Raw genomic sequence first — 57,671 nt, forward strand, 5'->3', positions numbered from 1 at the left:
CTTCTAAACGCTTTTGTAGTACGTACCTCCCCGTAGATAAAAAAATCGCTGAAGTCCGAAAACTCACTCGCGAATACGGAAGGGTACTACGATTTAGATACCCTGCTATTCAATTGTCAAAGATCTATAAACTTGCCACAGTAGGGCACGTTTCAGTTTAATCTCTCAAAACCGAACAGTAATATCCAAGCAGGGTTGATCCCATACAGAGTAACCTCTGTATCTTTCCTTATAAAGGAGGTGATCCAGCCCCAGGTTCCCCTAGGGCTACCTTGTTACGACTTCACCCCAGTTACCAGCCATACCTTGGCAGCCTGCCTCTGAAAGTTAGCTCAACTGCTTCTGGTACAACCGACTCCCGTGGTGTGACGGGCGGTGTGTACAAGGCCCGGGAACGTATTCACCGTGGCATGCTGATCCACGATTACTAGCGATTCCGACTTCATGGAGTCGAGTTGCAGACTCCAATCCGGACTGAGACCGGCTTTTCGGGATTTGCGCCTTCTCGCGAAGTGGCTGCCCTTTGTACCGGCCATTGTAGTACGTGTGTAGCCCTGGTCATAAAGGCCATGAGGACTTGACGTCATCCCCACCTTCCTCCGGTTTGACACCGGCAGTCCCTTTAGAGTGCGCAGCCGAACTGCTAGCAACTAAAGGTAAGGGTTGCGCTCGTTGCGGGACTTAACCCAACATCTCACGACACGAGCTGACGACAGCCATGCAGCACCTGTCACCAAGTTCCTTCTAATGAAGGCACTTTTCTGTTTCCAGAAAATTCTCGGGATGTCAAGACCAGGTAAGGTTCTTCGCGTTGCATCGAATTAAACCACATACTCCACCGCTTGTGCGGGCCCCCGTCAATTTCTTTGAGTTTTAATCTTGCGACCGTACTCCCCAGGCGGTGAACTTAATGCGTTGGCTGCGGCACAGAAGGGATCAACACCTCCTACACCTAGTTCACATCGTTTACGGCGTGGACTACCAGGGTATCTAATCCTGTTTGCTCCCCACGCTTTCGCGCCTCAGCGTCAGTATTCAGCCAGAAAGTCGCCTTCGCCACCGGTATTCCTCCTGATATCTACGAATTTCACCTCTACACCAGGAATTCCACTTTCCCCTCTGATACTCAAGCTTGGCAGTTTCAAATGCACTTCCACGGTTAAGCCGTGGGCTTTCACATCTGACTTACCATGCCGCCTGCGCGCCCTTTACGCCCAGTAATTCCGAACAACGCTTGCACCCTCCGTATTACCGCGGCTGCTGGCACGGAGTTAGCCGGTGCTTCCTTTAAAGGTACCGTCAAACATAACAGGTATTAACTGCTACGCATTTCTTCCCTTTTGACAGAGCTTTACGACCCGAAAGCCTTCCTCACTCACGCGGCGTCGCTGCGTCAGGGTTTCCCCCATTGCGCAATATTCCTCACTGCTGCCTCCCGTAGGAGTCTGGCCCGTGTTTCAGTGCCAGTGTGACGGATCATCCTCTCAGACCCGCTAACCATCGATGCCTTGGTAGGCCATTACCCCACCAACTAGCTAATGGTACGCAGACCCCTCCTCATGCAGTAGCTTATATCAGAGGCCACCTTTGCTTATTACACTTATGAAAAACAAGCACATCCGGTATTAGTCCACCTTTCGGTGGGTTATCCCAGACATAAGGACAGGTTATCTACGCGTTACTCACCCGTGCGCCACTCTACTAGTCTTCCGAAGAAGACGTTCGCGTTCGACTTGCATGTGTTAAGCACGCCGCCAGCGTTCGTTCTGAGCCAGAATCAAACTCTCCAGTTTAATATCTTCTGCTCAATCACTAACGATTGGACTTACAAACTTCAAAAAAACCAAAATCAATTGGCCCGCTTGTTATTACTGTTCAGTTGTCAAAGATCAAAACCATGGCATCCATGGCCGACGCATATCCAGTTGATATACGGTATGTTCTGCGTGAACCCCTGGTGAAAGCCGGGGCTCGTTTTGCTTGTCGATGTTTCGTCAAGCAACGGAGCGGGAAACTACCTTACTTCCGCCTTGCAGTCAACCTTTTTTATTTCTTTTCTCTCCTTCTTTGCAGTTCGTACCGCATATCCGGTTGACGGCTATAATATAATCCAAACACAAAAACAATGATATCGAAAAAAAGCGCTACAGCATTTTTTCCCATTTGCAGAGGTGATTTTTTTCATTGGTTCTCTTTCCAGGTGGCGGATATAGGCCGTGCCTCAACAGAGGAAGCGTTGATATTCCCCTTCATCGTGCGTATTTTTTATATGTACAACTGTGCAGCGAACAGGTGAATACACCTTCACCTGGTACTTTTCCGATGCACCTACTTTCCCGGCGACAGAGAAATATTTTTTCGGTTACGTCACAGCACAGGAGCCGGATATATGCCACGTAAACGCCTGCCGATTGCTGATCATATTGAATATATCTCTATATTAGATCATCAGGGAAAGGTGGATCCTGACCTGGAACCGGAAATAAGCGACGACCTCCTGCTCCGACTTTATCGCGTCATGATACTGAGCCGCAGGTTTGATGAAAAAATGCTCGATCTGCAGCGACAAGGGAGGGTCGGCACTTTTCCACCAATTACTGGACAGGAGGCGGCCCAGTTGGGCGCTGTTGTTCACCTTGGTGCCCGTGACTGGCTGGTCCCCTCTTTTCGTGAGACGGTTGCCGAACTTTGGCGTGGCAGGTCATTGGTCCAGGTGCTGCTCTACTATAATGGGTATAACGAAGGGTTGCACATCCCTGCAACACTGAACAATCTACCGACAGCTATTCCAGTCGGATCACAGGTTCTCCATGCGGTCGGCCTGGGATGGGCAGCCCATTACAAACAGACCAATGAAATTGTTATGTCTTTTTTTGGAGATGGCGCCACCTCGGAAGGCGACTTTCACGAAGGACTCAATTTTGCCGCTGTTTTTCAGACACCGACCATCTTCATCTGTCAAAACAATCAATGGGCCATCTCCATCCCTCTTTCCAAACAGACCCGTTCCCCCACCATTGCCCAGAAAGCGATTGCCTATGGTATGCCGGGCGTACAGGTTGACGGCAACGATCTGCTGGCCGTATATGTGGCCGTCCGCGACGCCGTTGAGAGGGCGAGAAAAGGCAACGGTCCTACCCTTATTGAGTGTGTTACCTACCGGCTCATGATGCACACCACCGCCGACGACCCCTCCAAATACCGTTCTGAAGGGGAAGTGAGCGAGTGGCAAAGTAAGGATCCCCTCCCCCGGTTTACCACCTACCTGCTTGACAAAGGCGTACTAAGCGAGCAGTTGGTCCAGGATATCGCTAATGATACGCAGGCGGAAATCCAAGCAGCTGTTGAACTGTCTGAGCAGCAGATGCAGCAGATAGGCGATCCACTGGATATGTTCGAACACCTGTATGCGGAGCTGCCGCCCTACACCGTTAGACAGAAACAGGAACTGGCACAGCAACTATCCTCTGCGGATAAGGAGCAATCCGGTGACTAAAATGACAATGGTCCAGGCGCTGAATCTTGCCCTTCGCCAGGAAATGGAACGGGATGAAGATGTTATTATTCTCGGTGAAGATGTCGGGCTCAATGGCGGTGTCTTTCGGGTAACAGACGGACTGGTAGAGATTTTTGGCGACCAACGGGTGATAGACACGCCCCTGGCTGAATCAGCCATCGTGGGCATGTCCATTGGGCTGGCTATCTATGGCCTGAAACCGGTCTGCGAAATACAATTTTCCGGATTCACCTATCAGAATTTTCACCAGATAGAAAACCATGCAGCTAGATTTCGGTGGCGCACTCAGGGGAGATTCACCGTCCCCATGGTTCTACGCGCACCCTATGGTGGTGGTGTCCGCGCTTTGGAGCACCATTCGGAAAGCAGAGAAGCCTACTGGGCCCATACTCCCGGGATCAAAATGATCATCCCTTCCGGGCCAAGAAACGCAAGAGCCTTGCTGGTCGGCGCTATTCGCGATCCGGACCCGGTAATCTTTTACGAACCAAAGGTCCTCTATCGTACTTTTCGTGAAGAAGTACCTGAAGCAGAGGAAGTGATTGCACCGGGCAAACCACAGGTTGTTCGCCAAGGCACTGATGTGACCATCATCGCATACGGCGCCATGATACGTCCGAGCCTGGAGGCAGCCGAGATGCTGGCGAGAGAAGGCATCACGCCAGAAATTATCGATTTACTGACGTTATCACCGCTTGATGCAACCCTGCTCGCCGCTTCGGTAAAAAAAACTGGACGGGCAGTAGTGGTTCATGAAGCCCCGCGCAGTTTTGGCCCTGGGGCCGAAATAGTTGCCAGGTTATTGGAGGATGCTTTCTATTATTTAGAAGCCCCAATTGAACGTGTAACAGGCTATGACATCATCATTCCCTATTTCAGTAGAGAAAAACACTACCTGCCGGGTGTAAGAAGAATTGTTGATGCTGTTAGAAAAGTCATGAGCATGTAGAGCATGCGGTGCGCTGCTTTAGGCAGGAGCGCCAGGGCGCGAGAGGTGCAGGCCTATTAGCCGTATCAGCTACTGTTGAAGGAATATCCCATGCAAAGATACTCATTCACCATGCCGGATCTGGGCGAAGGCATCCATGAAGCAGAGGTGTTGTCCATACCGGTATCCGCTGGTCAGCCCGTAAAGGAAGGTGAGACCATACTGGAAGTGGAAACCGACAAAGCTGTGGTGGAAATTCCTTCGCCGGTTAGCGAAACTGTGGCGCAAGTGGTTGTAAACGAGGGAGATATGGTCACAGTCGGCGATGTCATGATCGTCTTTGGTGGTGAACCGTCGGCAGCTTCCCCCGTCGACAGCAGGGACAGCGACACCTCTGCCAGCCACAGCGATACCAGTCACCGTCCTCTGCCACCAAGGGTCCCCGCCTCCCCTGCTACCCGAAGACTGGCCAGAGAGTCGGGTATTGACCTACGCCTCGTGCCCCCCACAGGACCTGGAGGTGTCGTAACAGCTCAAGATGTCAAGTCTTTTGTCCAATCTACTTCTCAGTCGACCGGACACATGGACAAAGCCCCTGCCCCTCCTGCAGAATCCAAAGTCACCGTCACAAAGGAAAGCCTTCCCGATTTCTCTCAATGGGGCCCAATCGAACGGCATCCTTTTCGTTCCATCCGCAAAGCCACGGCCGCCCGGATGATGCAGTCCTGGTCCCGGATACCGCATGTAACCTGTCAGGATACCGTAGACATCAGCGAACTGGAGGCCTTTCGCCAGCGACATAAAACGGAGGTCGAGCAGGCAGGCGGCAGGTTGACCATCACGGTCTTTGCGCTCAAAGCCGTAGTAACAGCCCTCAAGCAATTCCCCTTTTTCAACGCAAGCCTTGATCCGGAGGCAGGCGAGATCATCATAAAACACTACTTTCACGTCGGAGTGGCAGTGGATACTGAACACGGTTTGATGGTGCCGGTCATCAGGGACATTGATCGCAAAAGTATTAAAGAGCTGGCCATAGAGTTTCATGAACGCGTTGGCAGGTGTAGAGCTCGTACCGCTGCTCGTGATGAATTGCAGGGCGGAACATTTACAATAACCAACGCAGGTGCTATAGGCGGCGGTTTTTTTTCACCGATTATACATTATCCCGAGGTGGCTATTCTCGGCATGGGACAGGGGCGGATGCAGCCCACGATCGTTACCAGCGCAAGCGGAGATTATTCCATCAAAGCCCGGCTGATCATGCCGATAATGCTCTGTTTTGATCATCGTGTTGTGGACGGCGCAGATGCAATCAGGTTTTTACAGGTGGTTATGGATGGGTTGCAGGATCCTGATGAGCTCCTCATCACCATGATTTAAAAAGGTGGAACACGATGGTCATGGGTGAGTTGGTGGTAGAGACGGAGGTTGTGGTAATCGGTAGCGGACCAGGTGGGTACGCGGCAGCGTTCCGTGCTGCGGCTCTGGGGTGTGACGTCACTGTGGTTGACCCGGTTTCACGTCCTGGGGGTGTATGTCTTTATCAAGGGTGCCTTCCCTCAAAAGCGCTTCTCGTCCTCGCCCAGCTGCTCTATGATGCACAAAGCGCGGCATCGATGGGCATTCGCTTTTCACGACCGGAGATCGACGTACAGGCTCTCAACGTCTGGAAGACGAAGGTTATTGATGTCATGGCGTCCGGTTTAGAGGACCTGTGCAGACGTCACGGCGTCCAAACCATAGCTGGGACGGCCCGTTTTGAAGATGCGCACACGCTGCGCCTCGAAGATGCCTCCGTACGTCGTATCAGATTTCAGTACGCCATCCTTGCCACCGGTTCAATCCCCACATATCCTCCCAATATTCATTGCACGCCGGGCGGTCGAATTATTGACTCCACCGGCGCGCTGGCCCTACAGGACATTCCCCGGAGGCTGTTGATCATAGGCGGCGGATATATCGGCCTGGAACTCGGGACGCTCTACGCGCGTCTGGGCAGTCAGGTGCACCTGGTCGAAGGTGGCGACCGACTTTTGTCCGGAGTCGACCGGGACCTGGTCGAACCGCTTTCCGCCCAGCTGCACAAAGAGTTTTCATCTATTCACATGTTGACAGAAGTAAAGAAACTCAGAGTAATAGAGGCGAATGTTCAAGTAACACTTGAACAAGAGGGTGTGGTTGCCAAGCAACAAGTGGACAGGGTGCTGATTGCCGCTGGACGACAACCAAACAGCGGCCAGCTTGGACTTAAACACATTCCTCTTGAGCCCGCAGCTGACGGCAGCATACCAGTGGATGCTCAACAACGGACTGCGGTATCACACATTTTTGCGGTGGGCGATGTAACCGGGGGGGAGTTGCTGGCCCACAAAGCCAATCTTCAGGGAAAAGTAGCCGCGGAAGTCATTGCCGGTAAGCCATCAGCATACGATGTCGCCGCCCTGCCGGCTGTAGTCTATACAGACCCGCAAATCGCCTGGTGCGGATTGACCGAAGAAAAGGCTACCAAAGAACAGATTCCCTTTACTGTCCGGCGTTTTCCCTGGAAATATTCAGGTCGTGCGCTCACCCTGCGGTCAACAGGCGGACTGACCAAGCTGCTGGTCGCGCCCCATAGCGGACGAATCCTCGGCTGTGGAATCAGCGGTCGCGAAGCTGAAAACCTGATCACCGAAGCTGTTCTGGCCATAGAGATGGGTGCCCTTGCAGAGGATCTTGCCTGGAGCCTTCACCCCCACCCTACCCTGTCCGAGACACTGGCCGAGGCGGCGTCACTGTACCATGGGAGCAGTATCCACATGCTTGGTCCGGCGCGAAAAAAAAGTTGATAATTTGGTTCACCTATAGATTTTAATTAACTTTTTTTACACGTTTTTTGAATGTTATTTTCAATGAAAACGGCTCAAGGCTGCCCTTTTCCTCTCCAGTGCCTATCACCTGGTGAACTCTGCATTTTTTTCTGCTTCTTTTACATCATACGCTGCTCAACGTGCCATGCCATAGGCTGGAATATTCAAACAGAACGTCCTGCCATGTAACGGGGTCTTGTCACTCTTTTTTACATGGCTTAAAAAAAGCTTTAAAACGCCACGTTGTGACCTTGACCATCCTTAAAATTATCGCGTATACTTAAGTATATACCAAAGAATTTTCCAGTAAAGCCAAACAGAGTTAACATCCTTGCGGGCAGTTCTCACCCTAAAGAGTGATATACACTGTGGAGGTGGCTCAATGAACAGATCGAATTTCCAACCTGTAGCGTGTCTACTCCTTTTTTGCCTGCTCATATTGTCCATGGCCGCTCTTGCCTCTGGTGCAGGTCCATCTCAAACCATCAAAGCCGCTGAGAGTCATGCTGACCGGGTAACCGGTGCATCCGGCCAGGCCCAGGGAATCGCCCCCAATACCAGTTCAGGGACTGCGATGATGAACCTGGCCGATCAAGCATCGGAAAGAAATCGGCGGGCCTGCGTTGAATGGTGCGAAGCTAATCCGGAATGCGCCATGTGCAGGGTTTCTGGGCTGTGCGGTGATGGATACAAGGTTATGCGAACCTGGGAAGGGCCGGGATCGGACTGGGATGCATGTAAATTCGTCTCGCGTGCGCCTCGAGTGCATCCGCGACCGCCCGAGGGGCCGATGGAAATTCCTGGCCAACTGAAAGCACCTGTGCCCCCCTTACCCCAATAAACAAGTTCTGCACGCATGGCGACAAGGTCGCACAGTGTTACTGTTATATAAGTCTTGGTTGACATGGAATGTGGAGAAATTCACCTTTTCTCCTTTTGCGACGCAACCGACGGTCGAGATCTGCCCGGGGCAGTCAGCTATCCCCGTGCAACACGCTGGTTGTTTTTGAACAATTGCCCCACTTCTGCCCTTTGCGGGGGGGTGAATCATGCCGAAGCTACGAACCGGTCGTCAACGATATTACAATGTTTTTGCCTCCTTTTATGACCTGTTTATACAGATTCATTCCGGTCGTCAAGGCCATGAGACGCGCAGCTATCTTGTCGATTCCGTCCAGGTCGAGAACTCAAAGCAAACCAGGATACTGGATGTCTGCTGTGGAACAGGATCAGTCATCCTGGCGTTTGCTGAAAAATACTCCAATGCGCTGACCCTGGGGTATGATTTTTCCATGGGCATGTTGCGTCAGGTCAGGAAAAAGGATGCAGCCCGACAGGTCGCACTTGTTCAAGGCGATGCTGCACATCTCCCCTACAGCGATAATTGTTTTGATCTGGTAAGCTGTTCCCACGCCCTCTACGAATTGAAAGGTCAGGGGAGAACAGATGCCCTCATGGAAATGCAGCGCGTGGTAAAGCCGGGTGGAAAAGTATTGATTATGGAGCATGAAGTTCCGCGAAATCCTCTCGTACGGATGCTGTTTAACCTGCGATTACGGACCATGGGCTCAGCTGATGCTAACGAATTTATCCAGCAGGATCTCTCCCCTTACCAGAAGATATTCACCACCGTCACCCTGTCGCATACGCCTTCCGGCAAAAGCAAACTTATCACCTGTCAGAAGCAATGAATGGTGCTCTTTTTTCCAGGGGCGAAGTATGATTCCTCCAACACGAGATTCATCCCATCTCCTCTACCAATCGGCCCCCGACCACCATTCGCCGTATCTCGGTGGTACCAGCAGCTATTTCGTAGACTTTCGCATCCCGCAGCAGTCTTCCGGCCGGGGAACTGGTAAGATACCCCCTGCCTCCCAGGCACTGGATGGCTTCCAGGGCCATCCAGGTAGCACGCTCGGCAGCAAACAGGATAGCACCGGTGCCATCCTTCCGAATATCTTCCCCTGCATCAGCCGTGGCAGCTACCGTGTACACATAGGAGCGGGCGGCGTTCCAGGTGGTATACATATCGGCCAGCTTTCCCTGCATGAGCTGAAACTCGCCAATGGGTTGACCGAACTGTTTACGCTTGTGCACGTAGGGCAGCACCAGGTCCATACAGGCGCCCATGATCCCCAGCGGTCCGCCGGCAAGAATGAGCCGTTCCAGATCAAGTCCGCTCATCAGCAGCTCTATGCCCCGGTCCACAGCTCCCAGGATATTTTTCTCGGGCACCAGGCACTGCTCAAAATGCAGGGCGCTGGTCGGAGAAGCTGCCATGCCCAGTTTATCCAGTGGAGGTCCAGCCTGGAGTCCGGGAGTACTCTCCGGCACGAGAAAGCAGGTAATCCCCATGGCGCCTTTTTCCGGGCTTGTCTTGGCATACACAATTACCACATCCGCCGTCGGACCGTTGGTGATCCACATTTTTGACCCGTTGAGGAAAAACCCGCCTTCGGTCCTGGTTGCGCGAAGTTTCATCGCAGCAACATTGGAACCGGCATCCTTCTCGCTCATGGCCAGGGCGCCTACCCATTCCCCATCAATCATGGGTGGCAGAAACCGTCTTCGTTGTTCTTCTGTCCCATGCAGAAAGATATGATGCACACACAGACCCGAATGGACACCATAGACAAGCCCCATTGACGCCGACCCTCTGCTGAGTTCCTCCACTGCCATCACCTGCGCCCGATACCCCATGCCCAGGCCGCCATATCGTTTGGGAACCGCCACGCCAAAGAGTCCCATTTTGCCGATTTGTTTCCATAATGCAGGCGGGCAGCATCCCTGGGCGTCTATCTCTGCTGCTCGTGGAGCTATCTCCCTGCGGACTAATTCCCGCAGTGCTGCCCGCAGGTTTTCTGCCTGCTCACCTAAGGGGAAACCTAATCCCGAAATTGAGTGCATGTCGGCTCCTGTTTTTCAGAAAGGTGATACGGTTCTCTCAGGATGAATACTCATAAAACCCCTTGCCGCTCTTGCAGCCGATTAACCCGGCAGCAACCATCTTGACCAGCAACGGACAGGGACGGTATTTTGGATCATGAAAACCGGTGTACAGTATCTCCATGATCGACAGGCAGGTATCCAAACCCGATCAGGTCAGCCAGGGCGAGCGGCCCCATGGGATGGTTCATGCCAAGCTGCATGACCGCATCAATCGTTTTCGCGTCAGCCACCCCCTCATAGAGGGCAAAGATAGCTTCATTGATCATCGGCATCAGCAGGCGGTTCGATACAAACCCGGGTGAATCATTGACCATTACCGGTTTTTTCCCCAGCCGACGTGCCAGCTCAACCGTGACGGTGCAGGTTGCTTCCGCGGTAGCAAGGCCCCTGACGACCTCCACCAGCTGCATCTTGGGCACCGGGTTCATGAAATGCATGCCGATCACCCGGTGCGCACAGTTGGCTGCGGCGCCGATTTGGGTGATGGAAAGGGACGAGGTGTTGGTTGCCAGGATGGTACTGTTGTCGGTTGCTCCTCCAAGAAAGCGAAAAATATCCTGTTTGATCTGGAGCTTTTCACCGGCTGCCTCAACGACAAAATCCGCTCGGCGGCAGTAACCGAGATCATCAGTGATATGGAAGCGCTGCAGCACCGTGCCAACCTGCTGACCGCTCATCTGTCCCTTTTCTGCCGACCGCTCAAGATTATGCCGAATACCCTCCAGCCCTTGCTTGGCAAGTTCTAACTGCAGGTCCATCAACACCACATGCAACCCGGCAACGCCTGCCACCTGGGCAATCCCCCTGCCCATCTGACCTGCCCCGATAACCATCATCTTTCCAACAGTAGCCATAGGACTGATCCTTTTCTTTTCCCAGTGCATAGTTACCTGTTTATACTATAAGACAGACACTGCACAGCCGATGGATAATTACCGAGATAAAATGGAAGCGGCGCAACACCGGAGGTATACAGTTATGGCCACCCCGCACAAAGAAATTTTCATCATCGATGCCCTGCGCACTCCCTTTGGCAGCTTTCTCGGCGCCCTCTCGGATACACCGGCTCCAGAGCTTGCGGCAGCGGTGATCAAGGACTTGCTGGAACGCACCCGACTTCCTCCTCCCGCAGTGAACGAAATCCTTATCGGCCAGGTCCTGCAGGGAGGCGTTGGGCAGGCTCCGGCACGGCAAGCCATGCGTCTGGGCGGACTCCCTGATCACATCCATGCCATGACCATCAATAAGGTGTGCGGGAGCGGCTTGGTATCCATGCTGCTTGCTGCCAACAGCATCAGGGCAGAAGAGGCAGAGTTGGTCATAGCAGGCGGGATGGAAAGCATGTCGTTGGCCCCCTACGCTCTGCCCAGAGCAAGGAATGGGTATCGTTTCGGACACGCCACCACTCTGGATCTTACCCTGCATGACGGTCTCCAGGATGCGTATAGCGGAAAATCCATGGGCGAGATCACCGAGGACTGGCTCTCCACCCACGACATTACCCGTGACATGCAGGATGCTTTTGCCCTGCGATCTTACCGGTTAGCCCAGCAAGCCCTTGAACGTCATCTCTTTGCTGATGAAATCGTTCCGGTTGTCAGGGAGACTCCAAAAGGCAAGACACTTGTTGGTGATGATGAAGAACCATGGCGGTGCGATTTCGAAAAATTTTCCTTGCTGCCGCCGGTGTTTCGCCCTGACGGCACCATTACCGCAGGCAACTCCTCCACCATCAGTGACGGTGCTGCCCTGGCTCTTCTCGCCGGCCAGAGAGCTGTTGATACCTATGGGTTGCAGCCCAGGGCCAGGCTGGTAGCTTCAGCCACCTCCAGTCATCATCCCTCGCTGTTTCCGGAGGCTGATGTTGATGCGGTGCAGAAAGCGGTGAAAAAAGCCGGCCTGACCATGGATCGAATCGGGTTATTCGAAATTAACGAGGCCTTTGCCGCAGTGGCCTTGCTGACCATTGAAATGCTGGGCATTGATCCCGGACGGGTCAATGTCAATGGCGGGGCAGTTGCCATCGGCCACCCTATTGGCGCCAGTGGCGGCAGGCTGGTTGCGACCCTTCTCCGCGAAATGGAAAGAAGAGAAGAACAGTTTGGCGTGGTGACCCTCTGTATAGGGGGAGGCGAGGCCGTGGCAGCGGTACTGGAACGGATCTGAATACCCTGCCACTGTTACAGCGTGGTGGCGCTTTATCATCTCGCGTCAGCAACCATGCACCTCCTCTATAAAAAAATACCTCCATCAGCCCGACAATGTGATAAAATAGAGGTATACAAGAGCACAGAGCATTGCGATTCAGCAGGGATCTCTCCTCCTGTAAGCTAACTGTTGCCACGGAGATGCGACCATGACACTGGAGCTGGCATATTTCGAGATTGAGGACGTGGTTTTCGGCAGAAAAACCGCTATACAGGGATCAACGCTGGTTATTCACCGGGAATCCCTGAAAAATTCGCTCAAATCAACGGAAAAACGTATCGATGCCATCGGTGTCCACATCACCAGGCCCGGGGATTCCACCCGAATTCTCTGCATCAAAGATGTTATTGAGCCACGATACAAGGTTACAGACACCCAACCAGGATCAGGCCGAACCCATATCCTGAAAAATGTTGCGGTCGTGACCTGTGGTAAAATCGTCGGTTTTCAGGAGGGTATTATTGATATGAGCGGCCCGGGAAGTGTCCACACCCCGTTTTCACAAACGCTCAACGTTGTCCTGGATATCACAGTTGTACCAGGTTTGTCCCCTCACGAGCATGAGGAGGTTGTCCGTCAAACCGGACTGAAGGCCGCAACTCTCCTGGCCTCAGCTTCCAGGGAAGCCAAGCCTAAAGCGATACACTCCCACTTACCCATTGATGCTACGGCTCTCCCCTCTTCCCTGCCGCGCATTGTCTATGTGTACATGCTGCTTAGCCAAGGCCTGCTGCACGACACCTATGTACTCGGAGTGAATGCCCAAAAGGGCCTCCCTCGGCTCCTTGACCATACCCTTCTGCTGGATGGGGCGATTACCTCGGGAAACTGTGTCAGCGCCTGCGATAAGAATACCACCTACCACCACCAGAACAACCCGGTGCTCCAGGAACTGCTGCCCCAGCATCAGCAACGGCTCTGTTTGGCAGGAGTGGTGTTGACCAACGAACCGGTAAGCCTGGAGGCGAAAAAAACATCAGCAAAAAAAGCGGTTAAGCTGGTGCAGACCCTTAATGCGGATGGCGCACTTATAAGTAAAGAGGGATTTGGCAACCCGGATACCGACCACATGCTGCTCGTCCGCGGATTAGAGAAGGCAGGTATCCCGACCGTTGCCCTGACTGACGAATTCGCCGGTCCTAACGGTGGATCGCAGTCGTTGGCAGATGCCGCTCCTGAGGCAATAGCCACGATTTCAGTCGGCAATGCCAATGAACGGATCCTCCTGCCTCCGTTGCAACAGCTCCTTGGCCCTGTAAGCGATCTGAGCAAACTTGCCGGTGCTTACCCGCACAGCCTCCATGATGACGGCAGCCTGGAAGTCGAACTACAGGCTATAATCGGCGCGACCAACGAGCTTGGCTGGCAAACCCTACGATGCAGGGAGGTCTGAACATGTCACCCCGGTACAGAATCATTCATTGCCTCAACCAATTTTTCAGCGGCATAGGGGGCGAGGAACAGGCCGACACTCCCCCTTCACTGGTTTCCGGCCCTAAAGGCCCTGGGGTATTGATACAAAACGAGTTTCCTGAGGTTGAGATTATAGCCACCCTGCTCTTTGGCGACAACTATGTTGCAGAAAACAGCGAAACCGCTATCAGTGAAATCCTCAGTCTGCTTACACCTTACTGCACGCAGAACAGGCCGGATCTGCTGGTTGCCGGTCCCACATTCAGCGCAGGACGCTATGGCCTCGCCTGCGGAGCGATTTGCCAGGCCGTACAGGAAACATTGGATCTGCCAGCGGTGACCGGCATGCACCCGGACAATCCGGCAGTTGAGCTCTACCGACTACACACCTACATTACCCGGACCAGCGATAATGTCATGGGCATGATCGAGGCAGTCCGCAGCATGATCCCCCTGGGCCTTAAGTTGGTACACAAGGAGGCGGTATGGCCGGAGGAAGATGGCTATCTTCCCCAGGGAAGACGAAAAAATGTGTTCACCTCGGAAACCGGAGCCCGGCGGGCGGTCACCATGCTTTTGGCGCGTATTCATGGAGAGCCCTATACCACCGAATATCCGATGCCGGTCTTTGATCGGGCGGAACCTGCACCGCCCATTGCGGATATGCGTCAGGCCAGGCTGGCTCTGGTCACCTCAGGAGGGATTGTGCCCAAAGGCAACCCCGATAGGATAGAAGCCGCCAATGCCCAACGTTTCGGTACCTATTCGCTTAAAGGGTTGCAGGCTTTGAGCGCACAGACCCACCAGACCGCCCATGGAGGATACGACCCCACCTACGCCAACGAAGACCCCAACCGTGTCCTGCCGCTGGATGTGGTCCGGGAACTGGTCGAGCAGGGAAGCATTGGCTCCCTGCATGAATACTATTATGCAACTGTGGGCAATGCCACCTCAGTGGAAAATGCCAGGAAGTACGGACAGCAGATCGCCAAAATCCTGGTGGCGGATGGTGTACAGGCAGCAATACTTACCTCGACCTGAGGGACCTGTACTCGTTGCGGTGCAACGATGGTCAAAGAAATAGAGCGAGCAGGCATCACCGTGGTGCATGCATGCTCCATCGTTCCGATCTCACTGACGGTGGGCGGCAACAGGATTGTGCCGACCATCGCCATTCCCCATCCATTCGGCAACCCGGACAAGCCGCCTGAAGAAGAGAAAGCACTGCGAAGAGCATTGGTGGAAAAAGCCCTCCATGCCCTGCAGACGCCCATAGAAGAGCAAACCGTTTTCGAGTGAGGCGGCAGGGCCGCGTTGCATGGAGTTGGCCGCTCCGGTCCGGTGACCTGACCGGACTATTCCCCGCGGGACTGCTTCAGAATACGGTGGATCTCCGCCCACAGCGTCTCCTCCATTTCCAACTCGTGCATGGCCATCTGCTCCTCCCAAACCGCAGGGGGAATATCCTGTTTGAACTCCAGAATATGATAGCTTTTCAATCCTAATGCCACCCCGCCAAGGGCTCCGGCATAGCTGGGGTCCCCGTCATGAAAGGTACGGGCCATGATCTCCAGGGTGGCGGGTTGATTGAGGCCGAAGACCACCAGCAGATCGTCGGTTCCCTGCTCTTCTGCCACTTTTTTCACCTCTTCCTGTTCTGCAAGACCTGCAGCGCCTGCCGATGTTCAGACAAAACAGGCGGTATTCTCATACACCACCTCAGCACCGGCTGCTTTGAGACAGGTCGTGACCGTAGTAGCCGTAATGTCATCCCGTTCGCCGAATACGATTACTTTCTTGCCTTGTAACATAACCGCCTCCATGAGATTAATCGAAGCAATAGACAGTGAGCAGATTATACAACCCGTTGATAAACTTCCTCCTCAAGATGTTCATCCCCTGAGACCTGTCCTCCCGTGGGCTGCGGATTACGCTCCAGGATGAAGGACACCCCGTCAAACAGATTGGTGCACCGGTTAAGAAAAATACTGGCCTTGGCCAGAAACATCACCCGCTTCACTGTCCCGGTGCGCATGGCTTCCATGGCATGTCCCACGTAGGGAACCGCCGACGGTATATGCCCCTGGGTGGGGGCGAAGCCGGGCATGCCGACGGCCTCAATCCAGTCTTCCATCTCCTCTTTTTCCAGAGCATGGGAGAGGACGGCCATGGCTGCAATTTTGCGATAGTTCTTCCTCACCACATCACCTGATCCGGAAAACTCGGTTATCTCCGGATTATGCAGCTCAGTGGCATACTTGTCGATATCGGTAAAACGCAAACCGAGACTACGCAGCGGTTCCAGCAGGTACGAGCGATAGACCGACTCCTCCGAAGTACTGGCACCAATGGGCACCTTGCCCACAGCACCCGGTTCGATCCGCACCACAGGACTGGCGCCGTCATCACGGGTGATCAGAAAGGCCATAGAGGCGAGACAATCCTCCAGAATTAGCCTCCCGTGTTCGATAAAGGGTTCAAATTTCATCCCAAGTTTGGCCAGCGAACCACCCCCTACAACGACAATACGATCATACACCCCGGCCTGCACCAGCGAACCAGCCATAACTATGGCGGAAGCCGGTGCAGCGCAAAAATTTTTCACATCCACCCCGGAAGCGTTCACACAGCCGCTCATCTCACCAATGGCCTTGGCCATACCGCCTCCACCCCGCTGGTAACGATCCCCGCAGGCCTCCTCGCCGCAGCTGATCACGAAATCAACCTGGTCGGCACCAATACCTTCCCTGTACAGCAGCCATTTCAAGGCAAGGGCGCCGCTCGCCTTGGTGCACAGGTTCTCCAGCAGATCATGAGCGGCCAGATTTTCATCATCCAGCCCCTCGGCTCGTTCATCCCCGTGAAAAGAGCCGTACAGGATCCCCTGATGCTGGATCGCCAGCGCCCGGGATGACAGCTCACCGGCCCGGTTTTTTTCGGTATGGCTATAGGAGTGGTCAGGCAAAGGGCCAAACAGGGAATGATTGTCGAGTCGGGATTTGAGGACCTCGGCCCAGCGATCATCGGTCTGAAAAAGGGAGGGCGTGAGGATATCTGCAGCTTTAAGCAGAGCCAGAAACAATTCCTGGTCAATAATCTCACCGAAGGTACCGATTGATTTTTCTGTGTTTTCTATATCAATACCGGAAAATTGATACCAGGGCCGAGGGATCCGAGCCAACTCCTCGGGGGTGGTGTTACCAAGAAAGGTCTGGTTGGGGGGATAGTTGACCGCCTGGGCATAGGTACGAAGGTGCTGGGCCATGTGCTGCGCCACCGCCGGATTTCTGGCGATTTCCCTCCGTGGTTTTGAACCGTAACGAATTAATTCCGGGACATGGGCCAGGCAGTAGGAGCAGTTGCGGATAACAGGATACGATGCCATGGGATTCTCCTCCCTCTCCTTCCATTATCTCTCTGTTTTTCTCGAGATGTCAATGAAAAAAACGTTACAAGGAGAAACGAAAAGGGTGCTGCATTTGCTTTGTACCAGGCCATACGGTATACTTTTATGCAGACACAGGGGGAAGCTCCCATAAGGTTTCTCCGGCGCACACTGTAACGTTGGTATTTTCTCTCCCCCCCTTAAACCGGAAGAGGCAACGGCCTACAGATGAAGCGGATACTGCTCACCGGTGCCACCGGCCAGATAGGTACTGAACTGACGCCCTTTTTACGCGAAAAGTACGGCGACGAGTATGTTGTTGCTGTTGGGCATAGACGTCAACCTGCCCCCCTGCTCAAGTCGGCAGGGCTCTATTTTTCCGTGGATATCCGCGACAGCCAAGGGCTGGACGCCATCGTGGCAGCCAACGGGGTGGACACGATCATTCATTTGGTTTCCCTGCTTTCTGCCACCGCAGAGTCCCAGCCGCAACGCGCCTGGGACATCAACATGAACGGCTTGATCAACGTCCTGGACATAGCCCGCCGTCGGCAATGTGCCGTCTTTTTTCCCAGCTCCATCGCCGCGTTCGGTCCATCGACCCCTCCTGACAATACCCCTCAGGACACCATTCAACGGCCCAACACCATTTACGGGATTACCAAGGTCTCTGGTGAGCTGTTATGCGATTACTCCTACCAGCGTTTTGGCGTTGATACGCGTGGTGTGCGCTTTCCCGGCCTGATCTCGCACAAGGCAATGCCCGGGGGAGGCACGACCGATTACGCGGTGCACATCTTTTATGCCGCTCTGCAGGAGCAGCGGTATGACTGTTACCTGCGGCCCGATACCCGGCTCGATATGATGTACATGCCCGATGCACTTGCAGCAATCCACAAGATAATGGAGAGCGATCCCGCACTTCTTACCCACCGCAACGGCTTTAACATCACTGCAATGAGTTTCACTCCGCAACAACTTGCCGAGGAAATAAAAAAACACATCCCAGGCTTCACCATCAGCTACACTGTTGATCCGGTACGACAGGCTATTGCCGATTCCTGGCCGAGCCAAATGGATGACAGCGCTGCCCGCAGGGAGTGGCAATGGACGCCTCAATATGATCTGGCAGCAATGGTACAGGAAATGCTGGACAAACTATCCACACACACCTCCACTTGACGGAAGCAGCGAATGTCCCTACAGCATATCGAGCCGATGTTTACCGAGCAGTTAGCGCTATTGGACAGCAAAGGGGTACGCAAAGGAAATGAGCAGACTATTGTTGGTATTGAACCACCTCGTAATGGCCTTGGCCCCCGATACATGCTGGCAGGAACAACTGAACGTCTCTTTTTACGCATGAATGCCAACAGTTATCTCGGGCTGGCATCCCATCCACAAGTGATCGAGGCCGAGAAAACGGCTGCCGAGCAGTTTGGTTGCGGTCCTGGAGCTGTACGCTTTATCAGCGGTACCTATGGAATACACCATGAGCTGGAAACGGCACTCGCAGATTTTCACGGTCGCCAGGCAGGGATGCTTTTCAGCTGTGCCTATGCTGCGGTAACCGGTATTTTACCCCAGCTTATCACACCGCAAACCCTGGTTATCAGCGACAGCCTCAATCACAACTGCATCATCAATGGCATTCGACTTGCCCAGCCGATGAAAAAAGCGCTCTACCCGCACCTGGATATGAATGCGCTTGCCACCCTGCTGGAAACCAATCAGGGAAGCTGCCAAAGGGTGGTAGTGGTGACCGACGGCATCTTCAGTATGCGCGGCGATCATGCACCGCTGGATGCAATCACGGCCTTGTGTCAACAGTATGAAAACGGCTACCAGGAAGGGATCATAACCGTGGTCGACGATTCCCATGGTGTAGGGGCCTTTGGCAAAACCGGTCGCGGCACAGTGGAGTACACCGGGGCAAGGGCGGATCTGTACATTGCCACCCTGGGCAAGGCCATGGGAGTAAATGGCGGGTATGTGGTCTCCAGCCAGACGGTGGTAGATTTCCTCAGGGAAACCTCCCCATTCTACATCTATTCTAACCCCATTACTCCTGCGGAGGCAGCCGCCGCCTTGGCAGCTCTCCGTATCCTCAACAGTGAGGAGGGGCTTGGGCTGCTGCAAAAGATACGTAACCTGGCCACGCGCCTCAGGGAGGGACTGGGGCATCTTGGTATCGAAACCATTCGGAGCGATCACCCGATCGTGCCCCTGCTTATCCGAGACACAGCAAAAACCGCTGACCTCGTGCACCACCTATTTGAACACAATGTGCTGGCAACAGGGCTCAACTATCCGGTGGTGCCTAAAGGGGAAGAGGAAATACGGCTACAGGTTTCGGCAAGCCATACGGTAAAGGATATGGAGTATCTCCTTCAGGTGCTGGCCGGTTTCTCGGGAATACTACCAAAATAAAGGACAAAACTGACACTATTACCTTTTTTGGCGCCCACGTTATACTCTCCTCCTTTATTGCATCGTGAGGAAAACCCGCGCAAACATAAATCTTGGTTTTAAACACCACCTTGGCCAAAAGGTAAGCATCCTCACCCCTCACCGGCGAGTTAAAAGGACCCTCAACCCCCACCTTCGCGTTCCTCAGTCTTGCTATGTTCCTTTCTTTACACACAATGTTTACACTTAAGAGAGGCACACATCGATCACATAGCGTTACAGAGACTAAAGAGGTACCGATGGGAACGCACAGGGAAGTAATTAAACTCTCCATCAAGCAAGAATTTTTTGAGCAATTCGGCAGGCAGCAGGCTAGAGCAGGTGATGCGCTGTCTGTTGCGTGGCTTTATGATGATTTTCTGCCAACCCTCAGTAAAAAAGAACTTGTTGCATTGGAAGAAATACTCGCGGAAATGGTCAATGAGGGAATCATCGAACATGTCAGGGAAAAGCGCTCGACTTATCGATTGACCTCTAAAGGTGCAACTCTATTGTGAGGGTGGAATGACCAGGGAACGACGACCCACCACCACCCTCCTGTGCACCGGTGTCAGGATAGCCGTTTTTTTCCCCTATGTCTTTATTCCTGTCACGTGCGGTTTTTTCACTTAAGAACAGAGACGTGGGCAAAGGCAGACTTTGTGCCGGCACAGAGTATGTCAAGAGAGAGGTATTGACCTACACCAATAAACCAGTAAGATGATGTTTTGCAATTGTGTCAGTCAGGTTCCTCTATCGAGAGGTCCTGGGAGACGGAAACAATCAACAGTGTACATTGAGGTAATCTTGAAGAATGCAAGATGGCCTGAAACATTCTGGTAAGGAACGGTGAATTATGCACGAGGGGAATTTGGGGCATGAAATTGATAGCAACTCTGCAGAGCTGTTAAAAAAATGGCAGAAACAGGCTGACTCGCTGAAAAAGAAGCACCCGGATTGGAGCACAGCTATGGTTGAGGAGGAGGTGAAAAAACAGATTATCCGCGATGCACAGACGGCCATCGCTCCAAAGAGCGGTAAAGAGTACATACAAGAGCTGAATGCCCAGCTCAAGGAAATGGAGGAGGCCCGAAACAAGGCGATAGACAGCATCATGACCTATATGGGAAAAACCAGTCCCGATGCAGTCGGCACGGTTCTGTTCGAACTCGATTGCGGATGTATCAGAGCCTGTGCGGTCTCAACCGAAGGGTACCCCATGGGAGAGATGATCATGGTCTCCGGAAAGAAGGTGGATGCGGATTTCGAGTGCGATATCTGCCGTGAGGATGGAGGTGCCAATCCTGAGCGTTGCATCAGCAAAGCAATAATTTGGCCGGGAGAAGAATCTGAAATGCCGTCCGAGGAGTTTAGGCTGTCCATCGGCAAGAAAGTATTTGGTGATGACTACTCCGTAGACGACATATAAATGGACAGTATAACCTGGACACTGGTACGATCACGTATTGTATTCCGCTCCACCATCACATTACAGCCTTGCTGTTGATCGGGGGAAGCAACCAAAGCACATTGCAGGTTGCTGGTTGCGCTCCTTCATACCGTAGGCTGAACAACCTCAAATGTGCACGAGTTATCAGCAGGTGTGCAACGGATGAGGGGGGGGAATCACTTGAAGCCCAACCTGTGTGGTAAGCAATAAGGTAAAATAGCCGACAAGCCCTCTTAATTATGTATAAAAATATTGGTACACACTATATACACAATGGCCGCATTCTCCCCTCTGCGACATTTCATCAACTAAAAAGCGATACCATTATATACGAGGTAATGCGGGTCATCCAGGGACATATTCTCTTTTTAGAAGACCACATAGAACGCTTAGAGCATTCCCTTGACAGGGTCGGATTTAAAGTCGACACAGAAGATATACAAAAACAACTGCTGACCCTTGTATCAGTGCATCCAACGCTTGACAAAAACATCAAACTGGACATTGAGCAAGATAATTACCAACTCTATTTTATTGAAAGTCATTATCCTGAAAGAGAATTGTACCAGACAGGTGTGGCAACGACTGCGGTTAAGTTAGAGCGAAGCAACCCAACGGTAAAGCACCTGGACATGGATTACAAAAAATATATTGCACAAATTAAGAATAACACTTTTTTTGAAGTACTTTTAATCAATAAAAATAATAAAATAATAGAAGGAAGTAGTTCAAATTTGCTTTTTTTAAAAAACAACACTCTCTACAGTGCACCACTCGATACAATATTGACTGGGATCACATTTAAAAATGTGATCACCCTCGGCAAAAAACTTGGTTTGCAAGTGCAGTATAAAAGCGTCGACATGGGTGAACTGGATGAAATGGATGGTTGTTTTTTGACGGGCACATCCCTGGGGGTACTGCCTATACAATCAATTGATCATCATCTCTATGATTCAGCAAAGCAGCCTGTTGTATTGAAATTAATTCAGGCATATAATGCCTTGTCAGGGCCAGCAGACGAACGCGAAACATGCTGAAGGATGAAGCCCCTCCTGCTTGTATTCTGACGCGGCGCTGAACGACGATACAACCATTTCTACCAGTTATTGCTTTTCACTTGTCAAACTGGGGTTTAAAATTCAAAATCAACACCTCGGCGCTAAGCCTGCTCCCGCGGGCCTTGGCAAAGGACGCTGTTTTTCGCGTGTGCCTACGTTATTGCAGTACCGTTTTTAACAATTTTTATGCCGAAAACCGTGTGAAGTCGGTCAATTGCAAGGCAGCTTAGTATGGACTCCGCCCCCTTGGGTAGCTCATTTAATTGGTAAAAACTGTGATCTGGTGTGGCGAACTCCGTTGCCTGTATTTTAGACGCAACCCGTCTAATCTGTGACCAGGGTTTTTTGCATTTCAGCTCCGCTATCCGCTCTACGAATAGTGCCAACACACATATTTTTACATGGGCTTCTATTCGCCTTTCAGCCCAATGGTACATTGGCATCATTTTGATCTGCGTACGCTTAAGTGAGCGGAAGCACCGCTCAATGACCATCAGGCCACGGTAACCATAGGCCGCATCCTCAAGGCTCAGGTGGATGTCGTTGGTTTCCAGTACCCACTTGCCATCATACTTTGCCGGAGCCTTTATGGCTTTACGGTCGATCCGGACGGTGCCCTTCTCAGTTATGGTCAGGTATCTTTTGTACCTTCGAGAACCCAACAGGGCTATAGCCCATTTCCTGGTTGCACTCTTGTCTTTGTGCTGCTTGAGTTCCCATTCAAGCATGGCAACAATTTTTTCTCGGTGGGTGGCCTGCCGTCTGGCCTCCGACGGATTATAACAGACGATATATCGCTTGCCGTTGGCGAGGTTCACCTCTTTGGCATGAAGATTTTCAGAGAATTCCCTGTAACGACCTGGCTGCGAAAGAACTGTTTCCTTAACCTCCTTGACACTGGCCATCCTGGTGGCAAGCAGATATGTGCCGCAGGCCTTAGCCAGTTCCTTTCGATTCCCTTCGGAGTTCATCCCGGAATCAGCAACGAACAGCGCCCTGCCAAGATTCCACCCTCGAAGATCGCTTTTTATGGTCTCGACAGTACTGACGTCAGCAGTATTGCCGGGGAATACCCAACTTCTCACAGGGATACCCTCTCGAGTAACAGCCAGGGCGACAACGACCTGAGGCGCCCATGTCCCTTCTTTCGTATGACCATACTGCCGCGGGCCTTCCTCATCCTCATAATCAATGGCAAAAGATGCTGTAGTGGTATCATAGAAGATGAGATCCACCGTCAGGTTCAGCAGGTTGGCCACATTGTAAAAGATCTCCCGCTCTACCTTATCCGAATGGCTATGGAGCAAGTCCATGGCCTCATACATGTGATGCAGTTGCAAGCTGTCACACCCTGGCAGATATACAGTTTCAAGCCACCTGTCCCAAACACCAAGTTTTGATTCCGGAGTACACAGTCGATTGGCAACCATGGCAAGCAGGGCTTTTTCATAGGGAACCTGCTTCTTTTTGGCAACCTCCCTGAATATTTTGCCGATACCGTATTGCTCCCACAGTTCCTCGATGATTTTAACTGTACCGAAATCGACGGTCCGGAGGATCTTGACATCTTCCGGTAAGCCGCCTTTGCGCACTTCACCGTCCAGAGGATCAATAACCTCGACGCCGCAGACTCTGGCAACGGATCGGCATAACCGCACCAAGGCTTCACGGTCCAACTGGTCTGCCCGCCCGAAGCTGTGGATAATTTTAGCAGTCACCTTACCGGTGACCGGATGCCGTTCGTTATGGGCCAGCTGGTAGTATTTTGTTACCGAGCCGTCTTTGTTCTTTCGTTGAGTAGTTCGCAAATACATGATTGCCTATCATGCTAAATGCGTATCCCCAACCTGTCAATAAAAAACTACTCAAACGTGTGCCTACAGGTTTTGACCAAAATCAGGAGACTTGAAAGTGCAACATGCTGATATTAGGTGATTTTATTTTTCGACTGCAGTAAAACGTGCCTACAGTTCTCAAACTAAAGTCAAAGCAGGTTTTCCAGCAGCCTCCTTGCCTCGGAAAAACTCCAGCAGCTGATCATATTTCATCGGCCGGGCATAGTAATACCCCTGGAACTGGTCACAACCAAAAACTTTCAGCAGTTCTTCCTGCTGTTGGCTCTCAACACCCTCGGCAAGTACATCAAGATCAAGGTTTTTGCCGATGGCGATAATATTGCGTATCATCGGCGTGGACGAATCGTCATTGACCATACTGGTCATGAAGCTCCTGTCGATCTTCAGTTCATCAATCGGCAAGGTGTTCAACATGCTGAGTGACGAGTACCCCGTGCCAAAGTCATCCATGGAAATACGCAGTCCCAGATCGTGAAGTTCCCCCAGGAGAGGCAAAATGTAATCGACATCCTCAATAAAGAGGCTTTCTGTGATCTCCAGGCACAGGCTATCGTGGGGCAATCCACTCCTATCAATCTCCTCTTTGAGCGTACCTAAAAAATCGGCCTCCATAAACTGCTTCACGGAAATATTAATTGAGGTCTGATAAGTGATACCGAGTGCTTTTTGCAGGGTGCTCATTTCGCGCAGGGAAGTCTGCAGAATAAACAGGCCCAGTTTAATCATCAGCCCGGAGGATTCAGCTACAGCGATAAACTTGTCAGGCGGGACAAAGCCGAGGTTTTCATCCTCCCAGCGTATCAATGACTCTACCCCGTACGCCCGGCCACTATTGTCGATCTGAGGCTGATAAACCATATAAAGTTGCTTTTTATCAAGCGCCTGTCGGAGCGCCTGCTCCAGGGCGACATCCTCAAGATATCTGTCCAGCATAGATAAGTTATAGTGGCAGACATTGTTCTTCTGCTTTTTTGCCTCATACATGGCTATATCAGCAGACCGCAAAAGCTTGTCCAGGTCTGAACCATGTTGGGGGTACTTTGCAATACCGACACTTACCCCAATAATAAAGCTGAGCTGATCTATCGTATACGGTCGGGACAGTTCATCTATGATACCCTCTGCGTGCTTTTTCAGTTCCTTATCATCGTCACCGTAGCTGAGGATTACGAACTCGTCCCCTTCCTGGCGAACGACAATACTGCTCTCAGGCACGATCCTTTTCAAGCGAAAGGCCATATCGATCAATACTTGATCGCCGAACCGATGACCATAGCTGTCATTGATCTTTTTAAAGCCATCCATATCCAGGTACAGGATACTAAAGGGCTGAGCCCCCGGATAGATCCAATTATCGATTTTCTCCTGAAGGTACCTGCGATTGGGCAACTGGGTCAGCGGATCATGGGTGGCCTGAAAAATCAGATCGCTGCGACGCTTTGCTTCAGCCTGGGCGATAGAGCGAAAAAGGAGGGCAATAATTGCCAAAACAACAACGAAAATGAGCGCATTGATCTTGAGCGTCTTTAAAAAAACCGCATGAATTTTCGTTCCCTGGATCGAAGAGACTGTCCACAGCTCAAAATAGCGATCATAGCGCAGAACAAACTGTTTAGTCTCACCCTTCACTTTCAAAATGAGGACATGCGGCTTTTCAGCAGCTTTCAGGTCATCAAGCGAGCAATTGTATTTGGCAACGATGCCTTCGAAAAGTTGATTAAGCAGGGCCCTCTCAACAGGATGGTTGTAAATTGTATCAAAGTTATTCTTGTCGCCAGAATAATACTGCACATAGTTATCGAAATCACGAATGAGCATAACCTCGTGATACTTCCCCCAGTGCAGAGGCTGGTCAAAAATTCTTGCCGTGCCCTTGAGACGCAACCCGGCAGTCATTAAACCGACAACGTCCCCCTGCTCGTTAAAAATGGTCCTTCTGATAGGAATCCCCCATTCTCCATAAGCCTGCATAAAATAGGTCCGGCCGAGTACCATCTTGTCCTTTCCCAGGGCATAGAAAAAAGACTCTCTTGTTTTGGGGTTAGTCGGTAAATCAGGTGCGTTAGCGTAATCCAGATTGGAGCTGTAATAGAGAGGTATCCCTTCAGCGGAAACCAGGCCAAAGGCAATATACGAGGGGTTAATAGCGAGAGTATTGTCAAGGATATGGTGACTTTTATTCTCGTACGCTTCTCTGCCCACCACATCCAGCATCATCTCCTGGGTAAAAAAGAGCGAGTTGGCAGCATCAGCAATCAGGTTAACAAGATTGACCTGGCGATCTTCATAATCCTGGTGAACGCTTTTCCACTCCTGGATATGAGCAATGACAAAGGCAAGGAAACTGCTCGCCAGCAGAAAAATAAACAGTGCCCATATGTTTCCTTTGAGTGAAGTCATTGATCAACTTGAAACAGAAAAGCCTGGGGACAGACGATACATTAAACGCTTCCAAAGTGGTATTTGATTACACACGCAAAATTTTGATAACTCTATGTATCCAATCCTCAAAGGATATGCTATCAAAACTACTACCTGAGCCAGTGGCAGGGTAAAGTCTGTGCTTTGCCTATTACCTGTTCTCGAGGGAGAAAAAAGTGCCTTGCATGAATCCCAGGTTCACGGCGCGCACAGCGGGCGTCGCATACCTCCACATCTGCCTCGCTGACAGGCGCGCTGGTATACTAAAGTATTATACGTTTTATTACCACATTGTACCTGTAATGTTCTTAAGTGCCCATTGAGGCAGGAAATGGCACTCCATTGTATCGAGGTCACTGCTCAGTTCAGGACATACCCCCGCCCAGGCACGGCGTTTTTTTTATCCGTCTGTCTCTGAAAGCGCCAGCGTGAAAACACGACTGCGCTCAGGGTAGTGCACAAAGCAGGGTGTACTTCTTCTGATGCTTACAGGGGTTCTTCTGCTTTTATGCGTTGAGGCAATGCTTCGCCTTTCCTGAAAGGAGAGGAAAACGAGAATATTTTTTTCTTTGAATTTGTTTTCCTGTACTGGTTGAATTGTTTACTATTGGACAAATATTCAGCTTCCGTTGATCTCGAAGCTCACTTCTCCAAACAGGATTGTTCATGCCACAACCCAAGGCCGTACTTTTAATGATCGCAGGAGGGATCGCCGTTCTCGCTCTGGGAATTTTTGCTGTCACCCAAGGAATAAACAGTACTTCCAACGAATTCACGAAAAAGAAAATCAACCGTATCGTGCCAGTGGAAGTCGCCACCGTGCAGCGTGGGCCTCTTTCCTTTTATCGAACGTTCAGCGGGACCATTGATCCTCGAGCCCAGTTCGCCGTTGCCCCAAAAGTCAGTGGTCGAGTTCAGCGACTGCTTGTTGATGTATCTGATACAGTGGTTCGCGGACAGATCGTTGTGCAGATGGAGAACGCCGAATTCGAACAGGAAGTAGTAGAGGCTGAAGCCCGCCTTGCCGTTGCCAAAGCAAATCGAGATGAAGCCGTAAACCGTTACGTCATAGCCAAACGCCAACTTGATCGGGCCAAAGCACTCCATACAAAAGGTATCGCATCTGAAAGTGCCTATGATACTGCCCAGGCACAGTTTTTAACCGGCCAGTCAGCGGTCAAAGTGGCTGAGGCAAATCTCAAACGAGAAGAAGCACTGTTACGAGCAGCCAGCATACGTCTGGGCTACACCCAGGTAAAAGCAGATTGGCAACAGGGAGACGATGAGCGAACCATAGCAGAACGTTTTGTTGATGAAGGGAACACGGTGGCAGCCAATACTCCCATCCTCTCTATTGTGGAAATAGATCCTGTTATCGCAGTAATTCAGGTCACTGAGAAAGATTATCCGCTCATCAGGCTCGGCCAGAAGGCAAAGGTGCAGGCTGATGGTTACCCGGATACAGTGTTTACTGGAACCGTTTCGCTTATATCCCCTGTTTTTCAGGAGTCGTCCCGCCAGGCAAAAATGGAGCTTGAAATCGCCAACCCTGAACATCTGCTCAAACCTGGGATGTTTACCCGGTGCACCTTGGAACTCGATCGGGCCGAGGACGCAGTCAGCGTACCTGAAATGGCCATCACCAAACGCAACAATCAACTCGGCGTCTTCCGGGTTGCAGAAGACGCCACCTCGGTAGAATGGGTCGAAGTAACACCGGGATTTACAAGTGGTGATCAGGTGCAGCTTATCGGCTCCAAGCTTTTCGGCCAGGTGGTCACTTTGGGCCAGCAGTTCATCGAGGAGGGGGCGAAGGTCCGAATTGTATCGGAGGCTGCCACTCAACAGGGTGGAGAAGAACTTCAGTGAATCTGCCTCGCATCAGCGTCCGCCGGCCTGTCTTCACCTCCATGGTTACCCTGATTGTGATCATACTTGGCCTCAGCTCTTTTAGCCGCTTGCAGATCGACTTGCTGCCAAATATTGAAATGCCCACCCTTACCGTCCGTACCGGCTACGAAGGCGCCAGCCCAGTTGTGATGGAGCGGCTGGTCACGCAGATAGTGGAAGAAATTGTAGCAACCGTGCCTGGAGTGGAAGAACTGACGTCAGAGTCATCGGAGGGTAGCAGCAGCGTCAGGGTCCGTTTTAACTGGGGCACGGACATTGATACAGCAGCCATTGATGTGCAGTCCCAGCTTGAGGACGAAATCAACGAATTACCCGACGATATCCAGCGACCACGGGTAAGCAAGTTTGATGTGGCAAGTTTTCCGGTCGTCATCATGGGTATTTCCAGCCCTATGGATCCGGTTGAGCTTACCCGGATAATTGAGAATCAGCTGCGATTTCGTTTAGCGCGAATTCCAGGTGTCGCCCAGGTCGATACCTGGGGCCAGTACAGCAGAGAAATCCGCATTGAACTTGATCCTGCTAAGATCAACGCACTGGGCATACCGTTCAACGACATCCTGAGTGCTCCCCGCGATGCCAATCTGGATCTGCCGGCCGGCAGTATCTATGAGGGGAAATATGAGGTTACCCTGCGCGCTCCTGCGGAATTTGTCAATCTGCAGCAAATCCGTGATACGGTGGTGGCAAAACGCCAGGGAGGGTTTATCACCCTGGGACAGATCGGGGAGATTAATGATACGTGGGAAAAACGCACAAGAATCACCCGCCTTAACGGAAATGCCGGCTTGAATATCGCTATTCGTAAACAGCCAAGCGCAAATACCGTGGATGTTGCAGCAGGGGTGCTCAAGGAAATCGAAGCAATCAACCGCGATTTCCCGATGCTCACGGTCGTACCGGTTACCAACCAGGGTAATTTTATTGAACAATCTATCCGCAACGTCGCCCAGTCCGTCCTCTATGGCGGGGGATTGGCGGTCCTGGTGCTCCTTGTATTTTTGCGTAATATCCGCTCCACCATTGTCATAACCGTTGCAATCCCGATTTCCATTATAGCCACTTTTGCCATGATTTATTTTGGTGGCTTTACCATCAACCTGATGACTCTGGGAGGACTGGCTCTTGGAGTGGGCATGATGGTTGACAACTCGGTGGTTGTTCTGGAAAATATTTTCCGTCGCTGTCAGGAGCACCAGGAGTCTGCCCGCATTGCTTCAACCACCGGAGCGGAGGAAGTGGGAACAGCCATTCTTGCCAGTACCCTGACCACGCTGGTCATCTTTGTCCCTCTTGCCTTTGTGCAGGGTGTCTCCGGCCAGCTTTTCAAGGAGCTGGGATTTACGGTAATGTTCTCCCTTACCTGTTCGCTGCTCGTGTCACTCAGCCTGGTACCGATGCTGGCCTCGAAAATGCTGAAAGTGCAGGCAGAAACGGAGAGTAAGGCAGGAGGGCTTTTTGCCTTTACCGGGAACGTATCCCAGGCACTGAATGATGGGTATGCGACTCTCCTGCGTTACTCCCTGCAGCACCGCTGGCTGGTCATTTTCCTCTCAACTGCCCTCTTTGCAGCCAGCCTGCTGCTGCTTCCCCTGATCGGCTCAGACTTTCTTCCTCCCAGCGACGAGGGGGAAGTACGAGTCACAGGAGAAATGGAGGTAGGCACCCGTATTGACCTTGTTGACCAACAAACACGGCTGATGGAAACGATCGTCCTCCCTGCTGTGCCAGAAGCCCTCTCTTCCGTTACCCGGGTCAGTGCTGGCGGGCGCAATGCACGGTCCACCGGCGAAATCAGGATATCACTGACTCCTGCGACCGAGCGTACCCGCTCAAATAGTGAAATTGCAGCCGATCTGCGCACATTGCTGGAGGGGCGTATTCCAGGAATGACCATTCGAACTCGTGCACCCCAGGGACAGTTCATTCTTGAGCGGATACTGGGCGGAGACCAGGGGGTAACCGTTGAAGTTCGAGGTTTTGAGTTGACAACCCTTGATAGGCTGGCTGAACAGGCCGCTCGGGCGATAGAAACAGTGACAGGCATTACCGATGTTGATATCAGTCGAAGCGCCGGTGTGCCACAGCAGGATATACGCATTGACAGGGACCGGGTGGCAGACCTGGGATTAACCCTGCGCGAAGTGGCCAAGACCCTGGAAAGCGCTATGGTGGGCGCCAAGGTGGGAGAATTTCGCTCTGAGGGAAATTCCTCACGTATTCTCATGCAACTCAAGGATGCGGAATCACAATCGCTGGAGGAGATCCTCAACCTGGTGTTCAGTACGCCCAGTGGCGACAAGGTTACGCTGCGCAATCTCGTTGATACCAGAGCCAGCCGAGGTCCTGCCCTGATAGAGCGAAAGGATCAGCAACGGATCGTCTCGGTAAGGGCAAATTTTGAAGGTCCTGATCTGAGTTCGGTTGTGGCAGATGTCCGCAATGCGCTTGGCGAGGTGGTCATACCTGAAGGGTATGAACTTCGGGTTGCCGGCAATATCGAAGAGCAGGAGAAGGCGTCAAGGGAACTTACCGGATCGCTGCTGCTTTCCCTGGTATTGGTGTTCATGGTTCTGGCCTGCCAGTACGAATCATTCCGTGACCCGCTTATTGTCATGGTCAGTGTTCCGCTGGCCTCCATAGGTGTCCTCAGCACCCTTTTTCTCACCGACACCACCTTGAACCTCCAATCCTATATCGGCTGCATCATGCTGGGCGGCATTGTGGTGAACAATGCCATACTGCTGGTGGACCAGGCCGCCAGGTTGAGGGATAGCAGCGGCTATTCGGTGAAAGATGCGGTGATGGAAGCAGGCCGCCGCCGCCTGCGGCCCATTCTCATGACCAGTATGACTACCGTCCTGGCGCTTATCCCGCTGGCGCTTGGAATCGGTGAAGGAGCGGATGCTCAGGCACCGCTTGCCCGTGCAGTTGTCGGCGGGCTTACCGCTTCAACGCTGGTTACTCTGGTGCTGATACCCGTGGTCTTTTCCCTGGTGCACGCTGATAAAGACAACAAGGTGGCTCAATGAGTTCTGCAGGAAGACTGACCCTGCAAATGCAGCAGGTATACGGCTTCGTCATCTGCTGCTTGGTATTCGGCTGCAGCAGCCCTGATCACTGGTACGATATTGAAACACTTTACCAAGACAATGCAACGTTGAAAAAGAGTGCTCCTGTAGATACCAGGCTTTTACCGCAACCGCAGTGGCAGGAAAAATCACCTCTTCCCCAGGTAGAAGATGGGCGTATTGCTCTTTCTCTTGAACAGGCGGTATTTTTTTCGCTGCAGCGTAACCGTGAACTCCAGGTTGAACGGTACACGCCGCTGATAGCGGGAACTTTTGAGCAGATTGAGCGAGGCGTTTATGATGCGGAATTCTTCTCGCTCATCGAATACTCAGAAGAAACCGCCAGCGAGACATCGCGCAGCACAGAAGACAGGTTCAGTGTGGAGGGAGACGATGTAGAGGGGATTGCGGGCCTACGTCAACAGTTACCCAGTGGTACAGCCCTTGAGGCGTCGGTGGGATACGGACGCTCTACATCAAACCGAACGCCGGAGCAGCAGGATGTCCGCTTCGGCCTCAGCGTTACCCAGTCACTTCTACGAGGGTTTGGTCCGGCGGTCAACCTTGTAGGTGTCCGTCAGGCGCAACTGGAAACCCAGGCGTCCCTCTACGAGTTCCGCGGTTTTATTGAAGCGTTATTGGCGGAAGTTGAGATCGCCTATTGGCGCTATGTGCTCGCGACCGAAGGCATTTCCATCCTTGAGGAGTCTCTCCATATAGCCAAAAAGCAACTCAACGAGGTGGAGAGTCAGATTGAGGTTGGTGTGATACCACGCAATTCTGCAGCTGCCACGCGAGCTGAAGTTGCCCGGCAGGAACAGGCGTTGCTCGAGGGTCGCAGTCGGCAGATAGAGCGACGCCTGCGCCTGCTTCGGCTTTTAAATGTCACCGAAAACCAGCATTTTCAACTGCTCATCGACCCAACCAGCCAGCCTCGGATGGATACGACCCCTTTAGGCGATCTTAATGAACGGCTGGAACTTGCACTTCGACTGCGCCCGGACCTCAATGAAGCGCGTCTACGCCACCGGCAACAGAGCCTTGAGGTCGTGCGGACACGCAATGGACTGCTGCCCAAGCTGGACCTCTTTATTGACCTGGGAAAATCCGGTTATGCTGAATCCTTTTCAGCAGCCTGGTCAAATATAGACGAGGAAAATTATGATATGCTCGTCGGCGTAGAGCTCAGCTCATATCTTGGCAACCGAAGCGCGGAAGGCAAACTTCTTGCGGCAAGAGCCTCACGGGACCAGGCGAGAGCGGCTGTCTCGAATTTAGAAAATATGGTGCAGCTCGATGTCCGCCTCGCAGCAAATGAAACTGAACGGACCCGACAGCAAATAGCAGCCAGCGCTGTAACCCGGGAACTCGAAGAGCAGACTCTCCAGGCCGAGCAGGAGCGCTTTTCCATCGGCGACACTACCTCCCTGCTGGTGGCCCAGGCACAGCGCGACCTGCTGGTGAGTCGGCTTGCTGAAATCGAGGCTGTGGTCAACTATCGCATCGCCCTGGTGAACCTTTTTCTTGCAGAGGGAAGTCTGCTTCATCGGCGAGGCGTTCAACTGGATTCCATCTGATCCTTCCCTTTTCTCGGGCCTGGTCAAGCAACCAGAGACCGGCCCCCTTTGACCGCGGCTACTGCGCCAAAAGCCAAACATTTCCCTTCTCTCCGCATGGTTTCCACAAAACACCCGTTCAGGAATTTTTCAGCACCGCAACATACGCCCCCTGCACCTTCAGTAGAATAGCTGGACAAGAACTACATGGAATAAAATGATAGAAAAAACCTATCGCTTGAATAGCGGCTGCCCGTACTACCTATTTGACTATTCAGCACCTCCGTGGTAACACCTAAAAATTCTCAAATTAGACGTAATATTGGCCAGGTACAAGTGCATTGACCGGTACTGTTTCTGGTCGCCAGTTATCAATAGTGTTAAGGAGGAACAAAACATGGGAAACGTGTATAAACTGATGCTGACCATCCTCGTACTGGTCCCGTTTACCACATGTGCTGCAGCCGGTGATCTTGACCCGTTTAAAGGGCAGAGTGGAACAATAAAGATTGCCGGTGGAACTGCCCATATTCCGGTGATGAAAGACGCTGCAAAAATGGTGATGGAGGTTAATCCCGACATCCGCATAACCATTGCCGGCGGTGGTTCCGGTGTGGGTATCAAACAGGTTGGCGAAGGATTGATCGATATTGGCAACGCGGGTCGTAAAGCAACTGAAAAAGAAATCACCGACTATGGACTGGTCATGTACAAATGGGCCATTGACGGTGTCGGAGTTGTAGTGCATCCGAAAAACCCGGTTACTGCACTCACGACGGCACAGCTCCAGGACATCTTTTCCGGCAAGATTACAAACTGGCAAGAGCTGGGAGGAGCCAATCGTGCCATTAACCTCTATGATCGCGATGCCGCTTCCGGTACCCGTGCTGTTTTCTGGAAAAAGGGGTTGAAAAAAGCTGAGGTTTCAGCCAAAGCCAACGTTGTGCCTTCCAACGGTGCCATGAAGACAGCCATTGCCGGCGACCCTTACTCCATAGGTTTTGTGTCTGTCGGACACATAGACCAATCCGTCACACCGGTGACCCTTGATGGTGTTGCTCCTAGCCTTGAGAATGTCAAGAACGGTTCTTTTCCTGTAGCGCGGGGACTCTACTCAAATACAAAGGGCGATGCACAGGGACTGGCAAAACTCTTCATTGACTTCATTTTTAGCCCTACTGGTCAGGATTTGGTGAAAACGAAAGGCTTTGTTTCGGTAAAATAAGGTAATTCTATAGTTTTTGTGTGTAACGCAGCCAAAAGCTTTGAATATGTATGCCGGGTCATGGCGATGGGGAGCGGATTGCTGCTCATCGCTATTTTACTTATGATGGCCCTCCTTGGCTGGCCATTGGTGGAAAGTGGTCGTTTGTTTGCGCTCTTTTCCACGGTTTGGAATCCTCAAGAATATTCTTATGGACTTGTGCCCATGATAGTGGGCAGCTTACGGGTTACGCTCCTGGCGCTATTGTTCAGCCTGCCCATGAGCATTAGCGCCGCCTGCCTGGCAGATACACTGGCCCCTCGCCCTTTACGCCGTCTGCTGCTGATCGCTATTCGTTTTATGGCTGGTGTGCCCACGGTGGTCTATGGCTTTGTCGCTGTTTTTCTTTTAGTACCGTTGATGCGGGAATATATCATACAGGGGTCAGGCTTCTCCATCCTCACCGCGTCTCTGGTCCTTGCCGTGCTGATTGCACCAACCATGATTATTTTTTTTGTCAACGGTATGCAGAGCGTACCGCGGTCTTACTGTGCTGCGGTGGACAGCCTTGGTGCCAGACCGATGCAGAAGCTGGTCTACCTGGTGGTTCCACAAGCCTACCCCACCTTCCTTATTGGTGTTGTTCTCGGGCTTGGCCGTGCCATGGGGGATACCCTGATCAGTCTGATGCTTGCCGGTAACAGTATTGCGCTCCCTGAGTCCATCACTGACTCTGGCCGCACGCTTACAGCGCACATCGCCCTGGTCATTGCTGCCGATTTTTCTTCAATGGAATTCACCACCATTTTTGCCTGTGGCCTGCTCCTCTCCCTTTTTACTGTCTGTCTGATTCTTTCCGTTCGCTTACTTGAACGATTTGGGGCAAGCCATGCCACACGGCGTTAAGGCATTGGACGAGGTTGTGCCATGAATCGCAGTACTGAGCGGTGGCTGGTTGTATGCTGCTGGATACTCGGACTCCTCCCTCTGCTCCTGTTGTTGACAGTAATAGCGTATCTGCTGGTACGGGGTGGCAGTATCCTCGGGCTTGAATTAATTTTTGATGATGTGGCTGTACTTGATGCCCTGCTTGGTCGCCGTCAGGTTTTTGATGGGTTATTCCCCGCACTAATGGGGACCGGCATGCTGGTCCTGCTCGCGCTTGCGCTGGCGATCGTTCCAGGCATCTGCGGTGGAATCTATCTGTCAGAATACAGCTCTCCTGGCCAGCGGCGAGTGCTTGGACTCCTCTTTGATATCATTGCAGGCCTCCCCTCCATTGTTATTGGTTTAGCAGGGTTTGCAGTAACCATAGTACTTCACCGACTTTTTCCGGGCCGCTTCGGACCGTGCCTGCTCTTATCGGCTATGGCTTTGGCTTTTCTCATTGTCCCGTATCTGGTACGGACGACCCAGGCGAGTCTCTCCTCCATTCCCCCTGAATTGCGTCTTACAGGACCGGCACTCGGGGCAAATACCTTTCAAAACATCGTCTATGTGCTTCTCCCAAGTCGCATAAATGACCTTATTGGCGGGATTATTTTAGCAATAGGACGCGCAGCGGAAGACACCGCTGTCATTATGCTCACAGGGGCTGTGGCCTCAGCGGGTATGGTTCGCTCTGTTCTGGAGCAGTATGAGGCGCTCCCATTTTACATCTATTATGTTTCTTCACAGTACAGTGATGCAACAGAACTCCAACATGGTTTTGGTGCAGCCATCCTTCTTTTCACCATCTGCGGTTTGCTCTTCCTGCTTGCTCTATTGCTGGAACAGGGAGTCTCTAAACGGTTGATGAAATGACACGCCTCCGCCTAAGGAGAGGTAAACACACAGGATTGATAAAACCATGTCTCAGGCCAGGACTGCAATCTATACAGAACAGCTCAGTTTTCATTATGGTGGCACGACCATTCTCAAGGAGATCGATCTCGATCTGCCGGCTGGCGAAATAACCGCCATTACCGGACCATCAGGCACCGGAAAATCAACGCTGCTTGGCATTTTCAACAGGCTTTGGGAAGAGGAAGGGGCTGGCCGACTGGAGGGAAAAGTAGCGCTTGCATTAGATGGCGCAATGGTCAATATCTACCAGGATAATTACCCAGTGGACAGGCTGCGTCGCAAAGTGGGCATGGTCTTTCAACATCCCAATCCTCTGCCCATGAGTATCGCAAAAAACCTCGCCTTTCCACTAAGGCTCCTGAATATTCGAGACAAGGACCTGATTGCATCAAAAAGTGAAGAAATGTTGCGTAAAGTTCACCTCCTTGATGAGGTGGGACATCGACTACAGGCTACTGCCACTCAGCTCTCAGGCGGTCAACAGCAGCGGTTGTGCATTGCACGCAGCCTGATGCTGGACCCGGAGATCCTTCTTCTTGATGAACCTACTTCCTCGCTGGACCGCCAAGGCTGCCTGCGTATCGAGGAATTACTCAACGAGCTGCGGAGCACAACAACCATCCTGTTGGTATCGCATTACCAGGATCAGGTACAACGAATCGCTGACTGCTGTTATGAGTTACGAAACACTCAGTTACAGAGAAAGGCATGAGCATTGCCGTCAACACTCCCCTTTGCAGCGTGTATTCGCGGTGACTGTTCGTTACAAATATGTTCAAAATAGGCTAATAGACATAACTGAGAGAACATTTTTCATCCCATGAGAATCCTGCATCTTCTAAACCAGCACCCTGAAAGCACTGGATCCGGCTATTACCTTCGTCATGTTATCGCACGCGCTGCAGCGCATGGGCATACAAATTGTCTTGTCGCCGGGTTGACCGGCAACATGGAGATAGATCTTGAAGGCGTTGAAGCGGACCATTGTCATTTCGTGCGCTTTGAAGTTGGCAAGCTCGATTTCACCATCCCCGGGATGAGCGATATAATGCCCTACCCCAGTTCCCGCTTCTGTGATCTGACTGACGAGCAACTCGATACATTGGAAGCGATGTTTGCCCAAACTTTGCACCAGGCAGTTGGATCCTTTTCTCCCGATCTGATTCACAGTCATCACCTCTGGCTTGCCACGGCTGTTGCCCGCAAAATGTTTCCAGACCACCCTCTGGTAACCTCGTGTCATTCCACAGATCTCCGTCAGATAATCCAGTGCCCACATTTACATGAACGGGTGATTGAACCGTGCAGAGCCCTTGATCATATTTTTGCCCTCAGTCATGCACAGAAGGAAAACATCAGACAGCTTATCAATCCACCGGATGAAAAGATCGCTGTTGTCGGAGCAGGGTTTGATCCCAACGTATTCAAAATGAAAGACAAAAAAAGCCCACCCCCGGTGGAATTACTCTATGCTGGCAAACTCAGTTTTGCCAAAGGCGTGGATCGGTTGCTCGAAGTATTTACCACAATGGATACGAGCAACCTGCACCTGCATCTTGCCGGGTCCGGGAGTGGAAAGGATAAGGAACGGTGCCTTCAACTTGCGGCAAAGTTGCCTGACAAAATCACGGTGCACGGTGCAATCGACCAACCCAGGTTAGCGGAGCTCATGGGGCGATGTCATATCTTTATTCTCCCCTCCTGGTACGAGGGGCTCCCGCTCGTCCTGCTCGAAGCTATCAGCTGCGGCTGCAGAGTGATCACCACCGAACTCTCCGGCTGCAGAGAGCTATTGGGTCATGCTGATGATGACCATGTCCGATTTCTTCCCCTGCCGTCGATGCGAAGTGTAGATACACCGGCAAACAGGGACCTGCCACTATTTGACAGCCGTTTGCAAGCGGCAATAGTGGAGATGGCGGAGCGGGTGCATAGAAATAGTACCCCTGACAGAGAAGTTGCATACAAACTTGTCACGCCATACAGCCTTGACGGCTTTTTTTTGAAAATTGAAAAAATTTATGCACAGGTTGTAGATGAAAAATCTTTACAACCGCGACCGGGCTGAATGCTACCACAGCAGTTGATCGACACTGCTGCGATATCATCATGGGTTTTAAAGCGGGGATAGCGTTGGGTATCTGGATCCTGACGCTCTATATTTCTCACATGATCCCGCACCGCTTTCAATCCTCCGGCCTGGTACAAGTCCACAAAAGAGCGCCAGTCATGGGGAGCTTTCGGATTTTCACGGGGGATGAGCAAACCATCGGTGAAAAGCAGCACATCCGTAACGTCTGCAAGGGAGACACTGCCGCTTTGAACAAAATTGAGCGCTGCACTCTCGCCATTGAGCACACCATAATCAATATTCATACGGCTTCGCACCTTGCGGATTTGCTCTGCGAGCACTTCATAGATCGAACATTTTTCACCGCTGTATGCCTTCCACATGGAGAGTGTCTCCCGGTCGATATCCATTTCCGGGGTCAGCAGTCTATGGCTGCCATCGTCAGTAAGGAGAAGAATGGAAGCATCTCCTAGGGAACAGTACTCCAGCCTCTCTGCTGAAAATCGTACAACGGCGAGACTTGTCGACCAGAGGCCATACCGTTCATCACTCGAGCACCCTGCCCTTTCCTGGGCCACACGAAGACGGTTATTCGACTCCACCAGGCAGCTCTGCAGATCATGACCGTTTTGTCGAAAGGTTTCAGCGGCAAGTGCGGCGGCAATATATCCACCAGTTCGCCCTTGATCACGGCATGTAGAAGAGAGAGCAGTGGCGCCGTCAAAGACTCCGTATAGTCCCTCTTCAATGAGCAGCAGATCTTCATTGGCTTCCCCGCTGCCTTTTTCATGTACTACATGCACATCTGGCAACTGTAGTAGGGGGTATGTGGAGTGGGTGAGAGGTTGTTCAGCAAAAAAATGCATAGGTGGTTCCTATTCAGAAAATATCAATTTTCCTATGGTAACCACCCTGACAATTATTACAAATATAGAATTCCTATGTAGTCACAGACCTTGATTAGGAGTCCTTATCCTGTGCTTGAATCCGTTTCCTCTTTTTGATGCTTCAGGATAGGCTTACCTGTGGCGGCCAGCCACCATTTGATTTTTTCAGAAAATGACCGGATGCCCTTTGTTCCTACGCCAGGAAAACGACGGACCAAAGCCTCACCGAAAGACTGGTCGTGGCAACGCTTATTTTCGTTCCTGATCCAGGAAACCTCCGCGGTTATTCAAACGGTTTACGGGTACTGATTTCAGCTATTTCCGGGCAAACCTTTGCCATACATTCATCACAGACGCCGTGGGTAAAAACAATATCACTGTGCTCTGTGAAATATTTTTCCACCTGCTGCCAGTCTCCTTTGTTATCTCGTACTTTTTTACAATACGAACAAATGGGCAAAATGCTTTGGGTAGTCTGTATTGTTTCAATCGTCTCGCTCAGCCTCTCAATCAATACCTGTTGATTATCCCGTTCATTGGTGAGTTCGAGCTGAAGCAGAAACTCTTTTCGGTTTTTCACCTCGATGGTGTAGGAAATGATCATACCCAGAACATTTACCAACAAAAGATAGAAAAGCATGCACTTGGCCTGCTGGGACAAAACATCCACACCTCTGAGAGAGATATACAACACAACCCCGGCGTACAGTATCCACCCTGCAGCGGTGGCAACAGCAACTCTTGATCGAATGAACGTATAATTAAAGATATAGGTGATGGTGAGCGTGTATGCAAGCAGGTGAAAACTTCCAGCGCTGTATGGATCCATGGTTACAATAAAATACCCACCTACGCTGACAACATAAATACCATTGATGAGCTGATGGTATTGTTCATACCTGTCCGTAAAAGTGAACAGGTAACCAACAGTAAACATTGGTACAATCGTAAAGAATTTGAGTGAAAACAGGGTAATAAATGTATCGGGAAAGTAAAGGGCGTCAATGTAGCCCCACACAACAAAGAAGACAATAGACAGCAGGTGGCACACCCGTAGATGCTGAATATCATTTTTAAACGATGTATGCCTGAATTGTTTCTCCAGCTGATACCGCTCCCCCCTGAAAGGCAAGGTAAACGTATGCAGGGACACACGCAGGAGAGCCTTTATGGTGGAAATGGAAACCTTTTGCCAGTTTTTCAGCAGAACCGCTGCGTTGCTCTCCATAATCGCCTCCTTATTCTTTTCTCCCCGGATCCATGCGTGTCCAGGAACGGCGCAATGCAGGCCCCCAAGGCTGCTAGAAGACCTCAATCAGGTTGCAACTTTACTCTATTATCAAAGCATTTCAATGACTTTCGAGTCACTTTCACCATCGAAGGTGCTACTGGTACCCCTCCTGTCCCTCAGGAACCTGCACACCACCTTACAGCCAGTCGATCAGGGAGAAGCCCACCCCTATGGTATTGGCGTGCTGGTTGTAATCGATCAGGCTCCTGCCGTAACCGTTGAAGTACTGCACATAACCTCGCAGGTAGGGCCACCCTCCCAGGGGAAAGCTCCAACTCAGCTGTATCGCCCCCTTGGAGAAGCCGGACTCCAGGTTGTTTCGCGACATCACACTGAACACATGCTTGCCCCAGGCATAGGAGGCGGATAACTCATAATGGCCGAGATAATCGGTGATATCGGGGTTGTCATCATTTTCCTCATTTTCCGGGAGGCGGTACCACGGCTTGATCGAGAAAGCCAGGTTACCCCGCTCAAAGGTCAGCCAGGCATAGAGTCGATTCCAACTGCGCGACAGGACCCCGCCGCGGCCGTTGGATTGATGGTTGAAACCGAATGAATTCCAGGTGTTGGTAAACCCGAAAAAATCCCAGTTCGGATGAAACTGCATCCAAAGCTCCGGTTCGTGGTTGGTCTCCCGGAAAGGGGAAGAATCCTCGTAATAAACCTGCCAGAAAGATCGGTTGGTGTAGGCGGCATAGATATCAAAGGTATCGTCGTACATCCCGACCAGCAGTGGAAACTTGATACTGAGCTGAAACTGGGCCTCGGTTTTCTCCCAGGAGTCGATGGTTGCATCATTAAGCTGCTCTTGAACCAGGTCGATATTATGACCGCTGCCATTATAGGCGGCAACCAGCAGGTAATTGGGCTTATGGGCCATGAGGGTGAACGGCTGAAGCACATGGCTGCGCTCCTGCCTGACCCGGTCCTTCACTACCGGGGGTTGTACAGTGGGCACGCTGCCTTCATCAGGGGACTGTTCCTTTATCTGCTCTTCACATTGCTGCCTGAGGTCGCCGATGGTGGTGGCCGGATCAGCGGTTTCCATTGCGGTATACATACAGTCCTTGAGTTTGTCTGAAAAACCCCAGGCCGGACGCACCGCCGTCCATGCTAGTAATAGCGCCAGACCAAATGTCAGGGCCGGCTTACCCAACTTCTGCATCCAGTCCTCTACGTTTGTCTCCATTGGTATGTTCCCCTGACAAAGCTTACTCCTTGACCATCCAGCTAGCCCCTGCTGCATCATTCTCCTGCCAGAAATCCGGTAAAAAAAACCGGAGGAGTGTACCCTTTATCTCACAAGCAGACAAGATGGCAATGCACTTGCACGTAGGCAATCGTGCATCTATGTGCGCAAGCAATAAAGGCGTAATATGTTTTCCGTTACAACCCCCTTCCTTTTTATGGTGATCAAAGGGTTCTGAAATGAAGAAGAAATAATGAATGCAGGCAAAGAAAGAAGACTGAAAAAAGCCTGGAGGGTATGGCGTTTATACAATCGACATACCCTCCAGGCTCTATACGTTTTGCTTTTACATAAAAACAGGTAGTTGATGACCATAGTATACTCTATCGTCATTTGCTTTTACGTATAAACATCAACCACTTCTCGCCTGTTCTTTTTTGTTCGAGAGCTTGCCAACGCCTCTATATATTTCATGCCCCATGTATGACGTCAAAGTAGTCGCTGTTCTTAGATAAGACCTCCCTGGAATCAATTATGCAAGGAGTAGCGAAGGCTGACGTTGGTTCTTGGTGCATATGCACCAGCAAATTTGGTGCATATGCACCAAACGCTTCCTCTTTCATCGCATTGCTCAGCCAACAGCTTTACCTGTTGCATCAACAGGCCCCTGTAAAGCTGTTGGCAAAATCGTTGGCGCAACATTTGCAAAGTAAATGGTACAAACTGAATTTATTTAAGGGTATCACTTCTATAATCATAAATAAACAAAAGAGAGGTGTTTTACATTTTTATTTGAAGAAGATCGCATGTGAGTTGACATGTAAAAGTACAGCTTTTCAACAACAGGTAATACTTTACCACAGTAAAATTTTGAATATTGGTAATACATTATTACAATTTTTAAAAATACTAATTATTATACATCAATTTTTTATGAAAAAAATAAGGATTAGTTGCCAATGAAAAATACTTCAAACAAAATATCCCTAAAATTTACCTGTTTGATAATTTTAGGCATTTTACTTGTCATACAAGGTTGCACCTCTTCTTCCTTTGAAGCATTTGTGGTTTCCAAGGAGAGCAAAAAACTGATCGTACTTAATTACGACGATGAAAATATTCGCCTTGATGTTGAAAATTCACCGTTTGATATTGGTGAAAAAGCAACCGATATTTCATATGATTCACGACACAAAAGGGTTTATGTTGTCAATTCGGGTGAAAACTCCCTTTCTGTATTCAAGATGAAATTAACCGCAGAGAACATATTTCAAAGACGTTATATCCTCCAGGAGCTTGAAAAGATATTCACAAGGTTGGAGCCGGTTGCCGTTGAAGTCGATACAGGGAATAATCTCGTTTTAGTCCTCCTTGTAGACGGCACCTTGATGAGAATTAACGGTAAAGATCTGACCCTTCGCGGAGAGAGGAATATATTGCGCCCTTTAATTTTAACTCCGAAGCCAGCTGATCTCGCTTATGATGCGTTCCATGAGTTAATATATGTTCTTGATAAGGATCTTGACGCCATCCTTGTCTTTGAAAGCACCGATCTGAAGCCCGTCAATTTTATAAAAACCCCATCAAACCCCTGTTCCTTATCCTACGACCATGTAAACGACCGGGTTTATGTGACGACTCTAGGCGGTTATCCTTCCGAGGATCCTACAGGGGTCTCTATTTACAAGGCAGGTCCACATTTTTATCAGCTAAGGGATCCTATCTCTCTTGATATGGTCTTCCGTTGTCCCATCTTGACGTACGATGACGTTCACAACCTGATCTACATTGGTAAAGGAAAGACGTTTGTCTATGATGCGCAATCTTTTGCATTGATCGACGAAATACAAACTTCACTCCCCTATTCTCTTGCCACTGGGAGGATTGATAGCTCCAAGAACATCCTACTGTATTTAGGTATGCCCGGAGCTATGGAAGTTTACGAAATCCTGGCAGGTGATAATCATGTGAAAATGGACTACGTAACACTGCCAGGAACTGCCGACCATATAGCGGTCGTCAATTCTGCCTGTCCTGAAATCATCTCTGTGGAACCCCGGTCTGGAAAAGTTGATGACACCGTGACGATAATCGGCCTCAACTTTGGAAGTCAAATGGGAGACAGTGTGGTCCAATTTGGAGGATCTCCTGTGACCAAAAATGATGTTATCAGTTGGAGCGACACCACCATTCAAGTCAAGGTTCCGGACATGGCACGATCCGGTGAAGTCCGAGTAATTGTCGGCAACAACTCCACCGTTCTGCCGGACGATCAAAGTGTGGAGGAATTTGAGATTCTTCCCGGCAGGATTATCCATGTGAGCGCATATAGTGGGAACAACACGGGTGACGGCACTGAAGGCAGTCCGTACAAAACCATATCCCATGCTCTTTCTCAGGCTGAGCCTTCAGATATCCTCTATGTTCATAGGGGAATTTACGATCGCGAACTCGGAGAAAATTTTCCCCTGGAGGTAGGTGACGGAATCAGGGTTGAGGGACGTGGTGCCGGTGGTGATTCAGCGCCATATGTCTTTCAAATCGTATATTCTTCGCCTGGTGAATCAGCCGTGCGATTAGGCGAAGGGGCGTCCATATACAATATGGGGGTCTATGTTGATGAAAATCTCTCCGATGAAGGGGCACAGGCTATTGGTATTTTTTCCAATAAGAATGCTCATATTGAGGGGGTTGTGGTATCAGGATTCCGCATAGGGGTGTCGCTGGATGGGGGTATACACGGTGAAATCTCCCCTAATGTCGAGGACTCTGATATTTCTGCTTGCGAGATTGGAGTCAAAGTTCGGGGAAACAACACGAATGCAGAAATTGTGGGGAATAATATTTTCCAAAACAGGGTAGCCATCGACATGCTTTCCAATGCCAACAGGGTGATATCCAATGACTTGTGGGAAAATAGTAGTGCGGGAATAAAAATTCAGAGGAAAGTCGCCCTTGTATTCTCCAACATAATCCGAAGAACGCGTGATCCCGAAACGAATTCTTTGGGTACAGGAATCTTGGGCGGTGGCATGACACATACCTTCATCATTGAAAATCAGGTTTTTGACAACGATGAAGGCCTTTTTACAACAGCCTCTTCAGGATATCATCATTATATTCGGGGTAATCTCGTGGATAACCATTACAGGGACGGCATCCGTGTAGCTGGAGAGGGATTTTGCATCCTTGAGCTGAATGATATACGAGAAAGTAACGAAGCCGGCGCCTTTTTGAGTGTTAAGGAGTCAAGGCTTCTGGAAAACTCCTTCTCATATAACAAAGACGGGGTAAGGATTTATTCAACGACCAGGCTAGAAACATTGTTACTGGGCAATCGGATGCATGGGAACACCATTGCAGGCCTCAGCATTGTAGGGCAGTTTCAGGATTTTGAGGAACGTGTATTCGTACAGGTGGGTGAGAAGGATGGTTTGGGAAATACCTTTTCAGGTAACAGCAGTGGTATTTCTATTTCGAAAGCTTATGCCCATGTTTACAACAATATTCTTGAGGATAATAATTGGGGCGTTGTTGCTTCGGAGGACAGCATTATCAATTTGGGGTCAACCCAAAGCCCTGGCATGAACACCATCCAAAACAATATCCACGTTGGTCTTGCCAACAACTCCCACCGTACCATTGAGGCGGCAGGAAACATCTGGAACCCTTCCGTGCAGGGCGCAGATAACGAAGGTCGCTATTCTCCAGGTGTCATAGACGGCCCTGTGGGACCTCAGAACGGTAACAATTACAGCATACGTTCCCAATACGGAAAAGTGAAATTCTAATTCACAACCGTCCCGTTAAAAAAGAGGGAAAGGCCTGAACTGAATTTGATCTGACAAACACCCAACCAAAACTGGGAGTTGTCAGATCAAGTAGGAACTACTACAATAACAGCAGGCTCTTCCTTTAAAAATCGGCAAGGAACACGTCACACCCTTGGATGGACTCCAAACATTACGCTTCCATATTGGCCTTTTTACAAAAAAACAACATATGAAAAAGGTAAAACATGAACTGCTCGAACAGCATATTGACTCGTTCCCCGTTCTCCCTGCAACGGTGACGCGGTTAATAGAGGTCACCAATGATCCGGAAAGTTCAGCAGCAGACGTCATGATGGTAATCCATCCTGATCAGTCCTTATGCCTCACGATTCTTAAGATTGCCAATTCTGCACTGTTTGGTCGCCCACGAAGAGTTGATTCGCTCAAGATGGCTGTTACTGTCCTTGGGTTCGATGAAGTGGAGAGAATTGCCCTAGCAAAAGCACTCCTCAACTCGTTTAGCCAGTTATCCAAAAGGCATAAAATCATTATTGATAGGTTCTGGGCACACTCCTTTGCCTGTGGGATGGCAGCAGGAAGGATTGCCAAAGACACGGACATTGCACCCGACATTGCCTTTCTGGGAGGACTTATTCACGACATTGGGAAGCTGGTAATGTTAGAAACGTTTCAAAATGACTATGCAGCTGAACATTGGATGACCGGGTTGAGTGATGAGAAAATGCTGCAGGATGAACTTCAAACGTTTTCTTTTACACATGATCAGGTAGGAGGCCGGTTACTGGAACAGTGGCACTTTCCAGAAACCGTTCTTTCAGCTGTTGCAAATCATCATCGACCCAGCGAGGCAGTCGAAGGCAGAGCGCTTGCCAATGTCACCCAGCTTGCAGACCTTTTATCGTTTTATTGCTGTAAGCGAGAATTCCGTGGTACCGAAGATATCGTGTCCCATGTTCTCGATTCACTGCCAAACGTGTATTCTCGGTGGCAAGACTGTGGATTACCGATAACAAATGACCTTGTAAAAGGGTGGTTTGATTGGCTACTAGACAATGCTGAACAAAGTAAGAGCCTAAGAGAGGTCTTCACTTCCTGATATCCCCTCTCACTAAATCTTCTTTAACCATCACTTTATCTCATGATTTTTTCCAATTGAAATTTCAAGGTTTTCAACCTTTCTGCGATAATAGGTATCCACCATTGCTCAACGGGGGGAGAAGGAGGCAGGCTAAGAAAGAGGACAGAAAAAAAGCCTGGAATGTATGACGGTCTTATAACCGATATAGGGCTTCCTGATTATTTCTCAACCAGTTGAAATTAAATAGGAATTCTTTTGACTACGTGTTATTATGTGCAGGAAAAACGGATAGTTACCTATCAAACCCTTGCACTTTTATTTGATAATGTATCGAAAAAGGTATAGCAAACAACTCAGTTTCGTAGACTTTGTACTCCCCTTTGGAGGTAAACTCCGAAGTGATAATCGTTGGGTCAAACTGGCCGACATGATTCCCTGGGAACTTGCTGAGTCGTTCTATGCAAAGCAGTTTGCTGGAAGCGGCCTTGGTCCTTCTGCTAAACCGGCTCGTGTTGCCTTGGGTGCTCTCATCATCAAAGAACGTCTTGGCGTGAGTGATGAGGAGGCCGTACTGCAGATCCAGGAGAACCCTTACCTACAGTTCTTTCTTGGGTTCAAAGAATTTCGCGATGAACCTCCATTCGATCCCTCCATGTATGTCCATTTTCGCAAGCGTTTTAACCTGGAGCAGCTCAATCAAATCAACGAAGCCATAGTCAATGCCGAGCAAGCGACACAGCAAGCCACTGCTGAGAAAGAACAAGACGATAACGATGATGAGGATGATTCACCGGGCAGCAACAAGGGCAAGCTGATTGTCGATGCGACCTGTGCCCCGGCTGACATCCGTTACCCTACTGATATCAGCCTGGTCAACGAGGCTCGGATAAAAAGCGAACAGATCATCGATATTCTGTTTAAGCCGCTGAAGGGGACGCAGCGCAAACCGCGGACATACCGCAGGAAAGCGCATCGTCTTTATCTTGCCCATGTCAAAAAACGCAAACATGCCAGTCGTCACAGACGCAAAGCCCTTGGGCAACAGTTACGTTTCCTCGGCCGTAACCTCAGAACCATAGAACAGTTGAGCAAACAGGTGCCCTTGACTCATCTGCGCCCTCGCCGATACCGTGATCTGCTGGTCATTCATGAACTACACCGTCAGCAACTGTGGATGTATGAGAACCGGTGCCATCGAGTTGATGACCGGATCGTCAGCATCAGTCAGCCACACGTGAGACCCATTGTACGGGGTAAGGCATCTGCTCCCACTGAGTTCGGGGCAAAACTCTCAGCCAGTCTGGTCGAAGGGGAGGTGTTTCTTGACCATCTTTCCTGGGATCCCTACAACGAGTGCGGAGACCTGATTCCTCAGCTTGAGGACTACAGAAAACGCTTCGGGCATTATCCGGCATCAGTCCATTGTGATAAGATTTATCGCACCCGAAATAATCGGAAGTTCTGCAAGAAGCACGGGATACGCATGTCTGGACCACCCCTGGGGAGGCCCCAGAAGAAGACGGAAAAGAATGCCGGGGCACTCAAGGCCCAAAAGCTTCAGCAGCGACAGGATGAACGTGATCGGATTCCCATCGAAGGGAAGTTTGGACAGGGTAAACGCCGTTTCGGCCTTGCAAGAATAATGGCCAAACTCTCGCAAACCAGTGAAACCATGATCGCCATCACCTTCATTGTGATGAACCTGGAAAAATTGCTGCGGGAGGCGTTTTTGTGTCTATTCTTTCTTTTTTTACGACATGCTGCAGCCCCTCTAACGGCTTTTTTCGGCGTCATAGTAGGGGTGATAGAGGGGCTGTGCTGGTTAGCCCTACAGCGTGCGAGTTGTCAAAGATCATGAGCCAATCTGTTTTCGGCTCAAAACACATTATTCAGGAAGCCCGATATACACCCAGGCTTTATTCATAACGAGTGGGGTTACTCGTTATATTTGGTCGGAACGAGAGGATTTGAACCTCACGCCTCAAGCTGAACGACCTAAAATAACAATGTTATTTTTTTTGGGGGGGGTGATACCAGTGTGATACACCCAGAGATTCTTTGCACGTCCCCTATTGCGTTAAAGTTTAAAAGTTCCAACGATATCTGGTATCCGCTCATCACGAGTAAAGGTAATGAGTTAATCTCCCCTTCTTGGAATTCACAAATATCTGCGGCCATGACAGTTATACTTTGAAACCACCGATGATTGTGTTCAGTTGGTTGGACCTTTCAAGAAGCTCCTGGCCATTATTTTTAATCTCTTGGCTGCTACTTGCAATTTCCTGTGCCGCATTCGAGACAATTGATATGTTTTGAGTGATATCAGTTGCAACAGTGGAGCTGTGGGACACATTTTCATTCACCTCCTGAATCCCTTGGCTAGCCTGAGCTATGTTCTCAGCAATTTCACGGGTAGTGGCAGTCTGTTCTTCTACTGCAGTAGCAATGGCACCGACGGTTTCGTTGACCCCGATAATGACTTCAGTGATACTATTGATTCCGGTGCCTGTCTTTTCTGAAGTTGCCTGGACAGCCTCTACAAGCGTCTTGATCTCGAGGGTGGCTTCAGCTGTCTGTTTTGCCAACTCTTTGATCTCATTTGCTACAACCGCAAACCCTTTGCCTGCTTCACCTGCTCTGGCAGCCTCAATGGTTGCATTCAAAGCCAACAGATTGGTTTGTTCCGAAATTTCAGTGATGGTTTCGGTCATCTTTCCTATCCGGCTGGCAGCGGATCCAAGTTCCTCCACGAATGTGGAGGCCTCTTCAGCCTTACCTACTGCATCCATGGAGACTCCACGGGCTCGCTCTGCATTTTCTGCAATTTCGTTGATGGTAGAGCTCATTTCTTCGGCGGCAACGGCAACCATATTTGTATTGGTAGCCGACTCTTCCATTGCAGCAGCCACATTACCTAAATTTGTGCTCATCTGTTCAGATGCAGCGGCAACACTGGTTACCCGCTGGGAAGTATCTCCAGAGTTTTTTAGGAGTGAGCCGGAAATATCTGATAGCGCATTTGAGCTCGTAGCGACACTTGTGGAGTTATCTGCAATCTGTCGAACAATATCTTGGAGGTTCTTTATGAAGTTGTTGAACCATCCAGCGAGCTCACCAATTTCATCTTGATTATTAATGGTTATTCGTTTGGTCAAGTCAGCTTCCCCGGAAGCGATATCTTCCATACTGTTTGCGACCGCATTAATGGGGTTCACCACTTTCTTTTTTATGAAAATGAGTATTGTTGCCATGAGCGCGGTGAAGAGGGTAAAGATAATGCCAAATATGGTTTGGATTAGCGTCTTTAGCTCCCTGAACTGTGCTAAAATAATATCAGTTTTTATTCCAAGGACATACAGACCTGTCGTGTCCTGGTCAAACCCCTTGAATCTTCCAGAGAAAGCGAGGTAATTATCATCAAGAGTCTGTTCTTGGGTTAACACCGCTTCAAACGTGCCTGGTTGCTTGAGGTAGTTAAAAAAATCCTCATCAACATCTTTTTGATTCAGATAATAACTTTCTATATGTGTCTTGGTTTTCATGCCCGGTGCAATATCGGTGTCTTTGCCGTCCATGAAATATACAAACTCAATGTCATATGGTTTTAGAGTCCGCTTAATTGAGTTAAGTCCACCTTCAAAATTGACAATACCAATAAACTCATTGTCTGAACGTATCGGAAAAAGGCCTTTAAGCCTGACGCCCTTACTGGAGGGCTCCATGGCAACATGTGATTTCCCGCTATTTTTAACTAAGCTATATCCAGTTGAATAATTGAGCGGCTCGCCGAATTTATCGGGAGCCCAAGATTTGTAGAATGATTTAAGATTTTTATCGATTAGGTGAACTTGTACATTCTTAAAACCGGTATTGCTCTTAAAGGACTTTCCAAGCTGTTTGAGGACGTTGTCGGCTCTTTGCCTATCATTATTGAGTAAGGCAGCGATGACCTCCGGATTATTTGCAACCTGCAATGCATTGGTTTGCCATACCTTTTTTTTAGCTGCCATTGCGACTTCAAAGTTGTGCCTGGCATTAGTAGCTGATTTTACTATTTGTTCTTCCTTGAGTTTATTGTAGTACAAAAGTGTGGCGATCAATGTCATACAAAAAACAACAAGAAAGCCGATCATACTGATGAGGATAAGCTTGGTATTTATTTTCATTCTGGTTAGTTACACATTCAAATTGTTTGATAATGCTGGTCACTTAATGTCATATTGCTATTGTCCAATTTTCGACATGAAGAGTCAAAAAAAAGTGGAAAACGATATAAAAGTACCTTGGCTGATTCGTAGTATCTGGATAAGGAACTTATATGGGTGTATCTGGAAATCGGTGTCATGGGAAAGTTGTTCAACCCAAGGAGAGATAATGACGGAGTGGAGTGGTTAGGGGAGATGCCGAACAAACAAAAAAACAAGGAAGCCTGGCTGCCTCGTTTTCTAATATATAGTAACCCCAAAGTGACTCGAACCCCGGTTGCCTGGGTGGGGAGGCCGCGGGAGATGCCACCATTCAGGTAAATTCAGGCCTAATTGGAGCGACTTGAGACATTAGATGGCATTTCAGGTACTCAAAAAAAATCTTGGGTCCGTATAAAGTTGAAACTTTTGCAGGGCAATTCGTGGTCTGTACCCATATATACGTTTTTACCAGAAATGCTCTATCTGTGGCGGCAAGCTCCAGCATGATGAGCGCCGCAGAGGTTTATTCTGCCAGCAGCACCCTGACCAGGAAGCCACCAAACGCTTTACCGTGCAATTCGGTCGTAATGTTCGAAAGCGTTTTTCCCATTACCGCGAAGCTGAACGTTTCCTGGATGGCCTTCGATATGAGTTCGACCGTGGAACCTTTGACTATCGAGACTACCTAGGCAGCAAACCCCTATCATTTACCGTTTTATCCGGTCAATGGCTGGAAAAGAAAAAGAATAAGGTTAAACCTGGAACGTTCAGTCATCTCAAACGCTATGTTGTTGTTGCTCAGGAATACTTTAAAAACACCAACGTCAAAAATATTCAGTATGCTCAGCTCGAAGACTACGTTGATTCGTTGACCTGCGGTATCAAAACAAAATCAAACTACCTTTCTGCTCTGCATGATTTCTTTTCCTGGCTGTTAAAAAGAAGGGAGTTGGAGCAGATCCCGGCCTTCCCTTCCGTCAATTTTGAGCTTGGTACCCGTAAAACCGTCGACAAGGAAACTCAATCTTTAATTCTTGATGAATTAAAAAGAATTTCCTGGCATGTCAGCCCTAAAATCTGGTTGGGAATAAAATGGCTTACCACATACATTTCCATCCGTCCAAATGAATTACGGAATACTAAAGAAGGTGACATAGACTTAAAGCAAGGCTTTATCTTTATTCCTCATCCCAAGGAAAAAAAGCCTAAATTCGTGCCATTGATCGATGAGGATATAGAAATTCTCAGAACATTCCCCCCTGCCCTACCCATGCTGTATTTTTTCCGACACGGGAAATCCTCCGGCTGCACACCTGGGCAGCAGTTTGGACAAAAGCTGTTCTACAAGTGGTGGATACGGGCTTGTGATAATTTAGGTATTCAAGGGGTAGATCTTTACGGCGGGACAAGGCACAACTCGGCCATGGATCTCCGGCACTATGCAACACCAGAAGAGATTAAGCGGGCAACCATGCATACAACCAACAAGGCTTTTGAGCGCTATTTCCAGGTATCGAAAGATGAGCTGCAGCGGCTTTACTCGCTTACGTCCGGTGGGGATACATCAGGTGAAAATAAAAAGCCCGATGTGATACGGTTGTGATACCATATCAGCATCGGGCAACATACATAACCAGCTAAAACAACTGGTTAAAGTATGGTCGGAACGAGAGGATTTGAACCTCCGACCCCCTGAACCCCATTCAGGTGCGCTACCAGGCTGCGCTACGTTCCGTAATTGAGGTGTCAATAGATAGCATTCAGGCTTCTTTGTGTCAACGTCTACTTGACGATTTTTCCTTTTTAATTCCTTGAAAGTTGAGAAAGTATAGCATGCAGTTCGTTTTTTATGAACTGAAGCCGTTTAAGGTCGCTCATTGTCGAGTTGGTAACGTCGTGCCGGTCTTCTTCTGTCTTTGTCAGGCGTTTGGCAAGAATCTTTCTCGCACCGGAAATGGTGTACCCTTCCTGGTGCAGTAGTTTTCGGATGGCAAGCAGGTTATGTACATCCTGGTGTCGATAGAGGCGCTGCTTGGATTTGCCGCGAAAAGGTTTGATGATCTTGAATTCTTTTTCCCAGTAGCGCAAGACGTGGGTATCGACACCGACCAGGGTGCTCACTTCCCCGATACGGAAGTATTTCTTGTTCGGCAATTTCTTGCTCTCAAGATTTCCGCTCATCACGAGCCCTTCTCCGGTTGTGCAGCCTCAATAAAAGGCTGTCGAATATAGGGAGACCCTTGTCCTTTATAGCCTATCTGTCAGCCGGAACCGTTACACCCCTCCTCTTGTTCAGGTATAAAGCAAGACTATACAATACAGTCCTTATTTGTTCAACCGCTCACGTAACCGCTTACTCGGACGAAAGGACACCATCTGTCGCTTGGTAATAATCATCGATTCGCCAGTCCGAGGGTTGCGACCACGTCGCGGGGCTTTATCACGGACAGTAAGGGTGCCGAACTGAACAAGTTTGATGGATTCGCCGTTGACCATGGTATCTTTCATCGTCGAAAAAACCGTATCAACTATCTCAGCGGCATTGCGTTGCGATACCCCGAGCTTTTCATTTACCGAGATAGCCAACTCTTTACGGGTGACATTTTTTTTCTTCATACTTCAGATCCTTCTCTATAGCGGGCGTTGAATTGATTCATGAGTGCTTTAACAATCTTCTGGTGAACATGCTCAACCGATTTGTCTTCCAGGGTTTTACTGGCGGAACGATAGGTGACAGAGAGGGCAACGCTCTTCATTCCCTCTTCGATCGGCTTGCCACGATATACATCAAACAGCTCTACGGATTCAACTAATTTCTGTTTTTGTTGTTCAATTGCGGCAGGGATCTGTCCGGCAGGGATGTGGTCTGGGACCACGAGAGCTATATCCCGTTTGACGGAGGGAAACTTCGGCAGCGAGACAAATTCTTTGGCAATGGTCGGCAGTGAGTTGAGTCGACCCAGATTTATCTCAAGGAAGTAAACATCCTGCTTTATACTGAACCTCTCCAACACCGGGTGTTCAACTTTTCCAATCCTGCCCACAACGACGGTATCGTCGCGGATGTCCAGCGTGCAATCGCTGACACTGTAGGGTTGATCGGTTTCCTCATCGCAGGGGGCAAACGTCAGGTTTCCTTCTGTGCCGGTAACGCGCAGGGCGTTCATCAGGTATTCGGCGATCCCTTTTATATCAAAGAAGTCGGTCTGCTGTTGGCCAAAATGCATGGGCTGGCTGCCTGGGTAGCGATTACCCGACATGACCACACAGAGCTGCTGGGTTTCTTCAGGGAGGTTATCGGCTCGAATAGCCCCGAAAGTCTTTCCTATTTCAAAAAGGCGAACATCAGGTTGCTGAAAATTAATATTGCGACGCACATTCTCGAGCAGGCCGGGAAGGAGCATTGAACGCATGATCGCCTGATCTTCGGAGAGCGGGTTCAGCAATCGGGTAACCTGGCGGCGCGGGTCGTCTGCACCGATACCGCAGGCGTCCAGGTGACTCTCGGCTACAAAGCTGTAATTTATAGCCTCGTAAAACCCCTGACCAATAAGCAGCTGCGCCAAATGGGCCCGTTGACTGCGCAGCAGGTCACGTTTGGGATAATCCATGGTGATCTGGGGCTGGGTGGTGGGTATATCGTTATACCCAACTAGGCGGGCAATCTCTTCCACCAGATCAACCTCTCGCTCAATATCAATACGAAAGCTCGGCACGGTAACCTGGAGGATATCACTTTCATCAACCGTTACCGCAAACTCTATGGCCCGCAGGTATTCGGCCAATTCGGTTTTGGTGAGAGTGGTGCCAAGCAGTGTGCACGTTTTGCCGGTGCGCAGCGGCAGGACGGTCAGGTCTTTCCTGCCAGGATAGGCATCAATCCCATCAGCTTCAGCCTGCGCCCCGCAATATTTTTCCAGAAGTTGCACAGCCCGTTCCATAGCGCGGGGAGCAAGCTCCGGATCTACCCCTCTTTCAAACCTGTACGATGCCTCGGAGGGCAAGTTCAGTTTACGGGCGGTCCGGCGAACAGAAACGGGGTCAAAACAGGCCGATTCTATGAGCACTGTTGTCGTCTGATCGGTTACCTCGGAATCGAGGCCACCCATCACCCCAGCTACAGCCACCGGGCCTTCCTGATCGCAGATCATGAGCATTTCCGGGTCAAGAGTCCGTTTGGCTCCGTCGAGTGTGACCAGTTCCTTTTCCCCTACTGCAGGCTGACGAACGATAATCTTTTGACCGCGAAGTTTCTCGTAGTCAAAGGCATGCAGTGGTTGCCCCATCTCCAACATGACGAAATTGGTGATATCGACGATATTGTTGATCGGCCGCATGCCTACGGCTGTCAGCTGTTGCTGCATCCATTCCGGCGAAGGTCCGATGGTAACATTATGCAGCTTACGAGCGGTATAACGCGGGCACAATGCTGCATCTTCAATAATCACCTGATAATCGATGTCTTTTCCTGTGAGAGGGGTTACCTTGTCTACCGGCAATTGGACAGATTGGTGGGTATACCCGGCAACTTCACGAGCAATGCCAAGCACGCTGGCACAGTCGGGGCGATTGGGCGTCAGGTCTACTTCCACCACTGTATCTTTCAGTTGAAGCGCGGTAGCAAGCGGTTGCCCTAATGCGAGCGATGCATCCAGATCCATTATCCCGGAATGATCAGCGCTCAGGCCAAGTTCACGGGCAGAACAGAGCATACCGTGCGATACCTGTCCGCGTACCTTTGCCTTTTTGATTTTAGTGCCGTCAGGGAGTCGTACCCCGGGCCGTGCAAGAGCGGTTACCATGCCCTGACGAACATTTGGCGCTCCGCACACGACCTCAAGCGGATCGCCTTCACCGGTTTCCACTACGCAGAGAGTCAGTTTATCCGCATTGGGATGCTTTGCAACTTCTTTGATCCGACAGGTGATAATGGCTTCCAACTCTGTAAAAAGATCTTCCACGCCATCCACCTCCAAGCCAAGCATGGTCAGTTTATCGGCGAGTTGGGAAGCATTATGGCCTTCGAGGGAAACAAAGTTGCTGAGCCAGCTGAGGGTAAATTTCATGGGAAATATCCTGTGTGGAAACGCTAAAAATTCTACGTGGCGATGTTTTTACACTGATGTAATTAAACGGGGGCTGGGGCTAAGAGCAAGCGCCTGGTTGCAGCATTCTGCAGATTCGCTGAACAAGGGTTCTACCACCGCTGCCCGATGCTCGTGAGACCGGACAGCGAAACATGATGTTACAGCCTGTTAAAACTGGGAAAGAAAACGCAGGTCGTTTTCGTAATACAGACGGATATCGTCTATGCCATATTTGAGCATGGCAATTCGCTCAACACCAAGGCCAAACGCAAAGCCGGAGTAGACGTCCGGATCGTATCCGACCATCTTCATTACCTCGGGGTCGATCAGTCCCGATCCTAAAATTTCAAGCCACCCGGTACGCTTGCAGACTCGGCATCCAGCTCCTTCGCAGATAACGCAGGCAATATCAACTTCAGCGCTTGGTTCAGTGAAAGGGAAAAAACTCGGTCGGAAGCGGAGATCGAGTTCTTTCTCAAACATGTTGTGGGTAAAGCTGGTCAGCACCCCTTTCAGATCGGCAAAGGATACATCACGGTCAACCAGGAAGCCCTCTACCTGATGGAACATGGGGGTATGGGTAATGTCGGAATCGCACCTATACACCTTCCCAGGGGCGATGTATCGCAAAGGCGGATCCTGATTTTCCATAATCCGGGCCTGCATGGGAGAAGTATGCGTGCGCAGGAGGATGGAATCGGTGACATAAAAAGTGTCGTGCATGTCACGGGCGGGATGATGTTGCGGTATATTGAGCGCTTCGAAGTTGTAGTAGTCGGACTCTACATCCGGCCCCTCGGCTACAGCGAATCCCAATCCTTCAAAGATGGCACAAATCTCATCCATGACCTGGGTAACCGGGTGCAGTTTGCCCATGGGCAACTGCCTTCCCGGTAGGCTGGTATCGATCGGACCAGCACTCGGCCGAGAGGAGCCGAGAGACTCTTTTGCTGCTTGAAAAAGAGCCTCTATCTCCTGCTTGACCGTATTTGCTAAAGCACCAAGACGAGGCCGCTCCTCTTTGGCAACAGAACCGAGGTTTCGCATCACGCCGGTGAGTAGCCCACCCTTCCTGCCAAGGTATTTGACCCGGAAGGCTTCAAGTTCCTGCGCGTCAACCAGTTGCTGCAACTCACTCTCGGCAGCCTCTTTCAGCCGCTGTAGCTCGTTTTCCATGGAATCTTATTATGCGCTCGCCTGACCGGCTTTTTCAACAACAACAGCAAAGGCATTGGGATCGACAATGGCCAGATTGGAGAGAACTTTCCGGTCCAATTCGATGTTGTTTTTATGCAGTCCGCCAATCAGCCGGGAATAGTTGGTTCCGTTGGCCTTGGCTGCAGCGTTGATCCTGGTGATCCACAATTTACGGAACTCTCTTTTCTTTGTGCGGCGGTCACGATAGGCATAGCACAATGCGCGGTCAACAGCCTCGGTGGCTGTACGAAAAAGACGACTTTTGCCGCCACGGTAGCCTTTTGCCAGATTTAATACTTTATTTCTTCTGCGGCGTGCTTTGAATCCGCGGGTTACACGAGCCATTATTTACTCCAATACGTTCTCTGATGAGGTGTGTTCTATCTTAATCGTTGCAAACCTGCAGGGTGCTCCCTACAGGTACGGCAGCATACGCTTGACTGCTTTGGTGTCTGCTTCAGCTATAAGACCTGATTGACGCAGGTTTCTTTTCCGCTTGGTAGACTTTTTGGTCAATATATGCGAGGTGAAGGCTTTGCTGCGGCGAATCTTACCGGAGCCGGTGGCTCGAAATCGCTTGGCGGCACCTCTGTTGGTTTTCATCTTGGGCATGGATATTCTCCTTTATTTCTTTGTCCTGCTACCCTGCGGCATTTCAGGATTCATTCACACGTGTTAATCGTCAGTGTCTTACGCTTTGGGGCCGACAAACATTACGAGCTGTCGTCCTTCCATCTTGGGTTCCTGCAGAATCACACAGTCTTCACGCAATGAGTCGGCTATTTTGGTCAGGGCCTGGAGTCCGATGGACTGAG

At 50.4% G+C, this 57,671-nt stretch carries 43 protein-coding genes, 1 tRNA gene, 1 rRNA gene and 1 pseudogene (1 of these 46 cut by a window edge); 27 read left to right on the plus strand and 19 right to left on the minus strand.

What is annotated here, in order from left to right; translation table 11 throughout:
* Nucleotides 1-233: 233 nt before the first annotated feature.
* A 16S ribosomal RNA gene (locus ACZ52Z_RS04110) occupies nucleotides 234-1,793 on the minus strand.
* A 596-nt stretch (nucleotides 1,794-2,389) separates the two neighbouring features.
* Between ACZ52Z_RS04110 and pdhA the strand changes: the two genes are divergently transcribed.
* The 6 genes from pdhA (at nucleotide 2,390) to ACZ52Z_RS04140 (ending at nucleotide 8,985) form a co-directional block, all read left to right on the plus strand.
* Nucleotides 2,390-3,496, plus strand: coding sequence for a pyruvate dehydrogenase (acetyl-transferring) E1 component subunit alpha (pdhA, locus tag ACZ52Z_RS04115; protein ID WP_464269490.1), 1,107 nt, complete (start codon nucleotides 2,390-2,392; stop codon nucleotides 3,494-3,496).
* 1 nt (nucleotide 3,497) lies between these two features.
* A complete protein-coding gene (locus ACZ52Z_RS04120) occupies nucleotides 3,498-4,466 on the plus strand; it encodes an alpha-ketoacid dehydrogenase subunit beta (protein ID WP_464270754.1) in 969 nt (322 codons plus the stop codon).
* A 90-nt stretch (nucleotides 4,467-4,556) separates the two neighbouring features.
* A complete protein-coding gene (locus ACZ52Z_RS04125; RefSeq protein WP_464269491.1) occupies nucleotides 4,557-5,825 on the plus strand; it encodes a dihydrolipoamide acetyltransferase family protein in 1,269 nt (422 codons plus the stop codon).
* Between the two features lie 14 nt (nucleotides 5,826-5,839).
* Entirely contained in the window at nucleotides 5,840-7,273 is a 1,434-nt protein-coding gene (gene lpdA, locus ACZ52Z_RS04130; protein ID WP_464269492.1) for a dihydrolipoyl dehydrogenase, read from the plus strand.
* A 403-nt stretch (nucleotides 7,274-7,676) separates the two neighbouring features.
* Nucleotides 7,677-8,135 (plus strand): hypothetical protein, encoded by a 459-nt coding sequence (locus tag ACZ52Z_RS04135; protein WP_464269493.1) that lies wholly within the window; start codon nucleotides 7,677-7,679, stop codon nucleotides 8,133-8,135.
* A gap of 208 nt (nucleotides 8,136-8,343) precedes the next feature.
* Nucleotides 8,344-8,985, plus strand: coding sequence for a class I SAM-dependent methyltransferase (locus tag ACZ52Z_RS04140; RefSeq protein ID WP_464269494.1), 642 nt, complete (start codon nucleotides 8,344-8,346; stop codon nucleotides 8,983-8,985).
* 49 nt (nucleotides 8,986-9,034) lie between these two features.
* Here ACZ52Z_RS04140 and ACZ52Z_RS04145 read toward each other — a convergent pair whose 3' ends face one another.
* Both ACZ52Z_RS04145 and ACZ52Z_RS04150 read right to left on the minus strand, forming a co-directional pair.
* A complete protein-coding gene (locus ACZ52Z_RS04145; RefSeq protein WP_464269495.1) occupies nucleotides 9,035-10,201 on the minus strand; it encodes an acyl-CoA dehydrogenase family protein in 1,167 nt (388 codons plus the stop codon).
* Between the two features lie 37 nt (nucleotides 10,202-10,238).
* Nucleotides 10,239-11,097 (minus strand): annotated as a pseudogene (locus ACZ52Z_RS04150) (3-hydroxyacyl-CoA dehydrogenase NAD-binding domain-containing protein).
* A 124-nt stretch (nucleotides 11,098-11,221) separates the two neighbouring features.
* Here ACZ52Z_RS04150 and ACZ52Z_RS04155 point away from each other — a divergent pair.
* The 3 genes from ACZ52Z_RS04155 (at nucleotide 11,222) to ACZ52Z_RS04165 (ending at nucleotide 15,163) form a co-directional block, all read left to right on the plus strand.
* Nucleotides 11,222-12,409, plus strand: coding sequence for a thiolase family protein (locus tag ACZ52Z_RS04155; protein ID WP_464270755.1), 1,188 nt, complete (start codon nucleotides 11,222-11,224; stop codon nucleotides 12,407-12,409).
* A 190-nt stretch (nucleotides 12,410-12,599) separates the two neighbouring features.
* On the plus strand, nucleotides 12,600-13,844 hold the full coding sequence (locus ACZ52Z_RS04160) for a glycine/sarcosine/betaine reductase component B subunit (RefSeq protein ID WP_464269496.1): 1,245 nt from the start codon (nucleotides 12,600-12,602) through the stop codon (nucleotides 13,842-13,844).
* Nucleotides 13,845-13,846: 2 nt separating this feature from the next.
* Nucleotides 13,847-15,163 (plus strand): glycine/betaine/sarcosine/D-proline family reductase selenoprotein B, encoded by a 1,317-nt coding sequence (locus ACZ52Z_RS04165; RefSeq protein ID WP_464269497.1) that lies wholly within the window; start codon nucleotides 13,847-13,849, stop codon nucleotides 15,161-15,163.
* Between the two features lie 56 nt (nucleotides 15,164-15,219).
* Here the strand turns inward: ACZ52Z_RS04165 and grdA are convergent, their stop codons facing one another.
* Both grdA and grdC read right to left on the minus strand, forming a co-directional pair.
* Nucleotides 15,220-15,687, minus strand: coding sequence for a glycine/sarcosine/betaine reductase complex selenoprotein A (gene grdA, locus ACZ52Z_RS04170; protein WP_464269498.1), 468 nt, complete (start codon nucleotides 15,685-15,687; stop codon nucleotides 15,220-15,222).
* A gap of 32 nt (nucleotides 15,688-15,719) precedes the next feature.
* Nucleotides 15,720-17,249, minus strand: coding sequence for a glycine/sarcosine/betaine reductase complex component C subunit beta (gene grdC, locus ACZ52Z_RS04175; RefSeq protein ID WP_464269499.1), 1,530 nt, complete (start codon nucleotides 17,247-17,249; stop codon nucleotides 15,720-15,722).
* A gap of 228 nt (nucleotides 17,250-17,477) precedes the next feature.
* Here grdC and ACZ52Z_RS04180 point away from each other — a divergent pair, with 228 nt between their 5' ends.
* The 5 genes from ACZ52Z_RS04180 to ACZ52Z_RS04200 all read left to right on the plus strand — a co-directional run bounded on the left by ACZ52Z_RS04180 (nucleotide 17,478) and on the right by ACZ52Z_RS04200 (nucleotide 22,187).
* Complete coding sequence (locus ACZ52Z_RS04180) at nucleotides 17,478-18,431, plus strand: NAD-dependent epimerase/dehydratase family protein (RefSeq protein WP_464269500.1); 954 nt, start codon at nucleotides 17,478-17,480, stop codon at nucleotides 18,429-18,431.
* A gap of 12 nt (nucleotides 18,432-18,443) precedes the next feature.
* Nucleotides 18,444-19,679, plus strand: coding sequence for an aminotransferase class I/II-fold pyridoxal phosphate-dependent enzyme (locus ACZ52Z_RS04185; RefSeq protein ID WP_464269501.1), 1,236 nt, complete (start codon nucleotides 18,444-18,446; stop codon nucleotides 19,677-19,679).
* Between the two features lie 278 nt (nucleotides 19,680-19,957).
* Nucleotides 19,958-20,215 carry a hypothetical protein gene (locus tag ACZ52Z_RS04190; RefSeq protein ID WP_464269502.1) on the plus strand — a complete coding sequence of 86 codons (258 nt, stop codon included), beginning with the start codon at nucleotides 19,958-19,960 and terminating at the stop codon, nucleotides 20,213-20,215.
* Between the two features lie 338 nt (nucleotides 20,216-20,553).
* Nucleotides 20,554-21,126, plus strand: a complete 573-nt coding sequence (locus ACZ52Z_RS04195; protein WP_464269503.1) for a hypothetical protein — start codon at nucleotides 20,554-20,556, stop codon at nucleotides 21,124-21,126.
* Between the two features lie 260 nt (nucleotides 21,127-21,386).
* Nucleotides 21,387-22,187, plus strand: a complete 801-nt coding sequence (locus ACZ52Z_RS04200) for an aminotransferase class IV (RefSeq protein WP_464269504.1) — start codon at nucleotides 21,387-21,389, stop codon at nucleotides 22,185-22,187.
* A gap of 173 nt (nucleotides 22,188-22,360) precedes the next feature.
* Here the strand turns inward: ACZ52Z_RS04200 and ACZ52Z_RS04205 are convergent, their stop codons facing one another.
* Nucleotides 22,361-24,022: an IS1634 family transposase gene (locus ACZ52Z_RS04205; RefSeq protein WP_464269505.1), complete on the minus strand. Its 1,662-nt coding sequence runs from the start codon at nucleotides 24,020-24,022 to the stop codon at nucleotides 22,361-22,363.
* A gap of 159 nt (nucleotides 24,023-24,181) precedes the next feature.
* Nucleotides 24,182-26,464: a bifunctional diguanylate cyclase/phosphodiesterase gene (locus ACZ52Z_RS04210; RefSeq protein ID WP_464269506.1), complete on the minus strand. Its 2,283-nt coding sequence runs from the start codon at nucleotides 26,462-26,464 to the stop codon at nucleotides 24,182-24,184.
* Nucleotides 26,465-27,151: 687 nt separating this feature from the next.
* On the opposite strand from ACZ52Z_RS04210, the gene ACZ52Z_RS04215 reads away from it, so the two are divergent.
* From ACZ52Z_RS04215 to ACZ52Z_RS04250, 8 genes are all read left to right on the plus strand, one after another.
* Nucleotides 27,152-28,354 (plus strand): efflux RND transporter periplasmic adaptor subunit, encoded by a 1,203-nt coding sequence (locus ACZ52Z_RS04215; protein WP_464269507.1) that lies wholly within the window; start codon nucleotides 27,152-27,154, stop codon nucleotides 28,352-28,354.
* A complete protein-coding gene (locus ACZ52Z_RS04220) occupies nucleotides 28,351-31,428 on the plus strand; it encodes an efflux RND transporter permease subunit (protein WP_464269508.1) in 3,078 nt (1,025 codons plus the stop codon). Before ACZ52Z_RS04215 ends, ACZ52Z_RS04220 begins: the two co-directional genes overlap by 4 nt.
* On the plus strand, nucleotides 31,425-33,044 hold the full coding sequence (locus tag ACZ52Z_RS04225) for a TolC family protein (RefSeq protein WP_464269509.1): 1,620 nt from the start codon (nucleotides 31,425-31,427) through the stop codon (nucleotides 33,042-33,044). The genes ACZ52Z_RS04220 and ACZ52Z_RS04225 overlap by 4 nt, the downstream gene beginning before the upstream one ends.
* A gap of 376 nt (nucleotides 33,045-33,420) precedes the next feature.
* Entirely contained in the window at nucleotides 33,421-34,248 is an 828-nt protein-coding gene (locus ACZ52Z_RS04230) for a phosphate ABC transporter substrate-binding protein (RefSeq protein ID WP_464269510.1), read from the plus strand.
* 66 nt (nucleotides 34,249-34,314) lie between these two features.
* Nucleotides 34,315-35,133 carry a PstC family ABC transporter permease gene (locus tag ACZ52Z_RS04235; protein ID WP_464269511.1) on the plus strand — a complete coding sequence of 273 codons (819 nt, stop codon included), beginning with the start codon at nucleotides 34,315-34,317 and terminating at the stop codon, nucleotides 35,131-35,133.
* Nucleotides 35,134-35,154: 21 nt separating this feature from the next.
* Nucleotides 35,155-36,030, plus strand: a complete 876-nt coding sequence (locus tag ACZ52Z_RS04240; protein ID WP_464269512.1) for a PstA family ABC transporter permease — start codon at nucleotides 35,155-35,157, stop codon at nucleotides 36,028-36,030.
* 46 nt (nucleotides 36,031-36,076) lie between these two features.
* A complete protein-coding gene (locus ACZ52Z_RS04245; protein WP_464269513.1) occupies nucleotides 36,077-36,784 on the plus strand; it encodes a phosphate ABC transporter ATP-binding protein in 708 nt (235 codons plus the stop codon).
* A 108-nt stretch (nucleotides 36,785-36,892) separates the two neighbouring features.
* Complete coding sequence (locus ACZ52Z_RS04250; RefSeq protein WP_464269514.1) at nucleotides 36,893-38,140, plus strand: glycosyltransferase family 4 protein; 1,248 nt, start codon at nucleotides 36,893-36,895, stop codon at nucleotides 38,138-38,140.
* Here ACZ52Z_RS04250 and ACZ52Z_RS04255 read toward each other — a convergent pair.
* From ACZ52Z_RS04255 to ACZ52Z_RS04265, 3 genes are all read right to left on the minus strand, one after another.
* Entirely contained in the window at nucleotides 38,092-39,009 is a 918-nt protein-coding gene (locus tag ACZ52Z_RS04255) for a protein phosphatase 2C domain-containing protein (RefSeq protein WP_464269515.1), read from the minus strand. The two genes, ACZ52Z_RS04250 and ACZ52Z_RS04255, sit on opposite strands and share 49 nt — an antisense overlap.
* A 304-nt stretch (nucleotides 39,010-39,313) precedes the next feature.
* Complete coding sequence (locus ACZ52Z_RS04260; protein ID WP_464269516.1) at nucleotides 39,314-40,258, minus strand: hypothetical protein; 945 nt, start codon at nucleotides 40,256-40,258, stop codon at nucleotides 39,314-39,316.
* A 199-nt stretch (nucleotides 40,259-40,457) separates the two neighbouring features.
* Nucleotides 40,458-41,513 carry a phospholipase A gene (locus ACZ52Z_RS04265; protein WP_464269517.1) on the minus strand — a complete coding sequence of 352 codons (1,056 nt, stop codon included), beginning with the start codon at nucleotides 41,511-41,513 and terminating at the stop codon, nucleotides 40,458-40,460.
* Nucleotides 41,514-42,047: 534 nt separating this feature from the next.
* On the opposite strand from ACZ52Z_RS04265, the gene ACZ52Z_RS04270 reads away from it, so the two are divergent.
* From ACZ52Z_RS04270 to ACZ52Z_RS04285, 4 genes are all read left to right on the plus strand, one after another.
* Nucleotides 42,048-42,476, plus strand: a complete 429-nt coding sequence (locus tag ACZ52Z_RS04270) for a hypothetical protein (RefSeq protein ID WP_464269518.1) — start codon at nucleotides 42,048-42,050, stop codon at nucleotides 42,474-42,476.
* A complete protein-coding gene (locus ACZ52Z_RS04275; RefSeq protein WP_464269519.1) occupies nucleotides 42,473-45,304 on the plus strand; it encodes a DUF1565 domain-containing protein in 2,832 nt (943 codons plus the stop codon). The genes ACZ52Z_RS04270 and ACZ52Z_RS04275 overlap by 4 nt, the downstream gene beginning before the upstream one ends.
* A 211-nt stretch (nucleotides 45,305-45,515) precedes the next feature.
* Nucleotides 45,516-46,403, plus strand: coding sequence for an HDOD domain-containing protein (locus ACZ52Z_RS04280; RefSeq protein ID WP_464269520.1), 888 nt, complete (start codon nucleotides 45,516-45,518; stop codon nucleotides 46,401-46,403).
* Nucleotides 46,404-46,710: 307 nt separating this feature from the next.
* Entirely contained in the window at nucleotides 46,711-48,243 is a 1,533-nt protein-coding gene (locus tag ACZ52Z_RS04285) for an IS5 family transposase (RefSeq protein ID WP_464266804.1), read from the plus strand.
* A gap of 325 nt (nucleotides 48,244-48,568) precedes the next feature.
* On the opposite strand, the gene ACZ52Z_RS04290 is transcribed toward ACZ52Z_RS04285, so the two are convergent.
* The gene (locus ACZ52Z_RS04290) at nucleotides 48,569-50,551 is read right to left on the minus strand and encodes a methyl-accepting chemotaxis protein (RefSeq protein WP_464269521.1); all 1,983 of its coding nucleotides are present in this window, start codon (nucleotides 50,549-50,551) and stop codon (nucleotides 48,569-48,571) included.
* Between the two features lie 592 nt (nucleotides 50,552-51,143).
* On the opposite strand from ACZ52Z_RS04290, the gene ACZ52Z_RS04295 reads away from it, so the two are divergent.
* Entirely contained in the window at nucleotides 51,144-52,175 is a 1,032-nt protein-coding gene (locus tag ACZ52Z_RS04295) for a tyrosine-type recombinase/integrase (protein ID WP_464269522.1), read from the plus strand.
* A 55-nt stretch (nucleotides 52,176-52,230) separates the two neighbouring features.
* Here the strand turns inward: ACZ52Z_RS04295 and ACZ52Z_RS04300 are convergent.
* The 8 genes from ACZ52Z_RS04300 to infC form a co-directional block, all read right to left on the minus strand.
* Nucleotides 52,231-52,307 (minus strand) — tRNA-Pro (locus tag ACZ52Z_RS04300).
* 68 nt (nucleotides 52,308-52,375) lie between these two features.
* Nucleotides 52,376-52,753 carry a MerR family transcriptional regulator gene (locus ACZ52Z_RS04305; RefSeq protein ID WP_464269523.1) on the minus strand — a complete coding sequence of 126 codons (378 nt, stop codon included), beginning with the start codon at nucleotides 52,751-52,753 and terminating at the stop codon, nucleotides 52,376-52,378.
* A 144-nt stretch (nucleotides 52,754-52,897) separates the two neighbouring features.
* Nucleotides 52,898-53,188, minus strand: a complete 291-nt coding sequence (locus ACZ52Z_RS04310; protein ID WP_464269524.1) for an integration host factor subunit alpha — start codon at nucleotides 53,186-53,188, stop codon at nucleotides 52,898-52,900.
* Nucleotides 53,185-55,638 carry a phenylalanine--tRNA ligase subunit beta gene (gene pheT, locus ACZ52Z_RS04315; protein WP_464269525.1) on the minus strand — a complete coding sequence of 818 codons (2,454 nt, stop codon included), beginning with the start codon at nucleotides 55,636-55,638 and terminating at the stop codon, nucleotides 53,185-53,187. The genes ACZ52Z_RS04310 and pheT overlap by 4 nt, the downstream gene beginning before the upstream one ends.
* 189 nt (nucleotides 55,639-55,827) lie before the next feature.
* The gene (pheS, locus tag ACZ52Z_RS04320; RefSeq protein WP_464269526.1) at nucleotides 55,828-56,835 is read right to left on the minus strand and encodes a phenylalanine--tRNA ligase subunit alpha; all 1,008 of its coding nucleotides are present in this window, start codon (nucleotides 56,833-56,835) and stop codon (nucleotides 55,828-55,830) included.
* Nucleotides 56,836-56,844: 9 nt separating this feature from the next.
* Nucleotides 56,845-57,201: a 50S ribosomal protein L20 gene (gene rplT / locus ACZ52Z_RS04325; RefSeq protein ID WP_464269527.1), complete on the minus strand. Its 357-nt coding sequence runs from the start codon at nucleotides 57,199-57,201 to the stop codon at nucleotides 56,845-56,847.
* A gap of 69 nt (nucleotides 57,202-57,270) precedes the next feature.
* Entirely contained in the window at nucleotides 57,271-57,468 is a 198-nt protein-coding gene (gene rpmI, locus ACZ52Z_RS04330; RefSeq protein WP_464269528.1) for a 50S ribosomal protein L35, read from the minus strand.
* A 78-nt stretch (nucleotides 57,469-57,546) separates the two neighbouring features.
* A protein-coding gene (infC, locus tag ACZ52Z_RS04335; protein ID WP_464270756.1) for a translation initiation factor IF-3 crosses the window boundary here: on the minus strand, nucleotides 57,547-57,671 show its end. 436 nt of this gene lie beyond the right edge of the window; only the last 125 of its 561 coding nucleotides appear in the window; its start codon lies beyond the right edge, outside the window; the stop codon is at nucleotides 57,547-57,549.

The organism is Desulfogranum aggregans (genome assembly GCF_055398265.1).

Excerpts from the sequence above, each read along its gene's own strand:
- ACZ52Z_RS04120 (WP_464270754.1), top strand. The coding sequence starts at position 3,498 with ATGACAATGGTCCAGGCGCTGAATCTTGCCCTTCGCCAGGAAATGGAA.
- ACZ52Z_RS04230 (WP_464269510.1), top strand. The coding sequence starts at position 33,421 with ATGGGAAACGTGTATAAACTGATGCTGACCATCCTCGTACTGGTCCCG.
- ACZ52Z_RS04265 (WP_464269517.1), bottom strand. The coding sequence starts at position 41,513 with ATGGAGACAAACGTAGAGGACTGGATGCAGAAGTTGGGTAAGCCGGCC.
- ACZ52Z_RS04245 (WP_464269513.1), top strand. The coding sequence starts at position 36,077 with ATGTCTCAGGCCAGGACTGCAATCTATACAGAACAGCTCAGTTTTCAT.
- rpmI (WP_464269528.1), bottom strand. The coding sequence starts at position 57,468 with ATGCCCAAGATGAAAACCAACAGAGGTGCCGCCAAGCGATTTCGAGCC.
- ACZ52Z_RS04225 (WP_464269509.1), top strand. The coding sequence starts at position 31,425 with ATGAGTTCTGCAGGAAGACTGACCCTGCAAATGCAGCAGGTATACGGC.
- ACZ52Z_RS04190 (WP_464269502.1), top strand. The coding sequence starts at position 19,958 with ATGGGAACGCACAGGGAAGTAATTAAACTCTCCATCAAGCAAGAATTT.
- grdC (WP_464269499.1), bottom strand. The coding sequence starts at position 17,249 with ATGGCATCGTATCCTGTTATCCGCAACTGCTCCTACTGCCTGGCCCAT.
- ACZ52Z_RS04240 (WP_464269512.1), top strand. The coding sequence starts at position 35,155 with ATGAATCGCAGTACTGAGCGGTGGCTGGTTGTATGCTGCTGGATACTC.
- ACZ52Z_RS04260 (WP_464269516.1), bottom strand. The coding sequence starts at position 40,258 with ATGGAGAGCAACGCAGCGGTTCTGCTGAAAAACTGGCAAAAGGTTTCC.
- ACZ52Z_RS04290 (WP_464269521.1), bottom strand. The coding sequence starts at position 50,551 with ATGAAAATAAATACCAAGCTTATCCTCATCAGTATGATCGGCTTTCTT.
- ACZ52Z_RS04210 (WP_464269506.1), bottom strand. The coding sequence starts at position 26,464 with ATGACTTCACTCAAAGGAAACATATGGGCACTGTTTATTTTTCTGCTG.
- ACZ52Z_RS04255 (WP_464269515.1), bottom strand. The coding sequence starts at position 39,009 with ATGCATTTTTTTGCTGAACAACCTCTCACCCACTCCACATACCCCCTA.
- ACZ52Z_RS04305 (WP_464269523.1), bottom strand. The coding sequence starts at position 52,753 with ATGAGCGGAAATCTTGAGAGCAAGAAATTGCCGAACAAGAAATACTTC.
- ACZ52Z_RS04280 (WP_464269520.1), top strand. The coding sequence starts at position 45,516 with ATGAAAAAGGTAAAACATGAACTGCTCGAACAGCATATTGACTCGTTC.
- ACZ52Z_RS04180 (WP_464269500.1), top strand. The coding sequence starts at position 17,478 with ATGAAGCGGATACTGCTCACCGGTGCCACCGGCCAGATAGGTACTGAA.
- ACZ52Z_RS04250 (WP_464269514.1), top strand. The coding sequence starts at position 36,893 with ATGAGAATCCTGCATCTTCTAAACCAGCACCCTGAAAGCACTGGATCC.
- ACZ52Z_RS04185 (WP_464269501.1), top strand. The coding sequence starts at position 18,444 with ATGTCCCTACAGCATATCGAGCCGATGTTTACCGAGCAGTTAGCGCTA.
- ACZ52Z_RS04145 (WP_464269495.1), bottom strand. The coding sequence starts at position 10,201 with ATGCACTCAATTTCGGGATTAGGTTTCCCCTTAGGTGAGCAGGCAGAA.
- ACZ52Z_RS04215 (WP_464269507.1), top strand. The coding sequence starts at position 27,152 with ATGCCACAACCCAAGGCCGTACTTTTAATGATCGCAGGAGGGATCGCC.
- ACZ52Z_RS04205 (WP_464269505.1), bottom strand. The coding sequence starts at position 24,022 with ATGTATTTGCGAACTACTCAACGAAAGAACAAAGACGGCTCGGTAACA.
- ACZ52Z_RS04155 (WP_464270755.1), top strand. The coding sequence starts at position 11,222 with ATGGCCACCCCGCACAAAGAAATTTTCATCATCGATGCCCTGCGCACT.
- ACZ52Z_RS04135 (WP_464269493.1), top strand. The coding sequence starts at position 7,677 with ATGAACAGATCGAATTTCCAACCTGTAGCGTGTCTACTCCTTTTTTGC.
- ACZ52Z_RS04125 (WP_464269491.1), top strand. The coding sequence starts at position 4,557 with ATGCAAAGATACTCATTCACCATGCCGGATCTGGGCGAAGGCATCCAT.
- pheT (WP_464269525.1), bottom strand. The coding sequence starts at position 55,638 with ATGAAATTTACCCTCAGCTGGCTCAGCAACTTTGTTTCCCTCGAAGGC.
- ACZ52Z_RS04310 (WP_464269524.1), bottom strand. The coding sequence starts at position 53,188 with ATGAAGAAAAAAAATGTCACCCGTAAAGAGTTGGCTATCTCGGTAAAT.
- ACZ52Z_RS04270 (WP_464269518.1), top strand. The coding sequence starts at position 42,048 with ATGCAAGGAGTAGCGAAGGCTGACGTTGGTTCTTGGTGCATATGCACC.
- ACZ52Z_RS04285 (WP_464266804.1), top strand. The coding sequence starts at position 46,711 with ATGTATCGAAAAAGGTATAGCAAACAACTCAGTTTCGTAGACTTTGTA.
- lpdA (WP_464269492.1), top strand. The coding sequence starts at position 5,840 with ATGGTCATGGGTGAGTTGGTGGTAGAGACGGAGGTTGTGGTAATCGGT.
- pheS (WP_464269526.1), bottom strand. The coding sequence starts at position 56,835 with ATGGAAAACGAGCTACAGCGGCTGAAAGAGGCTGCCGAGAGTGAGTTG.
- ACZ52Z_RS04275 (WP_464269519.1), top strand. The coding sequence starts at position 42,473 with ATGAAAAATACTTCAAACAAAATATCCCTAAAATTTACCTGTTTGATA.
- ACZ52Z_RS04200 (WP_464269504.1), top strand. The coding sequence starts at position 21,387 with ATGTATAAAAATATTGGTACACACTATATACACAATGGCCGCATTCTC.
- ACZ52Z_RS04235 (WP_464269511.1), top strand. The coding sequence starts at position 34,315 with ATGGGGAGCGGATTGCTGCTCATCGCTATTTTACTTATGATGGCCCTC.
- rplT (WP_464269527.1), bottom strand. The coding sequence starts at position 57,201 with ATGGCTCGTGTAACCCGCGGATTCAAAGCACGCCGCAGAAGAAATAAA.
- ACZ52Z_RS04195 (WP_464269503.1), top strand. The coding sequence starts at position 20,554 with ATGCACGAGGGGAATTTGGGGCATGAAATTGATAGCAACTCTGCAGAG.
- ACZ52Z_RS04160 (WP_464269496.1), top strand. The coding sequence starts at position 12,600 with ATGACACTGGAGCTGGCATATTTCGAGATTGAGGACGTGGTTTTCGGC.
- ACZ52Z_RS04140 (WP_464269494.1), top strand. The coding sequence starts at position 8,344 with ATGCCGAAGCTACGAACCGGTCGTCAACGATATTACAATGTTTTTGCC.
- pdhA (WP_464269490.1), top strand. The coding sequence starts at position 2,390 with ATGCCACGTAAACGCCTGCCGATTGCTGATCATATTGAATATATCTCT.